General features: G+C 58.9%; 49 protein-coding genes and 1 tRNA gene (1 of these 50 running past the window's edge). 30 read left to right on the forward strand and 20 right to left on the reverse strand.

The window, feature by feature from the left end; genetic code table 11:
- Window positions 1-444, reverse strand: partial view of a type I methionyl aminopeptidase gene (gene map / locus HNR38_RS15410; protein ID WP_183705938.1) — the 5' portion only. 327 nt of this gene lie to the left of the window's left edge; 444 of the gene's 771 nt are visible here — the first part of the coding sequence; the start codon lies at window positions 442-444; the stop codon falls past the left edge of the window.
- A gap of 252 nt (window positions 445-696) precedes the next feature.
- On the opposite strand from map, the gene rpsB reads away from it, so the two are divergent.
- From rpsB to rnhB, 15 genes are all read left to right on the forward strand, one after another.
- Window positions 697-1,449 carry a 30S ribosomal protein S2 gene (gene rpsB / locus HNR38_RS15415; protein ID WP_183705940.1) on the forward strand — a complete coding sequence of 251 codons (753 nt, stop codon included), beginning with the start codon at window positions 697-699 and terminating at the stop codon, window positions 1,447-1,449.
- A gap of 95 nt (window positions 1,450-1,544) precedes the next feature.
- Window positions 1,545-2,414, forward strand: a complete 870-nt coding sequence (gene tsf / locus HNR38_RS15420) for a translation elongation factor Ts (RefSeq protein ID WP_183705942.1) — start codon at window positions 1,545-1,547, stop codon at window positions 2,412-2,414.
- A gap of 180 nt (window positions 2,415-2,594) precedes the next feature.
- Window positions 2,595-3,323: a UMP kinase gene (gene pyrH / locus HNR38_RS15425; protein WP_183705944.1), complete on the forward strand. Its 729-nt coding sequence runs from the start codon at window positions 2,595-2,597 to the stop codon at window positions 3,321-3,323.
- Between the two features lie 16 nt (window positions 3,324-3,339).
- Window positions 3,340-3,897 carry a ribosome recycling factor gene (gene frr / locus HNR38_RS15430; RefSeq protein WP_183705946.1) on the forward strand — a complete coding sequence of 186 codons (558 nt, stop codon included), beginning with the start codon at window positions 3,340-3,342 and terminating at the stop codon, window positions 3,895-3,897.
- A gap of 57 nt (window positions 3,898-3,954) precedes the next feature.
- Window positions 3,955-4,722: an undecaprenyl pyrophosphate synthase gene (gene uppS / locus HNR38_RS15435; RefSeq protein WP_183705948.1), complete on the forward strand. Its 768-nt coding sequence runs from the start codon at window positions 3,955-3,957 to the stop codon at window positions 4,720-4,722.
- Between the two features lie 24 nt (window positions 4,723-4,746).
- Window positions 4,747-5,586, forward strand: a complete 840-nt coding sequence (locus HNR38_RS15440; protein WP_183705950.1) for a phosphatidate cytidylyltransferase — start codon at window positions 4,747-4,749, stop codon at window positions 5,584-5,586.
- On the forward strand, window positions 5,586-6,773 hold the full coding sequence (gene ispC / locus HNR38_RS15445; RefSeq protein ID WP_183705952.1) for a 1-deoxy-D-xylulose-5-phosphate reductoisomerase: 1,188 nt from the start codon (window positions 5,586-5,588) through the stop codon (window positions 6,771-6,773). Before HNR38_RS15440 ends, ispC begins: the two co-directional genes overlap by 1 nt.
- 43 nt (window positions 6,774-6,816) lie before the next feature.
- Complete coding sequence (rseP, locus tag HNR38_RS15450) at window positions 6,817-8,169, forward strand: sigma E protease regulator RseP (RefSeq protein WP_183705955.1); 1,353 nt, start codon at window positions 6,817-6,819, stop codon at window positions 8,167-8,169.
- 45 nt (window positions 8,170-8,214) lie between these two features.
- Window positions 8,215-10,533: an outer membrane protein assembly factor BamA gene (bamA, locus tag HNR38_RS15455; protein ID WP_183705957.1), complete on the forward strand. Its 2,319-nt coding sequence runs from the start codon at window positions 8,215-8,217 to the stop codon at window positions 10,531-10,533.
- A gap of 39 nt (window positions 10,534-10,572) precedes the next feature.
- Window positions 10,573-11,073, forward strand: a complete 501-nt coding sequence (locus HNR38_RS15460; RefSeq protein ID WP_183705959.1) for an OmpH/Skp family outer membrane protein — start codon at window positions 10,573-10,575, stop codon at window positions 11,071-11,073.
- A gap of 39 nt (window positions 11,074-11,112) precedes the next feature.
- Complete coding sequence (gene lpxD, locus HNR38_RS15465; RefSeq protein ID WP_183705961.1) at window positions 11,113-12,138, forward strand: UDP-3-O-(3-hydroxymyristoyl)glucosamine N-acyltransferase; 1,026 nt, start codon at window positions 11,113-11,115, stop codon at window positions 12,136-12,138.
- 12 nt (window positions 12,139-12,150) lie between these two features.
- Window positions 12,151-12,588 (forward strand): 3-hydroxyacyl-ACP dehydratase FabZ, encoded by a 438-nt coding sequence (fabZ, locus tag HNR38_RS15470; protein ID WP_183705963.1) that lies wholly within the window; start codon window positions 12,151-12,153, stop codon window positions 12,586-12,588.
- Window positions 12,588-13,379 (forward strand): acyl-ACP--UDP-N-acetylglucosamine O-acyltransferase, encoded by a 792-nt coding sequence (lpxA, locus tag HNR38_RS15475; protein WP_183705965.1) that lies wholly within the window; start codon window positions 12,588-12,590, stop codon window positions 13,377-13,379. Before fabZ ends, lpxA begins: the two co-directional genes overlap by 1 nt.
- Window positions 13,380-13,436: 57 nt before the next feature.
- Window positions 13,437-14,582 (forward strand): lipid-A-disaccharide synthase, encoded by a 1,146-nt coding sequence (gene lpxB, locus HNR38_RS15480; protein ID WP_183706047.1) that lies wholly within the window; start codon window positions 13,437-13,439, stop codon window positions 14,580-14,582.
- Window positions 14,572-15,249: a ribonuclease HII gene (gene rnhB, locus HNR38_RS15485; protein ID WP_183705967.1), complete on the forward strand. Its 678-nt coding sequence runs from the start codon at window positions 14,572-14,574 to the stop codon at window positions 15,247-15,249. Before lpxB ends, rnhB begins: the two co-directional genes overlap by 11 nt.
- 103 nt (window positions 15,250-15,352) lie before the next feature.
- Here rnhB and HNR38_RS15490 read toward each other — a convergent pair.
- Both HNR38_RS15490 and HNR38_RS15495 read right to left on the reverse strand, forming a co-directional pair.
- Window positions 15,353-15,429: transfer RNA gene (locus tag HNR38_RS15490), tRNA-Met, on the reverse strand.
- Between the two features lie 157 nt (window positions 15,430-15,586).
- A complete protein-coding gene (locus tag HNR38_RS15495) occupies window positions 15,587-16,807 on the reverse strand; it encodes a GAK system CofD-like protein (RefSeq protein ID WP_183705969.1) in 1,221 nt (406 codons plus the stop codon).
- Between the two features lie 72 nt (window positions 16,808-16,879).
- On the opposite strand from HNR38_RS15495, the gene HNR38_RS17585 reads away from it, so the two are divergent.
- From HNR38_RS17585 to HNR38_RS15525, 6 genes are read left to right on the forward strand one after another with little or no spacing between them, the layout of a single operon-like run.
- The gene (locus HNR38_RS17585) at window positions 16,880-18,538 is read left to right on the forward strand and encodes a phosphotransferase (protein WP_183705971.1); all 1,659 of its coding nucleotides are present in this window, start codon (window positions 16,880-16,882) and stop codon (window positions 18,536-18,538) included.
- Window positions 18,531-19,427, forward strand: a complete 897-nt coding sequence (locus tag HNR38_RS15505) for a GAK system ATP-grasp enzyme (protein ID WP_183705973.1) — start codon at window positions 18,531-18,533, stop codon at window positions 19,425-19,427. Before HNR38_RS17585 ends, HNR38_RS15505 begins: the two co-directional genes overlap by 8 nt.
- Window positions 19,424-20,509, forward strand: a complete 1,086-nt coding sequence (locus HNR38_RS15510) for an HprK-related kinase B (protein WP_183705975.1) — start codon at window positions 19,424-19,426, stop codon at window positions 20,507-20,509. Before HNR38_RS15505 ends, HNR38_RS15510 begins: the two co-directional genes overlap by 4 nt.
- Window positions 20,509-21,192 carry a histidine phosphatase family protein gene (locus tag HNR38_RS15515; protein WP_183705977.1) on the forward strand — a complete coding sequence of 228 codons (684 nt, stop codon included), beginning with the start codon at window positions 20,509-20,511 and terminating at the stop codon, window positions 21,190-21,192. The genes HNR38_RS15510 and HNR38_RS15515 overlap by 1 nt, the downstream gene beginning before the upstream one ends.
- A gap of 12 nt (window positions 21,193-21,204) precedes the next feature.
- A complete protein-coding gene (locus HNR38_RS15520; RefSeq protein ID WP_183705979.1) occupies window positions 21,205-22,539 on the forward strand; it encodes a metallophosphoesterase family protein in 1,335 nt (444 codons plus the stop codon).
- Window positions 22,536-22,799: an amphi-Trp domain-containing protein gene (locus HNR38_RS15525; RefSeq protein WP_183705981.1), complete on the forward strand. Its 264-nt coding sequence runs from the start codon at window positions 22,536-22,538 to the stop codon at window positions 22,797-22,799. The genes HNR38_RS15520 and HNR38_RS15525 overlap by 4 nt, the downstream gene beginning before the upstream one ends.
- Window positions 22,800-22,834: 35 nt before the next feature.
- Here HNR38_RS15525 and HNR38_RS15530 read toward each other — a convergent pair whose 3' ends face one another.
- The 5 genes from HNR38_RS15530 to HNR38_RS15550 form a co-directional block, all read right to left on the reverse strand.
- The gene (locus HNR38_RS15530) at window positions 22,835-23,377 is read right to left on the reverse strand and encodes a hypothetical protein (protein WP_183705983.1); all 543 of its coding nucleotides are present in this window, start codon (window positions 23,375-23,377) and stop codon (window positions 22,835-22,837) included.
- Between the two features lie 66 nt (window positions 23,378-23,443).
- Window positions 23,444-24,826 carry a PAS domain-containing sensor histidine kinase gene (locus tag HNR38_RS15535; RefSeq protein ID WP_246362740.1) on the reverse strand — a complete coding sequence of 461 codons (1,383 nt, stop codon included), beginning with the start codon at window positions 24,824-24,826 and terminating at the stop codon, window positions 23,444-23,446.
- Between the two features lie 283 nt (window positions 24,827-25,109).
- The gene (locus HNR38_RS15540) at window positions 25,110-26,735 is read right to left on the reverse strand and encodes a FecR family protein (protein ID WP_183705985.1); all 1,626 of its coding nucleotides are present in this window, start codon (window positions 26,733-26,735) and stop codon (window positions 25,110-25,112) included.
- Entirely contained in the window at window positions 26,728-27,456 is a 729-nt protein-coding gene (locus HNR38_RS15545; RefSeq protein WP_183705986.1) for a response regulator transcription factor, read from the reverse strand. The genes HNR38_RS15540 and HNR38_RS15545 overlap by 8 nt, the downstream gene beginning before the upstream one ends.
- A gap of 141 nt (window positions 27,457-27,597) precedes the next feature.
- Window positions 27,598-29,742 (reverse strand): DNA topoisomerase III, encoded by a 2,145-nt coding sequence (locus HNR38_RS15550; protein WP_183705988.1) that lies wholly within the window; start codon window positions 29,740-29,742, stop codon window positions 27,598-27,600.
- A 124-nt stretch (window positions 29,743-29,866) separates the two neighbouring features.
- Here HNR38_RS15550 and HNR38_RS15555 point away from each other — a divergent pair, with 124 nt between their 5' ends.
- Together HNR38_RS15555 and HNR38_RS15560 are read left to right on the forward strand one after the other, a co-directional pair.
- Entirely contained in the window at window positions 29,867-30,223 is a 357-nt protein-coding gene (locus HNR38_RS15555; RefSeq protein ID WP_183705990.1) for a BolA family protein, read from the forward strand.
- A complete protein-coding gene (locus tag HNR38_RS15560; protein ID WP_183705993.1) occupies window positions 30,220-30,843 on the forward strand; it encodes an L-threonylcarbamoyladenylate synthase in 624 nt (207 codons plus the stop codon). Before HNR38_RS15555 ends, HNR38_RS15560 begins: the two co-directional genes overlap by 4 nt.
- A 15-nt stretch (window positions 30,844-30,858) precedes the next feature.
- Here the strand turns inward: HNR38_RS15560 and HNR38_RS15565 are convergent, their stop codons facing one another.
- Window positions 30,859-31,518 (reverse strand): hypothetical protein, encoded by a 660-nt coding sequence (locus HNR38_RS15565; protein WP_183705995.1) that lies wholly within the window; start codon window positions 31,516-31,518, stop codon window positions 30,859-30,861.
- 248 nt (window positions 31,519-31,766) lie between these two features.
- Here HNR38_RS15565 and HNR38_RS15570 point away from each other — a divergent pair, with 248 nt between their 5' ends.
- The 4 genes from HNR38_RS15570 to HNR38_RS15585 all read left to right on the forward strand — a co-directional run bounded on the left by HNR38_RS15570 (window position 31,767) and on the right by HNR38_RS15585 (window position 38,546).
- Complete coding sequence (locus HNR38_RS15570; protein WP_183705997.1) at window positions 31,767-33,383, forward strand: methyl-accepting chemotaxis protein; 1,617 nt, start codon at window positions 31,767-31,769, stop codon at window positions 33,381-33,383.
- A 184-nt stretch (window positions 33,384-33,567) separates the two neighbouring features.
- Window positions 33,568-36,510, forward strand: coding sequence for a coiled-coil domain-containing protein (locus HNR38_RS15575; RefSeq protein ID WP_183705998.1), 2,943 nt, complete (start codon window positions 33,568-33,570; stop codon window positions 36,508-36,510).
- A complete protein-coding gene (locus tag HNR38_RS15580) occupies window positions 36,503-37,927 on the forward strand; it encodes a hypothetical protein (RefSeq protein WP_183706000.1) in 1,425 nt (474 codons plus the stop codon). Before HNR38_RS15575 ends, HNR38_RS15580 begins: the two co-directional genes overlap by 8 nt.
- Complete coding sequence (locus HNR38_RS15585; protein ID WP_246362741.1) at window positions 37,920-38,546, forward strand: condensin complex protein MksE; 627 nt, start codon at window positions 37,920-37,922, stop codon at window positions 38,544-38,546. The genes HNR38_RS15580 and HNR38_RS15585 overlap by 8 nt, the downstream gene beginning before the upstream one ends.
- Window positions 38,547-38,551: 5 nt before the next feature.
- Here HNR38_RS15585 and HNR38_RS15590 read toward each other — a convergent pair whose 3' ends face one another.
- Complete coding sequence (locus HNR38_RS15590; protein ID WP_183706002.1) at window positions 38,552-40,405, reverse strand: sensor domain-containing diguanylate cyclase; 1,854 nt, start codon at window positions 40,403-40,405, stop codon at window positions 38,552-38,554.
- Window positions 40,406-40,746: 341 nt separating this feature from the next.
- On the opposite strand from HNR38_RS15590, the gene HNR38_RS15595 reads away from it, so the two are divergent.
- Window positions 40,747-41,424: an alpha/beta hydrolase gene (locus HNR38_RS15595; protein ID WP_183706004.1), complete on the forward strand. Its 678-nt coding sequence runs from the start codon at window positions 40,747-40,749 to the stop codon at window positions 41,422-41,424.
- Here HNR38_RS15595 and HNR38_RS15600 read toward each other — a convergent pair.
- The 10 genes from HNR38_RS15600 to HNR38_RS17635 all read right to left on the reverse strand — a co-directional run bounded on the left by HNR38_RS15600 (window position 41,415) and on the right by HNR38_RS17635 (window position 51,852).
- Window positions 41,415-41,984, reverse strand: coding sequence for a Tll0287-like domain-containing protein (locus HNR38_RS15600; protein ID WP_183706006.1), 570 nt, complete (start codon window positions 41,982-41,984; stop codon window positions 41,415-41,417). The genes HNR38_RS15595 and HNR38_RS15600 overlap by 10 nt on opposite strands.
- A 145-nt stretch (window positions 41,985-42,129) precedes the next feature.
- A complete protein-coding gene (locus tag HNR38_RS15605; RefSeq protein WP_183706008.1) occupies window positions 42,130-43,896 on the reverse strand; it encodes an ABC transporter ATP-binding protein in 1,767 nt (588 codons plus the stop codon).
- A gap of 9 nt (window positions 43,897-43,905) precedes the next feature.
- Window positions 43,906-44,853 (reverse strand): acetamidase/formamidase family protein, encoded by a 948-nt coding sequence (locus HNR38_RS15610; protein ID WP_183706010.1) that lies wholly within the window; start codon window positions 44,851-44,853, stop codon window positions 43,906-43,908.
- Entirely contained in the window at window positions 44,854-46,470 is a 1,617-nt protein-coding gene (locus HNR38_RS15615; RefSeq protein WP_246362742.1) for an ABC transporter substrate-binding protein, read from the reverse strand. It lies immediately after the preceding gene.
- Window positions 46,471-46,516: 46 nt separating this feature from the next.
- Entirely contained in the window at window positions 46,517-47,443 is a 927-nt protein-coding gene (locus tag HNR38_RS15620) for an ABC transporter permease (protein WP_183706012.1), read from the reverse strand.
- Window positions 47,443-48,300: an ABC transporter permease gene (locus tag HNR38_RS15625; RefSeq protein ID WP_183706014.1), complete on the reverse strand. Its 858-nt coding sequence runs from the start codon at window positions 48,298-48,300 to the stop codon at window positions 47,443-47,445. The genes HNR38_RS15620 and HNR38_RS15625 overlap by 1 nt, the downstream gene beginning before the upstream one ends.
- 2 nt (window positions 48,301-48,302) lie before the next feature.
- Window positions 48,303-48,893 (reverse strand): ANTAR domain-containing response regulator, encoded by a 591-nt coding sequence (locus HNR38_RS15630; protein WP_183706016.1) that lies wholly within the window; start codon window positions 48,891-48,893, stop codon window positions 48,303-48,305.
- On the reverse strand, window positions 48,890-50,032 hold the full coding sequence (locus HNR38_RS15635; protein ID WP_183706018.1) for a transporter substrate-binding protein: 1,143 nt from the start codon (window positions 50,030-50,032) through the stop codon (window positions 48,890-48,892). Before HNR38_RS15635 ends, HNR38_RS15630 begins: the two co-directional genes overlap by 4 nt.
- 271 nt (window positions 50,033-50,303) lie before the next feature.
- Window positions 50,304-50,948 carry a DVUA0089 family protein gene (locus HNR38_RS15640; RefSeq protein ID WP_183706020.1) on the reverse strand — a complete coding sequence of 215 codons (645 nt, stop codon included), beginning with the start codon at window positions 50,946-50,948 and terminating at the stop codon, window positions 50,304-50,306.
- A gap of 805 nt (window positions 50,949-51,753) precedes the next feature.
- Window positions 51,754-51,852, reverse strand: coding sequence for an integrase core domain-containing protein (locus tag HNR38_RS17635; RefSeq protein ID WP_183706022.1), 99 nt, complete (start codon window positions 51,850-51,852; stop codon window positions 51,754-51,756).
- Window positions 51,853-52,191: 339 nt separating this feature from the next.
- On the opposite strand from HNR38_RS17635, the gene HNR38_RS15650 reads away from it, so the two are divergent.
- Both HNR38_RS15650 and HNR38_RS15655 read left to right on the forward strand, forming a co-directional pair.
- On the forward strand, window positions 52,192-53,022 hold the full coding sequence (locus HNR38_RS15650; RefSeq protein WP_221275857.1) for a hypothetical protein: 831 nt from the start codon (window positions 52,192-52,194) through the stop codon (window positions 53,020-53,022).
- A gap of 94 nt (window positions 53,023-53,116) precedes the next feature.
- Window positions 53,117-53,500 (forward strand): Rap1a/Tai family immunity protein, encoded by a 384-nt coding sequence (locus HNR38_RS15655; RefSeq protein ID WP_183706024.1) that lies wholly within the window; start codon window positions 53,117-53,119, stop codon window positions 53,498-53,500.
- The last annotated feature ends 179 nt before the right edge of the window (window positions 53,501-53,679 follow it).

Here is a 53,679-nt window from a genome sequence, read left to right on the forward strand (position 1 = left end):
ATCGCCAAGACGGGTGCCGGGCTTGACCAGTTCAATGCCTTTATAGAGGCATTCCTGGGTAATCTGGATAAGGCGCTCGGTGCCGGGTTTGGGTTTACCGACCACCCACATCTTGCTGGTGTCGCCGTGATAGCCATCCTTGATGACGGTCACATCGATATTGATGATGTCGCCGTGCTTGAGCACCTTCTTTTCTGTTGGAATGCCGTGGCAGACCACGTGATTGACCGAGGTGCAGATGGATTTCGGGAACCCCTTGTAGTTGAGAGGGGCGGGCACCGCTTTCTGCTCATTCACAATATAGTCGTGAGCGAGACGGTCCAGCTCTTCGGTGGTCACGCCAGGCTTGACGTGCTCATCCAGCATTTCCAGGACGTTGGCCGCCAGACGGCCGGCCACGCGCATTTTCTCAATTTCTTCCGGGGTCTTGATCGTTACCTGCATCGGGCTTCCTGTTGATTTGCGTCAAACCACCATTTTAAGGGCCGCGCGGTTCCGGTACAAGGAAGCCGGTCGCCAAAAATAATGGCGTTGTCAGGGGTGTTTGTGGTATAAACGCGCCCGCTGGCAAAGATCCAGCAAATTCGCACACGTGTCGGCACGTTATCCCAGGGTGCCTGCTCCTGCTTATAAGGGGCGAGGTTGGGGTAATTGGACGCGTGGAGGACTAACCCGAAGCTAAAGAAGGTAACTATCATGGCTCAGGTAAATATGCGTGACCTGCTCAAGGCAGGTGCTCACTTCGGTCACCAGACCCGTTACTGGAACCCGAAAATGTCCAAGTTCATTTTCGGTGCCCGCAACAAGATTCATATCATCAACCTCGAGCAGACTGTTCCTGCCATGGAAGAGGCTCTGAAGTTCATTCAGCAGCTGGCAGAGAACAAGAACAAGATTCTGTTCGTCGGTACCAAGCGTTCCGCCGCCAAGATCATTAAGGAAGAGGCACTGCGTGCCGGTCAGCCTTACGTGAACCATCGCTGGCTCGGCGGCATGCTGACCAACTACAAGACCATTCGTCAGTCCATCCGTCGCTATCGTGACCTGGAAGCCCAGAGCCAGGACGGTACGTTCGACAAGCTGACCAAGAAAGAAGCCCTGGATCGCACCCGCGAAATGGAACGCCTGGAGCGCTCCATCGGCGGTATCAAGGACATGGGCGGCCTGCCGGATGCCATGTTCGTGATCGACGTGGACCACGAGCGGATTGCTATCAAAGAAGCCAACAAGCTGGGTATCCCGGTTATTGGTGTTGTTGATACCAACAGCGATCCGGACGGCGTGGACTACGTGATCCCGGGTAACGATGACGCCATTCGCGCCATCCAGATCTACGTGAAAGCGGTTGCGGATTCCTGCATCGACGCAGCCCAGTCCGCCGGCTCCGGTGCGGACGAGTTTGTTGAAGTCAGTGAAGGTGCCGAAGGCGCTGAGCCGGCGGCCGAATAAGGTCACACCGGTTTCATAATTGAACTTCAGTGTGTACCCGGGGTGCCCGGGTACACCTGCCCCACCGAATTCGGACAAGTTAAAGAGGATTGAACATGGCTGCAATTACCGCTGCAATGGTCAAAGAGCTGCGTGAGCGTACCGGTCTTGGCATGATGGAATGCAAAAAAGCACTGGTAGAAGCTGAAGGCAGTGTTGAGGCGGCTATCGAAGAGCTGCGCAAGTCTTCAGGTCTGAAGGCTGCCAAGAAAGCCGGCCGTACCGCCGCTGAAGGCGTTTCCCTGATCAAGATCTCCGACGACAACACCGTTGCTTACATCCTGGAAGTCAACTCCGAGACCGACTTTGTTGCTCGTGATGACAACTTCATGACCTTTGCCAACGAAGTTCTGGACGTTGCATTCAGCAACGGCGAGACCGACGTTGAAAAACTGATGGACGGTGAACTGGAAACCAAGCGTAAAGAGCTGGTCCAGAAAATCGGTGAGAACATCACCGTTCGCCGTATCGTGAAAGTTGAAGGTCCGGTTGTCGGCGGCTACGTTCACAGCAACAGCAAGATCGCCTCCGTTGTCGCTCTGAGCGCCGGCGATCCGGAAGTGGCCCGTGACGTTGCCATGCACGCTGCTGCGGTTAACCCGCGCGTTGGCAAGCCGGAAGACATGCCGGAAGACGAGCTGGAAAAAGAAAAGGCCATCATCAAGGCTCAGCCGGATATGGAAGGCAAGCCTGCCGAGATCGTTGAGAAGATGATGGGTGGCCGTATCAAGAAGTTCCTCAAGGAAAACAGCCTTGTTGAACAGCCGTTCGTCAAGAATCCGGATCAGACCGTTGGTGAACTCATCAAGTCTGCCGGCGGCGAGCTGGTCGGTTTCGTTCGCCTGGAAGTGGGCGAAGGTATCGAGAAAGAAGAAGTGGATTTCGCAGCCGAAGTTGCTGCTGCAGCAGGTACTGGCAAGGCCTGATCCCCTTCGAAGCGCCGTCACGACAGTGGCGGCGTTACCCGAGTCTGCCACGTCAGTCGGGAGTTTCCCTGACTTTCGTGGCGGGCTTGTATCTGAGATACCCCTTTTGTGAGGAGTATGTCAGATACAGGCCTGAAGACCGCATACGCGGACAACCATCAGACGAAAAAGGGGATCGCCATGCCGACAGCGTCGAAAAACCAGCCCAGATACAAACGTGTTCTGCTCAAGCTCAGTGGTGAAGCGCTGACGGGTGATCACGGTTTCGGTATTGATCCCAAAGTACTTGACCGCATGGCGCTGGAAATCGGCGCGCTGGTCGGTATTGGTGTACAGGTGGCGCTGGTTATCGGTGGTGGCAACCTGTTCCGGGGCGCGGCCCTGAACGCAGCGGGCCTGGACCGGGTAACCGGTGATCACATGGGAATGCTGGCCACCATGATGAACGGCCTGGCCATGCGTGATGCCCTGGAGCGCTCGAACATCCGGACACGGGTCATGTCAGCGATCCCGATGAGCGGTATCGTTGAGCACTATGATCGCCGTCGTGCGGTGCGGGATCTGAAAGAAGGCGACGTGGTGATTTTTAGTGCCGGCACCGGCAATCCCTTCTTTACCACAGACTCAGCCGCCTGCCTGCGTGGCATCGAGATTGAGGCTGACGCGGTCCTGAAGGCCACCAAGGTGGACGGAGTCTATTCGGCTGATCCCAATATCGACCCGTCTGCACAAAAATACGACTATCTCACCTACGATGAAGTACTGGACAAGAAGCTTGGCGTGATGGATCTTACCGCCATCTGTCTGGCCCGGGATCATGGCATGCCGCTGCGGGTGTTCGATATGAACCGGCCCGGCGTCCTGACCCGCATCGTGACGGGTGAGAAAGAAGGTACACTGATCGAATAACAGCGAGGATGCTGACGTGATTGATGACATCAAATCAGAAGCCGACAAAAAGATGCAGAAGGGTGTTGAGAACCTGTTCTCGGCATTCAAGAAAATCCGTACCGGCCGCGCGCATCCGGCCATTCTGGACAGTGTGATGGTGAGCTATTACGGCCAGGAAACGCCACTCAAGCAGGTGGCGAGCGTCAATGTTGAAGACAACCGGACGCTGGCAGTGTCACCCTGGGAAAAAACCATGATCCCGACCATCGAGAAAGCGATCATGATGTCGGATCTGGGCCTGAACCCGTCCTCCACCGGTGATGTGATCCGTGTGCCCATGCCCATGCTGACCGAGGAAAGCCGGAAGGAGATGGTCAAGCAGGCCAAGGCCGACGCCGAGCACGCGCGCGTTGCCATCCGCAGTGCCCGGCGCGATGCCAACAGCACAGTGAAGGAACTGCTCAAAGAGAAGGAAATCACCGAGGACGAGGAGCGTGGTGCCGAGGAGGAGATCCAGAAGCTGACTGACAAGTACATTGCTGAAGTCGATAAGGCGCTCAAGGCCAAGGAAGAAGACCTGATGGCGGTCTGACCGCCCTTACACTCAACGGGTAATGGCGACGGGCGGCCCCGTCGCACAGAGGACTTCATGACGGCAAAACCAACCGCGCAGATACCGGTGGCGGCAGGCACCCGTCCCCGGCATGTCGCCATTATCATGGATGGCAACAACCGGTGGGCGAAGGCCCATAAGCTTAAGGGAGTGGCGGGCCATAAGGCCGGTGTGGATTCGGTCAAGGCCGTGGTTGAGACCTGCGCCCGGGAAGGCGTTGAAGTCCTCACGCTGTTCGCGTTTTCCAGTGAAAACTGGCGCCGCCCCAAGGATGAGGTGTCGGCCCTCATGCGCCTGTTTCTCATAGCCCTTGAAAGGGAGGTGCGAAAGCTGCACCGGAACAACCTGCGGCTGCGCATGATTGGTGACCGTTCCGCTTTCAGTCCGGCCATTCAGGATCATATGGCGAAGGCCGAGGAACTGACCCGACACAATACCGGTATGACCCTGGTAATTGCTGCCAATTACGGTGGTCACTGGGACATCACTCAAGCCACCCAGGCGGTGGCCCGGCAGGTCCAGTCGGGCGAGTTGAGTCCGGCGGATATCACCGAGGATGTCATCCAGCAACATCTGTCTATCGGCGACCTTCCCATGCCGGATCTGCTGATTCGTACGGCCGGCGAGCAGCGCATCAGCAATTTCCTCCTCTGGCATCTCGCCTACACCGAGTTCTACTTTTCCCAGGTCTACTGGCCGGACTTCAAGGCCGAGCAGATGCGGGAGGCGCTTTTGGCCTACAGTGGTCGCAAGCGAAGGTTTGGCCAGACCGACGACCAGATCACTGCCCATCTTTCCGAATAACAACGCGATAAAGCGACCCGAACCGTGCTCAAAACCCGAATCATCACTGCTCTGATCCTGGCCCCCATTGCCATTGGCGGGATCTTCTTCCTGCCGCCTCTTGGTTTTGCCCTGTTTACCGGTGTGGCGATCACACTGGGCGCCTGGGAGTGGGCAAATATGTCCGGTATGACCGGTCAGGCCAGTCGCGTGGCTTATGCCCTGATGGTGGCGGCACTGATGGTTCTGCTGGTTAACGTGCCCAAGGTGGCGATGCTGTGGCTGGCTCTGGCCTGGTGGCTGCTCTGTTTCCGGCTCGTGTCCCGTTATCCAGAGGGCGCGAATAGCTGGGGCGGCCGGATCCCCCGGGGCGTTATGGGGCTGGCGGTGCTTTTGCCTGCCTGGGTCGGTCTGAATCACCTGCGTATCGGTGAACTGCAGTTTGGTGTTTTTGATAACAGCCTGCTGGCGATTCTCTACATATTCCTCGTGGTGTGGGTTGCGGATATCGGCGCTTACTTTGCCGGCAAGGCCTTTGGACGGGCGAAACTGGCTCCCAGGGTCAGTCCGGGCAAGTCCTGGGCGGGCGTCTGGGGTGGTCTGACGGCTGTTGCGGTCCTTGCGATCGCGGCGGGGACGATTGCAGAGGCAGGCTGGAGCCAGACCTTCCTGCTGGTTGTGGCCAGCCTGGCCACGGGCCTGGTGTCGGTTCTCGGGGATCTCCTGGAAAGCATGCTCAAGCGTTTCCGCGGCATTAAAGACAGCAGCCATTTATTGCCCGGGCACGGAGGTATCATGGATCGCATTGACAGTCTGACCGCAGCTATCCCGGTGTTCGCACTGATTGTCACGTTGCTGGGCTGGCTCGAAACGGGTTACTGGTGATGGCGGACAAGCGCAGCGTAACCGTTCTTGGGGCAACCGGCTCCATTGGCCTGAGCACACTGGATGTGATCCGGCGGCATCCGGACCGTTTTGAGGTACAGGCACTGACGGCTGGGAGCCGGGCCCGGGAACTGGCGGCCCTGTGCCGTGAATTCCTTCCGGAGGTGGCCGTCATGGCCGATCCCCTGGCAGCGGAAGAGCTTTCCGGCCTGTTGGTGGACTGCCCCGAAATACGCGTGCTCTCCGGTGAGGAAGGGCTCTGTGAAGTGGCCGCTGGTGCTGGTTCGGATACAGTTATGTCGGCGATTGTCGGAGCGGCGGGACTGGCTCCCACGCTGGCCGCCGTTCGCGCAGGAAAGCGGGTGCTGCTGGCCAACAAGGAAGCTCTGGTCATGTCCGGGCAGCTACTGATGGATGCGGTGACGGAATGCGGTGCTGAACTGCTCCCTATTGACTCCGAGCACAATGCCATTTTCCAGTGCCTGCCGGCCGACAAGGTTCGTGATCCCGAGGCTGCGGGAATCAAACGGATTCTCCTTACGGCTTCCGGGGGACCGTTCCGTGAGCTCTCCGCCAGGGCCCTTCGTGACGTAACGCCGAGCCAGGCCTGTGCCCACCCGAACTGGTCCATGGGCCGGAAGATTTCGGTGGACTCGGCGACCCTGATGAACAAGGGGCTGGAACTGATCGAGGCCTGCTGGTTGTTCAATACCTCCCCGGAAACCGTGGAGGTTCATGTGCATCCGGAGAGTATTATCCATTCCATGGTGGAATACGCCGACGGCTCGGTTCTGGCCCAGTTGGGTAGTCCGGATATGCGCACCCCGATTGCCAATGGCCTGGCCTGGCCGGAGCGTATTGATGCGGGCGTACCGTCCCTGGATCTGTTTGCCATTGGGCGTTTCCATTTCGAGCGCCCGGACCTGGACCGCTTTCCCTGCCTGCGACTGGCTGCCGAGGCTTTTGCCCGGGGTGGCACCGCGCCGGCCGTTCTGAATGCGGCCAATGAAGTCGCGGTCGGAGCCTTTCTGGATGGCGGGCTGTGCTTTGCCGATATCCCCGTTATCATAGAGCGCACGATGCTGGCGGTGGACGTCACTCCGGCTGACAGCTTTGACATTATCTTTGCCAAGGATGCCGAGGCCAGGGCGGTGGCCCGGGAACAGGTGCACCGTCTTGCGGTCTGAATCCGGCATATCCCCGAGTCTCTGGCGAGGAACCGTATAACCTATGCAGATCATTCAGACGTTGTTGGCACTGGCGTTGACGCTGGGCATCCTGGTAACGCTCCACGAGTATGGACATTTCTGGGTCGCCCGCCGGTGTGGTGTCAAGGTTCTGCGGTTTTCTGTGGGCTTCGGCAAGCCTCTGTTCTCCTGGTATGACCGGCAGGGTACGGAATACGCAATTGCAGCGATTCCCCTCGGTGGCTACGTCAAGATGCTGGATGAGAGGGAAGGGCCGGTGCCCGAAGAGCTGCGGGATCAGGCTTTTACCTCCAAGCCGCCCCTGCAGCGCATCGCGATCGCCTCGGCCGGTCCTCTGGCAAACTTTATCTTTGCGATTTTTGCCTACTGGCTGTTGAGCGTGGTTGGTGTGACTACCCTGGCTCCGGTCGTGGGGCAGGTTAGCCCGGACAGTGTGGCTGACAGGGTTGGCTTGCAGCGCGGCATGGAGATTCACGCGGTCGATGGTCACCGGGTGACATCGTGGCGGGATGTGAACATGCGCCTGCTGGAACGTACCGGTGAGCAGGGTCAGGTGTCGCTTGAGGTGTCGGAAGACCGCGGGGCACGGGGCACGTTAACCGGGGCTCTGCAGGGCTGGAGCCTGAATGAGGAAACGCCGGACCCTCTGGCAGAGTTTGGTATTTCGCCCTGGCGCCCGGAGGTGCCTGCTGTTCTGGGCCAGGTGACCGACAATGGCCGGGCGAAAGCGGCGGGACTTGAGCCGGGTGATCGTATTGTCGCGGTCGATGGTGAGCCGGTAGCTGACTGGTATGACCTGGTGGAGCACATCCAGGGCGCTCCCGAGAAGACGCTTGAATTGACCATTGAAAGGAATGGCGAAACCCGGAATCTGGCGGTGCGCCCGGAATCCCGCACGCTTGAAAACGGCCGGGAGATCGGTTTTGTGGGCGCCGGAGCCGCCTCCGTGGATTGGCCGGAGGAGTTCCAGCGTGAGGTCCGCTTCGGGCCCCTGGCGGCGATTCCTAACGCTCTGAATGAAACCTGGGCGGATACCCGTTTGACTCTGGTGGCCATTGAGAAGATGATCACCGGTCTGTTGTCACCCAGGAACCTGAGTGGCCCGATCACCATTGCAAGGGTGGCTGAGGCCAGTGTAAGTTCCGGTTTCGAGGATTTTATCCGCTTTCTGGCCTATCTGAGCGTCAGTCTGGGTATCCTCAACCTGCTGCCGGTGCCGGTTCTGGACGGTGGCCATATTGTTTATTACACCATCGAAGCCATTCGCGGGAGGCCGGTGTCCGAGCAGGCGCAGGCCATTGGATTACGAATTGGTATGGCTTTGATTCTGACTTTAATGATGTTTGCTCTTTACAACGACCTGATGCGATTGTGAGAATTGCCAGCTCTTTACCGCACATTAACCAGGCGATATAACCGAATGAGACGTTCCCTTCTAGCTGTAGCCATTGGCCTTGCGATTAATGCAACCGGTATGAAGCCAGCCTTGGCGGATGAATTTACGGTTGCGGATATTGAGGTCGAGGGCCTTCAGAGGGTGTCGGCAGGTTCGGTGTTTTCCTCATTTCCGGTCAATATCGGCCAGCAGATCGATGAGACTCGTCTCGCATCGGCGATCAAGGAGTTGTTCCGCAGCGGCCTTTTTACCGATATTGAGGTGGCTCGCGACGGCAACGTGCTGATCGTGAATGTGGAAGAACGTCCCTCCATTTCATCCATCGAGATTGAAGGCAACGACAACATCGAAAGCGATATGCTGCTGGATGCACTGTCGGACGCCGGTATGCAGGAAGGCGAAGTGTTCCAGCGCGCGACCCTGGAACGCCTGGAACTGGAAATCCTGCGTTCCTACATCGCCCAGGGGCGTTACAACGCAAGGGTGACCGCCACCGCAGAACCCCAGCCGCAGAACCGGGTGGCTATCCACCTGGACATCAATGAAGGTTCGGTGGCATCCATCCAGCACATCAACATTATCGGCAACCGGGATTTCTCCGAAGAGGAACTGACCGACCTGTTCGAGTTGCGTACCAGCAGTTGGTGGAACTCGCTGACCAACAAGGACAAGTACGCCCGTGAGCGCCTCAGTGGTGATCTCGAAACCCTGAGGTCCTACTACCTTGACCGTGGTTACCTCGATTTCAATGTTGAATCCAGCCAGGTCTCGATCTCGCCGGATAAACAGCAGGTCTTCATTGCCATTTCCATCAACGAAGGCAAGCAGTACACCATATCCGATATCCGGCTGCGTGGTGACCTGATTGTCGGCGAGGAGGAACTGCGCAAGCTGATTCCGGTGGAGGAAGGCGACGTATTCTCCAGGGCCAAGATGACCTCCATCTCGGAATCCCTGTCCTACCGTCTGGGACGCGAGGGGTATGCTTTTGCCAACGTTGACGCGGTACCCGAGCCGGATGGCGAAGACACTGCGACCGTCACCTTTTACGTGGAACCGGGCAAGCGCGCCTATGTGCGCCGGATTAACTTTGAGGGCAATGTCTCCACCAAGGACGAGGTGTTGCGCCAGGAAATGACACAGATGGAGGGCGGCGTCGCCTCCACTGACCGCATCGAGTTCTCCAAGGATCAGCTTGACCGCCTCGGCTTTTTCCAGACGGTTGAAGTGGATACCGTGCCGGTTCCCGGCACCGACGATCTGGTGGATGTAAACTATTCCGTGCAGGAGCAGCCGACAGGCAGTCTGTCTGCCTCTGTTGGCTTCTCACAGAGCTCCGGCATCATTCTCGGGGCCTCCGTTTCCGAGAACAATTTCTTCGGGACCGGTAAGCGGGCTTCCTTCGGTGTCAATGTCAGCGATTCGGTGAAGAGCGCCAATATCTCCTACACCGATCCCTATTACACCGTGGATGGCGTCAGCCGTGGCTTCAGCGTCTTCGGTCGCCAGACCGATTACGACGAAGAGGACATCTCTTCCTACCTGCTGGATGAGTATGGTGCCAAGCTGACCTTCGGTTACCCGACGGATGCCTTTACCCGCATCAACTTTGGTCTGGGCGTGACACAGTCCAAGGTAAAAGATGGTCGCTACACCTCGACCGAAGTGCTGGAGTTCATGGAAGAGGAAGGCAATTCCTTCGTTAACTACTTCCTGTCCGGCAGCTGGCGGCGTAGCACCCTCAACCGCGGGGTTCTGCCGACCGACGGATACAGCCATTCCCTGTCGCTGGATGTGGCGGTTCCCGGCAGTGACCTGACGTTCTACAAAACCAGTTACAAGACCAACTATTACTTCCCGCTGACCGATAGTCAGCGTTGGGTCGTGCGGCTGCGTGGTGAAATTGGCTACGGCGACGGCTATGGCGATCGGTCCCGTATGCCATTCTATGAGCACTACTACGCCGGCGGCTTTGGTTCGGTTCGTGGCTACGAAGCCAATTCCCTGGGGAATACGGTGGTCAGCAATTACGATGGCGATGAGGATCCGTTCGGCGGCAACCTGCTGACCGAAGCTGGTATGGAGTTCATTGTGCCTACCCCCTTTGCCGGTGATACCCGCTCCATGCGTACTTCCCTGTTTGTCGACGCTGGCCAGGTATTTGATACCGACAGTGAGCCGGCTTACGATCCGGATCTGGGTGAAATCCGCGCGGCAGCCGGTGTAAGTTTCCAGTGGATCACGGCGGTTGGCCCGCTGGCATTCAGCCTGGCCAAGCCTCTGAATGACCAGGCGGAAGACGATACCCAGGTATTCCAGTTCTCGCTGGGTCAGACGTTCTGACGCCTGCGGAAAGCACGATAAAAATTCAAGGAGACTGACATGACCCGCATTCTCACCGTTCTGGGCACGGCCCTGCTGATGGCGTTTTCCGTACAGGTAAGCGCAGAAACCCGGATTGGGGTCGTAGACCTGCGCCAGGCGTTGTTTTCCTCCAACGATGCCAAGTCTTTCAGTGAGCAGTTGCAGCAGGACTTCAGTGGCGATGAAGCCCGCGTCCGTGAGGCGCAGGAGGAAGCCCGCAAGCTTCGTGACCGGCTGCAGAAAGACGGCGCCATGATGAACGAGAGCGAACGTCAGGAATTGACCGGTCAGTTCCAGCAAAAGGTTCAGGAATTTAATACGATGAAGCAGCGCCTGGATCAGGCCGTCGCTCAGCGTAAACAAACGTTCGTGGAAAACGAACGGCCGGAGATGGACGCGGCGGTCCAGGAACTGATGGAAGAGCACGATCTTGATCTAATCCTGCCGAGTGATGCGGTGGTGTATGTGAACCCCGAAATGAACCTGACCGACCAACTGCTGGAAAAACTGAACAACTGATCAATGTGGGGCTCCCCGGCCCCGGTACTGGAGACGGCGATGACAGACAAGTCCTATCGGCTGGGAGAGATTGCCGATGCGTTGGGAGCCAAGCTCCGGGGAGATCCCGACACGCTGATTTCCAGCGTCGCCACCCTGGGTGCCGCCGGGCCGGGGCAGATCAGTTTCCTGGCAAACCCGGCCTATGCCAAGTACCTGACCGACACCCACGCTTCCGCGGTGATCCTTTCGCCGGAGGCTGCCGCGGATTGTCCGACCAATGTCCTGTTACTGGACAATCCCTATCTGGGTTATGCTCGCCTGAGCCACTGGTTTGATCCAGCGCCGGTGGCGCCAGCCGGTATTCATCCTGCAGCGGTGGTCGATGACACTGCGACGGTGGATGAAACTGCCAGCATCGGACCGCATGCGGTTGTCGAGGCCGGTGCCTGCATAGGCGCCCACGTTGTCGTGGGAGCCGGCTCCATTGTTGGTGCCCGCACCAGCATAGGTGATCATTCCATCCTGCGCCCCCGGGTAACCCTGGCTCATGACGTGGTTGTAGGGCGTCGCTGCCATATTCTCAGTGGCGCCGTGGTGGGGTCCGACGGTTTCGGTTTTGCCAATGAGCAGGGTGTCTGGCATCGCATCGCCCAGTTAGGTGGAGTGGTGCTGGGGGATGACGTTGAGGTTGGCGCCAATACCACGATTGACCGGGGCGCTCTGGAAAACACCATCATTGGCGATGGTGTCAAACTCGATAACCTGATCCAGGTGGCCCATAACGTTCAGATCGGTGACCACAGCGCCATGGCCGCCCTGGTTGGCGTTGCCGGCAGTACGCGCGTTGGTCGCCATTGTGTATTTGGTGGGGCGTCCGGTGTTGCCGGCCATCTGGACATTGCAGATCACGTTCACCTGACCGGTATGACACTGGTTACCGGTGATATCCGGGAACCGGGCGTTTATTCCTCCGGCACCAGTGCGGATAACAACCGGAGCTGGCGAAAGAATGCGGTGCGTTTCCGGCAACTGGATGCCCTGGCGCGGCGTGTGCGAGAACTTGAGAAGAAAACAAAGGGCTGAGGCCGACAAAACATGATGTACATTGATGAAATTCTGGAATATCTGCCGCATCGTTATCCGTTTTTGCTGGTGGACCGGGTAACCGAGGTCGAGTCAGGGAAGTCGATCAAGGGATACAAGAACATCTCGTTCAATGAGCCGTTTTTTACCGGTCATTTTCCCAACAATCCGATCATGCCGGGTGTGCTGCTCATCGAGGCCATGGCCCAGTTGTCCGGTGTTCTCGGGTTCGTGACAGTCGGCCGTAAGCCCTCGGATGGCGTGGTACAATACCTCGCTGGTTCCAGCAAGGTCCGCTTCAAGCGCCCGGTGCTGCCGGGGGATCGTTTGGACATGGAGTCCGAGTTTGTCTCAGGCAAACGTGGCATCTGGCGGTTCAACTGCCGTGCACTGGTGGATGGCGAAGTGGTGTGTGTGGCAGAAATTCTGACCGCTGAGAGAGAAGTTTGATGGCAACAGACGACTGGTCGGGTGTTCATCCCCAGGCAATTGTAGACCCATCAGCCAAGCTGGCGAAGAACGTCAAAGTTGGTCCCTGGACCTATATCGGTCCCGGGGTTGAAATCGGTGAAGGCACCGAGATCCTCTCTCACGTCGTGGTCAAAGGCCCGACTATCATTGGCCGGAACAACCGGATCTTCCAGTTTTCCAGTATCGGGGAAGAATGCCAGGACAAGAAGTACGCCGGCGAGCCAACCACACTGGTCATCGGTGACGACAACGTGATCCGCGAGAACTGCACCGTTCACCGCGGCACGATCCAGGACCGCGGTGAAACCCGCATTGGCAATCGCAACCTGCTGATGGCCTATGTGCACGTTGCCCACGACTGCGTTGTGGGTGATGATGCCATTCTCGCCAACTGTGCCACGCTGGCTGGCCATGTCACCGTGGGCGACTGGGCGATTCTTGGTGGTGGCACAATGGTGCACCAGTTCTGTCGCATTGGCCCTCACAGCATGGCGGCCGGAGGCAGCATTGTGCTCAAGGATATTCCAGCGTACGTCATGGCCAGCGGCCAGTCCGCGGAACCCCATGGCATGAATGTCGAGGGGCTCAAGCGCCGTGGTTTCGGCAAAGACACGCTGTTGGCGTTGCGCCGGGCCTACAAGGTCATCTATCGCCAGGGTCTGACTTCTGAGCAGGCACTGGAAGAGCTGGAACAGCGCTTCGCCGATATCCCGGAAATTGCCCCCCTTCTGGATTCATTGCGGAAGACGGATCGCGGAATTATCCGCTGATCCGGCAGGAGCCTGCCGGTGACTTCTTCCCAGCCCGCTGTTATCAGCAACCGGTCCATGACCATTGCCATTGTTGCCGGCGAGGCGTCCGGCGATATTCTTGGCTCCGGACTTATCCGTTCACTTCGCAAGCGTTACCCTCGGGCCCGCTTTGTCGGCATTGGCGGTGATGAGATGGTCGCGGAAGGTTTTCACTCGCTGGTCCCCATGGAGCGACTCTCGGTTATGGGGCTGGTCGAGGTACTGGGACGCCTTCCAGAACTCTTCCGGATCCGGGCGCGCCTGCTCGATTATTTTTTTGCCAATCTTCCGGATGTGGTGATTGGTATAGATTCCCCCGATTTTACCCTCGCGATTGAGCGCCGTTGCCGGGAAGCCGGCATTCCCTCCGTTCACTACGTCAGTCCGTCGGTCTGGGCGTGGCGTCAAAAGCGTATTTTCAAGATTGCCCGCTCGGTGAATCTGATGCTGACCCTGTTTCCGTTCGAGGCCCGCTTTTACGAGGAGCATCAGGTTCCCGTTGCGTTTGTCGGCCATCCCCTGGCTGACCGCATTCCCATGGAGCCCGATACCGCCGGTGCCCGTTACGATCTCGGGCTGGATATCGCCCGGCCGGTCCTGGCGGTCCTGCCAGGCAGTCGCTCCGGCGAAGTGTCGAGGCTGGGCTCGCTGTTCCTGGAGGCCTCCCGCTGGCTGCAGGAGCGGCGCCAGGATTTGCAACTGGTGATCCCCTGCGTTAACCGTGAACGGGAGCAGCAGATACGTCAGTTGGTGGATGATCTGGACGTGCAGTTGCCGGTTACTCTGGTCAGAGGACGGTCCCGGGAAGTGATGGCCGCCAGTGACGTGGTGCTGCTAGCGTCTGGAACCGCCACACTCGAAGCCATGCTGCTGAAAAAGCCCATGGTGGTGGGGTACCGGTTGAGTAGTTTCAGTTATCGTGTGGTGTCGCATCTGGTCAACGTCCCCTGGGTGGCACTTCCCAATCTGCTGGCAAGAACCCCTCTGGTGCCCGAGTTGCTGCAGGATGAGGCGACGCCTGAAGCTCTGGGGGCGGCTGTGCTTGAGCGCCTGGAAAACGAGCAGGAACGCGGCCGTCTGCACAAGGCTTTTGCCGACTTGCATGAAACCCTGCGGCAGAATGCGGATGAGCGCGCCGCCAGTGCTATCTCTGACCTGTTGGAGGGCCGGGATGGCCGCTAGTCCGTTACCCCCATTTGAGTGTGCCTACAGGGGCTCGCTGTTGGCCGGCGTGGACGAGGTTGGGCGTGGCCCCCTGGTAGGCGCAGTGGTTACCGCGGCAGTGATCCTGGATCCTGATCGGCCCATAGCGGGCTTGATGGACTCAAAGAAGTTGTCGGAAAAAAAGCGCCTTCGGCTTTACGATGAAATTGTCGAGCATGCCGCTGCCTGGAGTCTCGGGCGTTGTGAGTCCTGGGAGATTGATCAGTTGAATATCTACCAGGCCACCATGCTCGCCATGGAGCGCGCGGTGGCCGGGCTCGCTGTCGCGCCGGAGTACGTTCTTGTCGACGGCAACCGCTGCCCAAAGTGGCGCTGGCCGTCGGAGCCGGTGGTTAAGGGGGACAACCGGGTGCCGGCGATCAGTGCTGCCTCGATTCTGGCCAAGGTAACCCGGGATCGCGAAATGCAGGTTCTGGATGAGCAGTATCCGGGGTTAGGGCTGGCTGGCCATAAAGGGTACCCAACGCCGGTGCATCTTGACGCGCTCAGGCGACTGGGTGTGACGCCCGAGCATCGGCGTTCGTTCAGGCCAGTGCGTGAGGTGCTCGATACAGTTGGGGAATATCGTGAGACCGGGGAAGGGAATTCCAGAGACCTGTACTACCCGGGAGATCTGTTCGAGTAGAGGGGCAGTCCGGTTCCGTCGCAGGTAAAAGGAGCGCTTGCTGGCCTATTGGCAAGGCAATAAAAAAGGCAGGTCAGTTGAAACCGACCTGCCTTTTTCTGTGTGGTAGCGGGGGCTGGATTCGAACCAACGACCTTCGGGTTATGAGCCCGACGAGCTACCAGACTGCTCCACCCCGCATCAAACTTTTTGTTGGCCGGTGTGTGTCCCGATCAACGTGGAGCGCATAGTACAGAGCGTTCCTGGGGGTGTCAACGGTTTTTGCTGAACTTTTTTATTTTCCAGAAATCAGACAGGAAGTATTTGAAAATTCGATCAAATATTGATCATTTCGGCTTTAGGTCAGTGCCAGCAGTGCCTCAGCCAGTTTGCTGTCGTCATAGCGGTTGAGGTCCGCTGGCTCACAGGCCAGGTCTACATCCACGATCTGTACGCCCATCGACTGCTGGATCTGTCGTGCCTGGCTCTCCGATATCGCCAGCAGTCGCGAATCAAGCAACAGGAAATCAACCGCGGGGCGGCCTTTGCCGTCCCCCTCTTTGCGTTCCCCAAGATGATCACCAAGCACCGCCACCTGATCGGCCAGTGTCATACCGAGGGTTTCCAGATCGGTTCCCAGGCTGGGAACATAAACACGGGGCGCCGGGTTCCTGTTCAGCGCCTTGGTAACACCTTTGGGTAAAAGATTGGCGATGACGCTGCTGTAGAAACTGCCCGGCGGAAAAACCAGCAGTTCCGCCGAATCAATCAGTTTACGGGTTTCCTTGCACACCTTTGATTCGCCCCGGGCGTCCACATCCTCCGCTTCTCCGGTCAGCCGGATGGTATCGATGGGCGAGTCGATTTCTGCGGTTTCCTTGCCGGTAAACCGGTGCTGGCCGGTGATGGTCCGGCCGTTCTGTAGCGACACCTGAAGTTGAAGATCAGCATCGGTGGTGGTCCGGACCGTGCCCCGTGTCTTGATCAACTGACTGAACAGAAACGCGATGGGGTCCAGTGATCGGTTGTGCAGGAGATAGCCACCGGTCAGGATAAGATTGCCCACGCTTGCGCCGGAGAGGTGAAAGTCCTCGGGCTTCTGTTCGCTGAACTCCCGTATGTAACTCTGGATCAGGGACCGCATGGGCTCGGCAATGGCTTTGAGTAGCCGGTGCCGACCTTCCGCCAGTTCCTGAAGGTTTTTTTCCGGTTCGGTCCTGTTGCCTTTACCACCCAGACGGTGGGAGAAAAGCGCGGCGATATCCGGATGGCCGGTGACTGAATTGTCGGCCAGCGACAGCAGGCGGGCTCGCAGATCGCCCACGGCGGGCATGGCAAACGCCTTGCGAAGCTCGGCGGAACTGCCGCCGGAGTCGAAGGGGGTGACAAGATGGATGGAGTTATGGGTATATTCCGCCAGAACCTGTGAAAAACTGCGCAACGCAGTCCCGCCACTGAAAAACAGGATCCGGGGCCCCAGTTCAGGCGCTTTGCGGTAACGGGCCAGGCGCAGGTCGTTGCCTCTGGACAGGCCTCGGGGAAGGTTGATTCCGTTGCGGCGGAGGCGGTTCTGGGGCATGGATCCGGTTACCCTTGTCATAAAGGTTTCACAGGGGCGCTCTTAGCATTGCGTCCCCGAGTCGCTTATAGTGTGCGTCATCCAAAGGTTCCGCAAAAGGTTAGAAAGACCATCAACGCATCAACTCTGGAGCAGCTCTATTTTCTGCGATTTGAAGTGGAAAATCACTTCGACCTGGCGGAACGTTATCTGACCCATCCGGGCGGGGCCGCTGCCCAGCGGCTGATGGACCGCCGTGGTTATCGCAAAACCCTGCTTGAAAAAGTGGAACTGTCGGTTGCTCTGGATGTGCGCCGTGCCAAGGTCGACGGGGTGCGTTACCAGCAATCAAAGTCCCTCGAGCGTTTGGCCCGGATACTGGATCAACTCGGGCAGGGGGGCCTTGAGCTGGCTGACATCCAGGGCTTGGCGGACCTTCCGGAAAAACCACGCAAGGCCTACGCAAAACTGACCCGGCGGGTTCGTAAATCCCTCGCACTTGTCGTTATCCACCCCGACGATGCCAATACCCGCCAGGGACTGAAGCTGGGCCGCCGTGCCTCCCGCTTGCGCAAGACGCTGGATGAACTGGCGGTTGGCAGGGACGATGCCGGCGGGCATGCCTTTTCTGAAGCGGCTTCCGTGTTCACCTTCCAGACCGGCCGGCTGATACACCTTCTGAATGACCTGGCCGATGCGTTGCTGGCGGCCAATTTCGGTCCTGCGGTCAGGCTTCAGAACTACAAGCAGCTGAAAAACGCGGCCCACGCGTTTTCTCCGGAGGCCGGGGAATTCGGGGTGGAGCGCCTGGCCCTTACCCGCAGTGGCAGTACCATAGCGGCCCTGAAGGCAGAGCACGCGCCAGGCAGTCATGTGATGGCAGTCTACAAGGAAGGCCAGGCGCAGAAAGTCCGGGAGGAGATTTCCGGGGTGGATCAGTGGCAACAGGTCTATCCCAAGGTCGCGCCGAAGGTGCTTTCCCATCAGGTGGGGAGCGATGACGAACTGGGTTCCATGGTCATTGAGCACCTGCCGGGCCAGACACTGGAATCGATGCTCCTCAACAGTCAGTGGCAAAGCGCCGGGTTGCTGATGGATGAACTGCTCCGCACACTGCGCAAAATCTGGAAGAACTCGCGAACCCGGGAACGGGCTGAGCCTGGGTATATGAACCAGTTGCGCAGCCGGATGCCGGAAACGAGAAAGACGCACCCGTCGCTGTTTTCGCAACCCCAGCGTATCTGTGGCATGGGCCGGCCCGGCTTTGATGAGCTGGTTGATCAGGTGGATGCCATCGAATCCCGACTGCGGGCGCCTTTTTCGGTGCTGATCCATGGTGACTTCAATGTGGATAACCTGCTCTACGATGAGCTCACTGGGCGGGTCTACTTCATCGATCTGCACCGGGCATCCTATTCGGACTACGTCCAGGACCTGTCTGTGCTCATGGTCTCCATTTACCGCTTGCCGGTGCTGGATACAGGCCCGCGAACACAAATGATGGCGCTGATCGTACAGATTTATGAATTCGCCAGGCGGTTTGCCCGGCGCAGTGGTGATACCGGGTTTGATGCCCGCCTGGCGATTGCGCTGGCTCGCTCCTTCGCCACCTCGACCCGTTTTATCTATGACCGAAGTTTTGCGAGGCGGTTGGCCTTTCGTTCGTTTTACCTGCTGGAAACGGTGGCTTCCCTGACACCGGAGAAAGCCGATCAATTCCGGTTATCCATCGAGGAGATTTTCAGTGACTGACAGACGTGTGGCGGTGATAGGGACACCGGGCAAGTGGTCTACCGAGGTGTTGGCCGATCATCTGGAAGCGCGTACGGGGTTCCGCTGTGTCGTGGATATGGCGGAGGTCGTACTGGAACTTGAGACTGGCCGCCTGCGCTTTGGCGACCTTGTCCTGAATGAATTGGACGGGGTGATTGTCAAAAAAATCAGTGAGGTCTATTCTCCGGCCGCGGATGACAGGATCCGGATGCTGTCGGCCCTTGAGGCGGATGGTGTGCGCTGCTTCAGTTCACCGCAACAGATTGGCAGGTTGATCAATCGGCTGGAGGGCACCTCAGCTCTGGCCAGAGCCGGAGTCGCTCTGCCGACAACCCGGGTGACAGAAAATGCTGAGGCGGCACTGGCCATTCTGGACGAATTTGGCAAGGCGATCCTCAAGCCGCTTTATTCGACCAAGGCGCGCGGAATGATGGTTCTGGACGCCCGCGACGGCCCCGGCGCCAACAGGGAGAAGCTCAGCCGGTTTCGCGCGGAGCATGGCCTGTTCTATCTGCAGAAGTTTGTTCATCTGGGCGGGCAGGACCTGGGCATGGTGTTTCTCGGCGGAGAGTATCTGTGTACCTACGCCCGCGTGGGTGATGCCGGTGCCTGGAATACAACCATCCACAGTGGTGGCCGTTACGAGCCCTATCAGGCAAGTGCCGAGCTCATTGAGCTGGGGCGCAGGGCCCAGGCCTGTTTTGAGCTGACCTTCACCACCGTCGACATTGCTCTGACCGATCAGGGGCCGGTGGTCTTTGAAGTATCAGCTTTTGGTGGCTTCAGCGGTGCGCGCAAAGGTTGCGGCATCGACGCAGCAGAGCAACTGGTAGACTACGTACTGAATGATTTTGGGAAAAATGAATGATCGATATTGTGGATGAGTCGGCGCTGGCCAGTGCCAGGGCGCGTTGCTGCTCGGAACTGACACTGGTCTTCGTGGGCATTCGCTTCCGGGTAGTGTCCGACTCTCCGGCGATTGTGGCGTACCTCCGTGATTATTACTCCGGACTGACCAGCGCCCGCAACGGCCAGGCAGAGCAGCGGATTTTCCTGATTAACGACGAGCCGGGCATCGAGGGCAAAGACTGGGCGCCGGTCAAGCGTTCCAAGGGCGGTTCCCGGGGGGCCAAGGAGGCATACTTTGATGTCTCTGACGGCCGCTGGATCCATAAGTTGCGCACCGGCATGGTCATGTTCCAGTCGCTTGAGGAGCCGATGGCGATCGGCGATCTGTGTGCCAACCGTGCTCAGGTGGTCAACTTTATCAACAATCAGTTCCTGAACCAGCACCAGCGTGAAGGCTACCTTCTGGGACACGCCTCGGCCTTTGAAATCAATGGGCAGGCCACGGCCATCGCTGCGGGTTCCGGTGGTGGTAAATCCACGCTGATGTTGCGGGCTCTGGAGGTTGATAAAACACGCTTTCTCTCCAATGACCGGATCCTGTTCCGGCCCGAACAGGGCCGGGTCCGGTTGCTGGGCCTGGCCAAGTACCCCCGGGTAAACCCCGGGACCCTGCTGCATTCGGAGCGACTGGCGGGTCTGTTATCCCCGGATGACCAGGCCCGTTTTGCCGCGATGACTTCCGATGAACTCTGGGACTTTGAGCAGAAATCCGACGTTATGATTCCCGAGGTCTATGGCGAGGGGCGGACCGCCGCTTCCGGCAACCTCCGTCGGCTGATCCTGCTGGACTGGAGCCGTGATGCTTCCGTGCCCACCCAACTGGTACCAGCGGATATTCATGAAACCCCGGAGATTCTCGAGGGACTGCGCAAGAGCCCGGGCCCGTTCTATCAGGATGAGGAAGGCACTTTTCCCCCGGAGAAACGCCAGCCCCTGAGCCGCTATGTCGAGAACCTGCCGGGAGTGGAGGTGCTGTGTCTGACCGGTAAAGTGGACTTTGATCGCGCCATTCAGTTGATGCAGGGCAGGGGTGTGCTCTGATGGCTGCGCTGGCGCTGATCCGGCATGGGGCGTACGAGCAGTTGCCCAATACCCCGAGTGCCCTTCAGCCCTATCCTCTGACACCCGATGGCATGGTGCAGGTGGCCTGCGAAGCCCGGGCCTTCGGCCAGTGGCTGGAGCAATCGGGGTATCAGCCGGAACCGGAAATTCACTGCTCGACCCTGCTCAGAGCCTGGCAGACGGCGGGCATCTATGCCCGGGAACTGGCGCGTTTTTTCCCCGACAGGCCGCAACTCAGAAGTTTTCCGGCCCTGTGTGAGCGCAGTGTCGGTGCTGTTGCCAATCTGAGTACCGACGAAATCGAGCGGATTGTTGATCAGGACCCGCGCTTTGAGTCCCTGCCGCCGGGCTGGAAGTCGGCGAGCGATTTCCGTCTGCCTTTCGACGGCGCCGAGTCGCTACTGGAAGCCGGCGAACGCGTTGCCGGCCATTTGCGGACCTTGCCGGTGTTCTCGGCCGACCGGCGCGTCCAGTTGGTCATCGGGCACGGCGCATCGCTGCGCCACGCGAGCTATCATCTAAATGTCATAGAGTTTTCGGATATTAGCCGGTTAAGCATGTTTTACGGCCACCCCGTGGTGATCGAGAAGCAGAAACGGAACTGGGTCCGCCTCTACGGCAACTGGAAGCGACGGCCGACGGCCAACGACCCGACTGACTAGAAGACACACGCCATGGCGAGATCAGCGTTCATTCCGAAGGTTCGTGACCACAAATACCACCAGGCGGTGCTCGACCGGATGCCCCGTGCGTGGGGCGCATGGCCCGACGATGAGGCGTCGGTCAATGACGACCAGGCTCTGGCTACTTTTCTGCGGCGATCACAGAAAGACAGCTTCGAATGGCCAAAGAAAACGGTGGTCTTCATCTCCGATCCCCATGCCGATGCCGAGGCGTTCGAAGCGTCCTTGATTGCCGCCGGTGTGATCGAACGGGATGGTGCCAGTCTCTGTGATTACGAGCTCACCCGCTTTGGCCGCAAGGCGGAAATCATTATCGGCGGAGATTGTCTGGACAAGGGACCCAGCAATCTGGATCTTCTGCGCAGCCTTGCGCATCTCTACAGACTGAAAGCGGACGTCACACTGCTGGCAGGTAACCACGATCTTCGCCTGCTGATGGGGCTGCTGGTGCTGGAGCGGGAGGCGGATACCGGCAGCCAGCATCTGTTTGTCCGGATGGGCCGAAAGGTGATCCCGCTGTTCCGGGAGGTGTTTGACCAGTACCTTGCCAGCACCCGCTGGGAGGAGGGGATACCACCGGAGGAGGCCTGCCGCGACCTGCTGTTTCCGGATTCGGACTGGTTCGATAACTTTCCCTTTTTTGCCGCCGGGTTCCTGACGCCGGAAGGCATCGAGCGCGAAATGCGCAAGATGGAATCCAAAATGGGCAGTTTTGAGCGCCACTGTCAGAATGCTGGCCTGACACTGCGGCAGGTTTACGCTGCCGCCATGAAGTGCCGGTCGCTGTTCCTCAAGGAGTCAGGCGAATTCAGCTGGTTTTTCAGAAAGATGAAGCTGGTGCGCCAGCGGGGCGCTTTCCTGTTCCTGCATGCCGGGCTGGACGATCATATGGCGAGCCTGCTGGCCAAACGCGGGGTGAAACATGCCAACCGTGCCTTCAAGAAAAACCTGATGACCCAGAACCTGTTCAGCTTCTATTACAGTCCGCTGGCCAATACCTTCCGGACCAAGTACCGCAAAGCGGATCTCCCGCTGACCGACAGAGGCGTAAAAGGTGCCAGGAAGGCGGGCATCCAGGTGCTGGTGCATGGTCACATCAATCAGCACGGTGGCCAGCGGATCAGCCTGAAAAACGGGCTTGTGCACATTGAGGCGGATATCACTCTGGATGCCCATTCCCGGAAGCGGGAAGGTCTGGAGGGCCATGGCGTGGGTGTCACCCTGATTGATCGCAAGCGCGGTGTTGTCGGCCTGAGCGGGGACTATCCTCGGGCCAAAGTATTCAAGCCCGGTCGCAAGGGCCGGCTGGTTGGAGCGAGTCAATGAAGTCGAAAACCAAATTCAGCCACGATTCCCTGTTGGACCGGCAAGCCACCCGGGACCTGCTGGTCACCCTGGCGAACGCAGTAAAAAAGGGCCAACTGGAATTTCAGGAGAGCGAGGGGGATCTGGTTCTGAGCCCGAAGAACCTGTTGCAGGTTTCTGTCAGGGCCAGCGACGGCGGAGACAAGCAGGAAGTGGAAGTGAAGATCAAGTGGCGGACAAAACCCAAGGAGATGTCCGACACCCCGCCCAAACTGAAGTAGGCACGGGCGGCACCGCAGTGCCGCCCGCGCCCGGATTATTCAATGATGTCCGAAACCTTGCCGTCTTCAAACCGGACTTCAATGGTGTCGAAGCGGGATTGCCAGAATCGCCAGCTGTCACTTTCCAGCGACGGCGTTTCGTGGGCGGGCGGATAGCCCCGGGCAATCAGGACGGCCTCTTTTGACATGCCTTCGGCGATACCGCCTTCCTCAATAGCATCACGCTCCAGTTTGCTGAATCCGCTCAGACTGACCGGCTGACTGCCAAAGTAACGGTCGTAGATCTCATCGATGGACAGTTTGGTGTATTTGGCAATGTTGACCAGCGTGACCTGCTGCCCGGTCTCCTGCACCCGGAAGGCAATCGCCTTGCCACTGGTGTCCAGGATTTCCACCTGGCTGTTCACCGGAATGAAAGTGTCCACCGCATAGTTGGTGGTTTCCAGTTTGCCTTTGTAGGACCACATGTTGATCTGTGTGACGGCAGAGGTGCCTTCGGTATGCTTGATCGGGCTGGGTGCGCAGCCAGCCAGAAGCGCAGCGGCCAGCAGGGCAGTGAGGGTTCTTGTCAGTATCACGAAACGACTCCTTTTTCGGGTTATGTCCAGTAACTTCAGATTAGCCCCGGCCACCCGGCTTTGCCATCAAATCATGGGGTCGGCCATGGGCAGCTTCAGGGTGAAGGTGGCGCCTTCGTGTGGTGTCGAGTCCACGGCAATCTCACCATGGTGTTTTTCGATCACCGTGCGAACAAACGACAGGCCCAGCCCGGCGCCATGGGGGCCAGCCAGTTCACTGCTTTTCTGGCGGTGATAGCGGTCGAACAGGTAGGGCAGTTCGCTGGGGTCAATGCCCACTCCCTCGTCAGCCACGGCAAAGCAGGCCAGGTGCCCGGCCCGATATACCTCGATGGTGATGTTTGAGTGCTCGGGGCTGTATTGCACGGCATTGGTCAGCAGGTTGATGATGGCCCGCTCCAGCAATTCGGCATTACCCCGCAGCCACAGGTCCTCAGTTCCGTTCAGTTGCAGGTTGATGGATTTTTTCATGGCCTGCTCGCAGACACTGTCGCGGGCATTCTCCACGATGGCCAGCAGTTCACAGTCGTAAAAGCGGGTTTCGGTCAGCTGTTCGGCGCGCGCCAGCTGCACAAACTCTTCGGCCAGTTGGTAACTGCGTCGGGCCAGAACGCCCAACTGCTCTATCTGGTGCTCATCGACGTGGCTGGGGTCCCGTTTCAGTTGCTCAATCAGGGCAAGCTGGGACACCAGGGGCGAGCGCACGTCGTGGGAGATGAAGTCGATCGCTTCACGGTGCTGCCGTTGCTGTTCGCGCAGTTCCGAAATATCGGAAATATTGGCAATGATGCCCAACTGGCCGGTTTCCGGCAGCTCAAAAGGCGCAAAATGGATCAGAAAGTCCTTGCCATGAAGTTTTAGATCGACGGTGCGGCTTTCCTGCTGGGTCAGGGTTTCGGAGACGGTTTCGTGCCAGGGCACGCCTTCCCGCGGATCGTGCCCCTGCAGCAGGGTGACCAGGGGCATGCCGCAGATGCTGGGCATGGGTTCATGGAACCAGCGTTCAATGTGCTGGTTGGCAAAGCGGATGGCGCCGAGTTGATCAGTGACGATGATACCGTCGGGCATGTGTTCGAAGCTGTGACGCATGAACGACTGCATCCGGGTCAGCCGGTCTGTGGCAAGCCTGACCCGTTCCACCCGGGCGGAAATGTGCTTTTCGGGGCGATCGGTAGGGCAGCGGTGGCGTTCATTGCCCAACGTCAGGTGCTGCAGATAGCGCTGGATAACCTCGCGGCTCAGGTCGTTACGCAATGACAACCCGAGCAGATAACTGGTGCCGCCCCGTTGCAGGCGAATCCAGCTCTGCTGTTGCTGGTGCTGCCAGCGACCGGCGTGTGGTAACGGCGGTGCCTCCGCCAGCGACATGTCCCGGTGCTCGATGACACTGTCGCCTTCCGCCAACAGCCAGCCTTCAGGCTGAAACAGGGCGCGGAACTGGGTCAGCAAACTGCTGGGTTGCTGGGCGGCGGGTTCTTTCAGTGAGAGGTTGGGCGCGCGGGCAATGTTTGTCCAGTCGGCGTTTGAGAAAACGGTCTATTTTGGCAAGCCGGATGCCATGGATGACGGTCAGGATGATCAGGGCCCAGAGAAGCCCGGAGGCCAGTGGGTGCTGGGATCCGGTGAGCGCCAGCATATAGCCGATGGCGACCAGGCTCAGGGACCAGAAAATGATTGTGACAGCGAGCCAGTCCCTTTTCATGCGTCTTGCTTGTGCTTCCCTGATCTATGATTATTCGAGGTACAGCTCTCTGCCCGGCCCCCATCGGCTGGCCAGTGGTCCGTCGGTCAGAGCCTTGACCCGGACAAAGTACCTTCTTCCGGGAATCAGGCGCAAGGCGGCCGTGGTGCCGGTCACGTCCGCTTCCTTGATGATATTCTGGAAACCCGGTTCCTGGGACAGTTGGAGCCGGTAGCCGCTGGCGGTGTCCACTTTTTCCCAGAAGGCCCGGACCTGGGACTCCAGATAATTGATGCTGATGATACGCACCGGTGGCAGCATCCCGTTGATGACAAGCTCCCGTGCCGGCGATCGGGCCACGGAATCACCGCCGGCTTCACTGACCACGCGCCAGTAATACTTGCCGGGCGACAGGGGCTGGGAAGGCAGAGCCGAGGTTTCAGGAGCCCATTCGCTGGAGGCGACCAGCTCTTCAAACGCCGGCGTCTGAGCGACTTCTACCCGCGCTACTTCGTTGGTTCCGTTCAGATCCCAGCGGAATTCCGGCATGTCGTCATCGAGTTCGTCGCCGTTGGCCGGGGCGATCAGTGTAGGCTCCCGGGCCTTCAGATCCACGGTAATTTCCCGGGTGGCCGGCATGCCTGTCAAACCACTGTTGTCCATGGCCGCCAACTGGATCTCGTAGCGACCGTTATCGAGTTTACTGATGTCGTAGCGGTTGCCGGAAACTTCCCGGCTCTGTATCCAGCTACCGGTTTCCTGGTTGAAAATGTCCAGGCGATAGCGGCTTGGCCAGTCTTCCTGCCAGGTCAATTCGGCCGGCAGCTGGTTCAGAACCTCCGGTATCGGGTCCAGTGTGGGGGCCGGGGGCAACTGGCGGATGCTCAGGTCACGGCTGCCCGCGGTGGAGACGCTGGCGCCATAACCGGCCGGGATCCGGCGGGTTTTGCCCGGGGGGCCAAAGTCCACAGCGCCATCGGTTACCTGAACGTCGCTGCCAGTGCTCCGGGTCTGCATGGAGAACACCGTGCCTTTGACGGAGGCAACCGCATTGGGGGTGCGAATCTCGAAATGGCCGCCTTTGGTGGTAATCGGCTCAACCCGGCTGTGCACTTCGCCCTTACGCAGTCGAAGGCTGGTATCCACCAGCCCTGCCGATCCGTAGTGGGTCAGGCGGTTGAACATCAGCCTTGAATGGGGGGACAGGCGCAGCTCTGAACCGTCGGCCAGTCTGACCGTTGCCGAGCCGGCTTCCGAGAGGATTTCATCACCGACATTGATGCCTGTGTCCCGGCGCAGGGTCTGCTTGCGACCGGTGCTGCCGGAGATGTGATAGACGTTTCCGGTCAGCGATACCACGCTTGCCGGCTGCTGCTGGCGGTCAAGCCAGGATAGAGGGATATTGAGCTGGTCACCGGCCTCCAGTTCGCTGGCTGAACTGAGGCCGTTGAAACGAAGCAGTTGGGCGGCTGAACGGTTTCTGGCCAGCAGCTTTCCGGCGACGGCGTCAACACTGTCGCCCTCGGCCATGGTGTAGTGCCAGGTAGGCGTGACGCCGGCACCGCTCGTGTTGTTCGGCAATGCCGAGCCACGGGCAATGGAGAGCCCTGCCAGCGCGATGGCAGGCGCCAGGGCAAGAACCAGGAGCAGGGCGCAGCGGCGAACGAACTCAGGCATCGGCGGTCTGGGCTGACTCGGTAGGGGTTTCGTCTGAGGGCTTAATGGCCTCAAGCCGATAACCCCGTTGATAGATGGTCTTGATGCGGAATCCGTTCTCCGGATTGAGTCCCAGCCGGCGGCGCAGGCGGCTCATGTGGGTATCGACGGTCCGGGTGTTGATGTCCCGGGTCAGTCCCCACACGCGCTCAAGCAGCATCTCCCGGGTCAGCAGCCGACCCTGGTTCTGGAAAAGAAACAGCGTAAGGTCAAAATCTTTGTCCGTAAGGGTCAAGGGCTCGCCGTGTAACTCGATGCTGCGCTGATGAGTGTTGACCTCGAATGGCCCATACACCAGTACTTCCTTGTCGGTTTCCGGGTTGCTCCTGCGCGCCAGGGCATTGATACGGGCCACCAGTTCCGCTGCCCGGGCCGGTTTGGCGATGTAGTCATCGGCACCGGCATCAAGTGCCCGCACGATATCGGTTTCACTGTCGCGCTGGGTCAGAAAGATGGCCGGCAGCGGCCAGTTCAGGTTGGCCCGGACATTCTCGAGCACAGCAATGCCGGTCATGTCCGGAATCTGCCAGTCCAGAATCATCAGGTCGTAGCTGCGATGCAGTACCGCCCCCAGGAACGACTGGCCTGTGGGGAAACTGTCACAGACATGGCCTCGTTCCGAGAGAACCGCCTGGATGTTCTGCGCCTGTTCAAGTTCGTCTTCAAGCAGAGCAATGCGCATCAAGCCTGACCTTTGATCGAATTATCCTATGATGTCTGAGTCTGTACATGAAGTGTACGGTGTGTACAGAAAACAGACGCCATTACCGGACGATTATTTCAGAAAAGCGGGCACTCTTCAGCACCCATAGGTAAAATTACATCACCTGGGCGCCGGTTTTCCGTTGTTGTCATCCAGTGTTTGTCGGCAGGCCGGGAAATTACTGCAGCCCCAGAACCAGCCTTTTTTGCTGCGTCTGCGTACCAGTGGGGAAAAACAGTGCGGGCAGGGAATGGGTTTCTGTCCGGTGCCGTCCTCCGGGGCATTGTCCTCAATGGGCCGTGTGCCTTTGCATTTGGGGTACCGTGTGCAGGCGAAAAAGGCGCCGAACTTGCCTTCTCTCTCGACCATGGGTGCCCGGCACTTGGGGCAGTGCACGCCTTGCCGGGGGCCGGTGTGTTCCTGCCCCGAGGGCGCGCGATGGATCAGCTCCTGAATTTCTGTTCGCAGGTTGGTCAGAAACAGACCGGCGTCTGCCTCCCCGGAGCGGATGGCCTCCAGCGTTGATTCCCATCGGGCGGTCCGGTCCGGGGTGCGCACCGCGTCCGGAAGCGCGGCGATCAGGTCTTTGCCTTTGGCCGTTGCCCGGATAAAGCGTTTTTCCCGGTACAGGTATTCGCGCTTGAACAGGGTTTCGATGATACTGGCCCGGGTAGCTTCGGTACCCAGCCCATCGGTTTCCCTCAGGGTCTTGCGCAGTTCAGGATCGGCCACGAACCGGGCAATGTTGGTCATGGCCTGAAGCAGGGTGGCGTCGGTGAAAGGCTGGGGTGGCCGGGTCTGGCGTTCGTTGGCTGCACATTGGCTGCAGACCACCGGTTCGTTTTTGTCCAAACGGGGCAGGGGGGCTTTCTCCGCCGGCTCGCTGGTATCCCGTTTGTGAATCTGCAGGGTCTTCCACCCGGGGCTGGCGACGGCTGTTTCGGTGGCCCGAAAACGGTGCTCCTGAACCTGCACGGTCAGACGCCCCTCCCGGTGAATGGCATCCGGCGCAAACTGCATCAGGTAATAACGGCTGACCAGGCCATAGATCTTCTGTTCGGCATCGCTCAGGGCCCGGGTGCTGCCTCGGGTCGTGGGAATGATCGCGTGGTGGGCATCCACCTTGCGGTCATTCCAGGCAGAGGATTTCCGTCCGCTATCCAGGTTGCCCAGTAGTGGTTCGAGTGCCGGGGCAACCCGGCTGATGGCCTGCATAACCTGGCTTGCCTGCTGGCGCTGATCCTCGGGCAGGTAACGGCAGTCCGAGCGGGGATAGGTGATCAGTTGATGGCGTTCGTAAAGAGACTGGGCTGTATCGAGGACCTCCCGGGCTGCCATGCCATACAAACGACCGGCTTCAATCTGCAGTACCGACAGCGACAGGGGCAGGGGCGGTGCTTCCCGCCGATCCCGGAAACGGGATTCGACGATCTGGCCCGGGCGTCCTTCGACACTGGCAGCAATGGCCTGTGCAACCGACGGGTCCAGCAGCCGGTTCTCTTCATCCAGGTATTGGCTGTAATTTTCATCGGGCAGCCAGCGGGCGATGAACGGTCGCTGGTCGACATCCGGTTCCCGGGCATGGAATTGTGCTTCCACCCGGTACCAGGGTTTCGCCTGGAAATGTTCAATCGCATTATCCCGTTCAACCACCAGGCCCAGCACCGGCGTCTGGACCCTGCCAACCGAGTAGACACCCTGCTCACCCTGTTGCTGGTAACTGAGCGTGTAAAAGCGGGTGAGGTTGATGCCGTAGAGCCAGTCAGCCTGCTGGCGGGCCTGGGCCGACAGCGACAGTTGCCGGAATTCGCTGTTATCCCTGGGACTGTTCACGGCCCTGGTGACCGCCGCCGGGGTCAGGTCATTGATCAGGATGCGTTTCACCGGAACCTTCGCGCCGGCGTGTTCCAGGACTTCGTCAACCAGCAACTGGCCTTCCCGATCCGGGTCGCCGGCGTGGGTGATGATCTCGGCCTGTCGGATCAGGGCTTTGAGCACCGTCAGTTGTTGCTTGACGCTGTCCCTGGGCATCAGCAGCCACTGCTTGGGTAGCAGTGGCAGGTGTTCCAGGCGCCAGCTTTTCCAGCTCGGATCGTAACGGGCGGGTTCCGCCGGTTCCAGAAGATGGCCGATGCACCAGGTGACCGTGGCCGCCTGGCTGCCTTTGCCACAGCGGATCCAGCCCTGGCCTTTCTGGTGAGGGCCGGGCAGGGCAGCGGCAATGGCCCGTCCGAGACTTGGTTTTTCGGCAATATAAAGATGCATGGAGTCTGGTGTTGTGCGGGTGGGCAGGCAATGTGGCGCTTTAGTGGTAGGCTGTCAAGGTTCGGGGCTGCGCCCCATTGTGTAGTAAACTGGCAAGCACACACACCGTACAGGTTGGATGACGATGAAGGTTCAGAACGCGATCGAAGCCAGGCTCCGCGAGGCCTACGATGTTCGGGAGCTGGTGGTGGAAAACGAGAGTCACATGCACTCGGTGCCGCCGGATTCGGAAACGCATTTCAAGGTGACCCTGGTCTCGCCGGCCTTTGCCGGGCAGATGAAGGTCAAACGTCATCAGGGCATATACCGGGTATTGGCTGAAGAACTGGCAGGGCCGGTTCATGCACTGGCACTGCATCTCTATACACCGGAGGAATGGGAAAGCAGTGGCCAGGCATCACCGGAATCCCCGAACTGTATGGGCGGTTCCAAGGGCGATCAGGCCATGGATGACAAACTGAAACAGGGAGCAGATGTATGAGCCAGTTTTTCCAGATTCACCCGGAGACACCCCAGAAACGTCTGATCAAGCAGGCTGTGGAGATCCTCCGTCAGGGGGGCGTGGTGGTCTACCCCACCGATTCGGGCTACGCCATCGGTTGTCACCTGGGAGACAAGCAGGCCACGGACCGGATCAAGCGTATCCGGCGGTTGGACGACAAGCACAACTTTACGCTGGTGTGCCGGGATCTGTCCGACATTGGGGTCTATGCCAAGGTCGACAACACCCAGTACCGACTGCTCAAGACCTTCACGCCAGGCCCCTACACGTTCATCCTCGATGCCACCAGCGAGGTCCCACGTCGGCTGCTGCATCCCAAACGTCGCTCCATTGGCGTGCGGGTCCCGGATAACGAGATCGTTCGTGAACTGTTGGGCGAACTGGGTGAGCCAATCATGAGCAGTACCCTGATCATGCCAGGGGAAGAGGATCCGATGACCGATCCGGAAGACATCCGTGACCGCCTCGAACACGAAGTGGATCTGATCATTGACGGCGGGAACTGTGGCATGGAAGCAACCACGGTGGTCAACTTCACCGGCGAAGTGCCGGAAATCGTGCGGGTCGGCAAGGGTGACCCGGAACCCTTCAGGGTATGATGTTCTGCCCGGGCCTCAGGCCCGGGTGTTCAGGTTGAAGGCGTAACGTCGGGCGTCCTCTGCGCTGATCTCCGTGCCACCGGCGTTACGTTTGAGGTTGTCATACCGGTGGACAAGGTCCTGCAGGCCATTGAACTGCTGATTTTCGCTGACCAGTGCGTCCAGCAGGGAGTTGTGCACGCCGTAGGCCTGATTCAGTTTCAGGGCGTTATCCACAAAGTGCAGGGTCGGTTCGTTGGTGCTCAGCCGGCTGAAGGACTCCTGAAAGCTCCGGTTGTTGTTCAGGTCCTGTTCGATACGGGCACGGACGGCATCCGGCAGCGTGCCCTCGACCTGGGTGCGGCCACCCTCTCCTTTGGTGACATTCAGGGCGGTGGACGGGTTCAGATTGTACTCGGCAAGCTTGTGCCGCAGGGTTTCCCGAACATGGGACAGATCCTGGGCGATGGTCTGTTTGTATTCCGCCACTGACAGGTTTCGGGTTTTCAGGCTGCCTTCGCTGTCCTGATCCCGCCCGGACGGAGTGAAGCGGTCGTCGCCCGGTGTGCCGGCTGCTTCGGGTGCCTTGGTCGTGGTCGTCTGGGCCTGCTCGCTGGCCGGTTTCGCGGACTGACGACTGTCCATGGCCTGCTGAAAGCGGCCGCTTGCCTGTATGAGCGATGCCAGCAAAGACATGGTTGATTTACCTCCACCGGCGGAAAAGAGTTGCCGGGAATCTGTCGGGGAATGTGTTTATTCTTTGACTTTGCAAATGCCGGGCCAGATTTATGGCGGAGGTGGCAGCAAAATTGCAGTAAATGGCTGTTGCCGGCTGTCGGTATGACCTGTGTCATGTAAAAAATGGCGTCGCGCTATAAAGTTATCCGTCACTTGGCCGTCATTCCTATCAGGTCGCAACTCTCTGATCACAAAGCCGGGGCGTCATGAAAAAACATTATTCCATCCGATTTCTGCTGCTGGCGGCACTGGCCGCAGCGTTTATCATTATCCTGGTTTTCACGATTGCCTACGGCGCCTACTCCCAGCGGGCCCACGTTGAAGAATATTCCCACAAGTATGTGGATGGGCTGGCCAAATCCTTTTTTGACGGTCTGAACACCATGATGGTGACCGGCACCATCGGTAACCGGGATATGCTGCGGGAAAAGGTGACCGCGCCTGACGATGTGCTGGATGTTCGGGTCATCCGCAGTGAGCTGTTGAAGGCCCTGTACGGCGACGGCAACATTGATGAGCAGAGCCAGGGTGAACTGGAGAACCGGGCCCTGAAAGGCGAGCGGGTGGAGCATTATTCCCGCAACGAGGAAGGCCGGGTCTATACCCTGGTTGAGCCGGTGGTTGCCAGCGCCAACTACCAGGGCGTGAACTGTCTTGGCTGCCACCAGGCAGAAGAGGGCGATATTCTCGGTGCCATCCGGGTCGATTATTCCCTGGCCGCCAGTGATGCCCGACTGCAAAACCAGTTGTTGTTCAATGGTGGTATCCAGATCCTGATTTTTGTGGTGATCTTCGCGCTGACGACCATTTTCCTCGGCAAACTGGTGTTTTCCCGTCTGCGTCGTCTGCACGACCGTATGGACGAAATCTCCCGTAATTCCGATCTTTCCATCGAGCTGGAAGTAAGCCGGAACGACGAAATCGGTACCGTGGCCCGTGCCTTCAATCGCATGGTGGCAAAAATCCGCGAAAGCATGCTCACGGTTCAGCAGAGTGCCGCACAGGTAGAGACCGCCGCCAGATCCATTTCAGGCAAGGCGGAAACCACTGAGCGGGAAGTTCTGGCACAGAAAGACAACACCGATCAGGTGGCCAGCGCCACTACCGAAATGGCGGCGTCTGCCGTCCAGGTGCGTGAAAATGCCGTCAATACCGCCCGCAAATCCGGTGACACCACCCGCGCGGCGGAAAATGGCGAGCAGATGGCACGCACCGCCGTGCAGGGTATTGAATCACTCAACAATGAAGTGCAGGCCGGTGCCCAGCGGATTGAGCAACTGGATCAGCGCACCACCGAAATGGCGGACCGGCTGGAACTGATTTCCGAGATTGCTGACCAGACCAACCTACTGGCGCTGAACGCGGCCATCGAGGCGGCCCGTGCTGGTGAACAGGGCCGTGGTTTCTCGGTGGTGGCCGATGAGGTGCGGGCGCTGGCTTCCCGCACCCAGGATTCCACCGAGGAGATCCGGAAAACCATCAATGGCCTGAAGAGTGAGGTGGTGGACTGTGTCGGCACCATGCGTCATGCCTCCGAACTGGCCCAGGATCAGGTGGACGCGATCCTGAAAGTGGAAAACGAGCTGCAGACCATTGCCGCCGCCGTCCGGGAAATCACCGGGCTGAATGAGGAGATGGAAAACGCGGCGAACGAACAGAGCGAAGTGTCCGAATCCATCAACCACAACGTGATCGAAATCAGCCGTTCAGCGGAGCAGACCTCCAGCGACGCCCAGGAGACTGCCCGGATCGCCGGGGACCTGCTGTCCATGGCTGAAACCCTGCACAAAACCATCGAGCAGTTCCGACTGTCCAGGAGCTGATCTGCACGCCATGGATGGCGCCAATCCCATGTCCTGTCCCGGTGGCGTTGAGGTCACTGCAGCGGCATTTCTCTGCTACCATGGCGCTTTTCCTGCCAGGCCGTGCTGACACCTTTGGGCTGGCAACGCCCGTGCTGAAACGGCCCGGCAACAGGTAATTGCATGGAACAGGAGAGAGATCCGCATGACTGATACTCGGGCGGCAGAGAACGTCTTTACCTTCGGGATACGCCGGCTGGTGCTGGTGGACTCCGCGGGGTTCTGTTACGTGGAAATTCCGGTGGATAACCACGGCCTGATTCTGGGGCCGGGAAATCTGGGTAAGTCCAGCCTGCTCAACTCCCTGCGTCTGTTCCTGTTGCCGGAGAACAATTTCCGGAAAAGCCGCAAGAAGTTCGCGTTCCGTAATGCCAGCGCCGGCAGTTTCTATTCCAACGAAGAGAGCTATCAGCACTATTTTCCCAGTCAGTTCAGTTTTCTGATCATGGAAGCCGAGAATCCGGCAGGGGTTCACTGCCAGATTCTTTACCGGGACAACAGCAGCCAGCTCAGCTACGGCCGGATTTTCGCCCCGGTCAGTTATGACCAGTTGCGGCCGCTGTTCTGGGATGGGGACGACCCCGACGGGATTGGCCAGGCCAGGGCGGACCTGTCCCTTAAAAAGGTCTCGGAAGCGGTCAAAAAGCTGTCGAAGGACACCCGTTTTGTGAACGATCCGGCCAGGCTCCGGACCATGCTTTACAGCAGCGAGTTGATGGATGCCGATGCCGTGCGTTACTCGGTCTTGCCGCTGGGTGAATCGGATGAGCGACGGGTCCAGTCACTGCGAACCCTCATCCTGCTGCTCTTTGAAATGAAGGCGGACGATCAGGCCATGGCGAATGCCGTCGCCAGCATCGTTGAGGCAGACAAGAAGTTTTCCGATGACGCCTTCGACTTCAACATCGACGAATTCCTCAACCGGCACGAGGAGCTCCGTGAGCGCCAGACCCAGCTCAACCGCATTGAACGGGAGCGCCCGCAGTTCGACCGCCTGAGCCAGGACTATCAGGATTATCACCAGCTGCTGGAAAGCCAGCAGGTGTTTGCCGCTTTCCGGGAGGGGCTGTCGGACGCCCTGAAGGACTCGGCCCAGCGCAGAGAATCCGCTGTCCGTCAGTTTCAGGAGCACAACGACGCCGTCCGGCACCTGGCGCAGTCCCTGAAAAAACTGGAACAGGAAGCCGGTAGTCTCAAGGGTGAAATCAAATCTGCTGAGCGCAGCCTGAAGCGGGCGGAACAGGATCAGCGCGACGGTGAACTGCTGGCATCCCAGTATGGCGATATGAGCCTGCGGGAAATCGAGGACGTGCTGAACGAAGAACTGGAGCGCAAACAGTCACATCTCGGCGCGCTTAAAAGTGCCGCCCAGGCAGAAGTCCGCCTGGAGCAGATTGATCGCAAACGGCAGGAGCTGGAGCAGCAACTGACCGATCTGGGGCAACGGGAAAGCCGCCAGCAGTGGCAGTTGGCCAATCAACTGGACGATTCGGTCGCTGCCCCTCTGCGGGCAATTGACCAGCGACTGACCCAGGCCAGCCCCGGCGAGGCGCTGGATGACCATGCCCGTCAGGCTATCGAAGCCTTTTCCAGCCTGCTGAAAGCACAAAGTGATGGCTATCAGTGGTTCGATACCCATTATCCGGCTGTGCCCGCCCAGCAAGAGGATTATGCCGCCCGCCGGCAGCACCTGCAGGGGGAAATCCATGGTCTGGAGCGGGAGCGCGCGGAACTGGCGGAAACCGGCGACCAGCCTCAGGACCGACCGAAGCTGATCGAGCGGACGGAAAAGGAGATCCAGGCGACACAGAAGGATCTCGACACCCTCAAACGGTTCCCCGGGGCTGAAACCCGGTTGCGTGATGCCAGTTCCGAGAAAGACGCCGCGGAGCAGGCCCTGGCCCGAATTGAAGAGCAGGCGGGGCTGGAGCAGGAGCGACTGGATGCGGTTCAGGAAAAAGCGGCCCGGGCCCGGGCTGAAAAGGATCGTGTCGAAGAGCGCCAGGCAGAGCTTGATCAGCTCCGGCGCAGTGTCAGTACCGTCGAGCACCGGTTTCCGCAGCTCAAGGCCGCCCAGTGTGAGGAGGTCATGGCCACCGAACAGGTCTCGGTTGCCGCCTTTGACGATCTGCAGACCCGCCTTGACGATCTGGAAGCGCTGCGGCGGAACATCACCACCCATCTGACCCGGTTTGTTCTTCAGGGCCTGCTCGAGGATACCGATGGCGAACTCCAGAAGGATGGCCCGGCACCATCGGCCATCCGGGATGCTTTCCGTCGGTTGTCCGACCTGTTTGCGGGGCTGGCTGAAGAGTGGAAGGTCTATCAGGAACAGGTGGCCATTCACAACGAAACGGTGGCCAGCTATCGCCAGGCCCTGAAATCGAACCATGAACACATTGCCCGGTTTGAAGCCCAGCTTAACCGGGAACTGGAGGGCGTGCAGATCAACGATCTGGTGGAAATCCGGGTGGATATCCACACCGATCCGAAGTTCCGGAACCTGGTGGAAGAAGCCAATAACATCGACCCCTATGGCAACCAGTTGCAGTCGGATGCCTTCTATGACCGGTTGCGGGTGTTCGTGGCGGACTTTTTTGGCGAGCAGGATGGCAGCAAACGCCTGACCATGGACCGGGTCATTACCGGTATTTCCTACCGCACCCGCAAGGAGAACGCCACCGGCCTTGATCGCAAGGGCCAGTCCACCTCAACCACCGCCCTGATCAATCTGGAGCTGGTGTACCGGCTGCTGCGCCGGGTACTGTACCCGGGTGTGGAACTGTCGTTCCCGCTGGTGCTGGATGAGCTGGCCAGTGTTGATATCTCGCAGGTGCCGGGGTTGCTTGAGCGCCTGGGCAACCAGGGCTTCAATCTTTTTGCCGCCGCCACCCACAGCGCCAGCGCGGAAGTGATTTATCTCATCGGGCGACATCTGGAAGTGGGGCAGATGCGCACACGCCGGCCTTACAGCCCCCAGCGCAGTCTGGTGTTCTGGGGCGGAGCCGAAGGCTTTACCGGCGACCAGCCGGTCAGCCACTGGGTGGATCAGAGCCAGGATAACCTGCTGGAGCCGGCCGATGAGTAAACGCTTCAGTACGCTGGATACCACCCGGCTGCTGTTTGACCATCCCCGGATTCTGTTCCGCCTGATTGAGCGGATGGATCGCAGGGAGCAGCGCTACGTGCTTGAAAGCGATCTGGTGGCGGAAGTGATGGAGTACAGTCGTAATCTGGGCCGGGCGGACCGGGACCGGGTGCGACTGGCACTGAATACCGACAACCTGTTCCGGTCCGGGCTGGTGATCGACATCGTCAAGGCCGATGGCGAACGCCGGCTGGTGTTTCAGGAGGCTCTGCTGAACCTGATGCGGGCCTGCAACGCCTCGCTCTACCAGGAGTTGACCGACGCCCGTCTCAGGGGCCATCTGGTGACCCTCCGGGACGTCCGTGACCGGCTGGAACTGAGCACCTTCAGTGAATCCGATCCTGATTTCACCGAACTCAGGGATGATCTGAACGAGCGGGTAAGCCAGCTTATAGGTCTTCTTCGCCAGAACGTGATCCGCATGCAGAGCATCAGCACCCAACTGGCGGACATGTCGGGCGATGCCAGCCGGGTGCCGGACAGGTTCCCGGAGTTCCGGCAGAACCTGTTCGAACAGATCGTGACCCTGTATGAACGCCACATCAAGCCCACGTTGGTGTTTCTCAATCCAGACACACGGCTTGCCGACGGCAGCAACCTGTTTGAAACCCTGGAGGCCATGGTTGCGCAACTGGAGAGCCACGGCGACCATGAGCTGGCGGACCAACTGTTTCGTTCCTCGCTCAGTCTTAACGCTCTTTACAAGCCCATTCAGGCGGTTGCCCGGGAAGTGGAGCATTTTCTGCGCAAGACCCGGCGGGGGATGGTGCAGTACAACGCCATGGAGCACTTCTATGCCCAGCTCAGGGAGCTCAAGGGCGAAACCGAAACCCTCAGCATGCGCCGGAAATGGCTGGAGGGAGGCGAATTCGCACGGGGCACGGGCTTCCTGCTGGGGCTGAGGGCGCAGGCAAGGCCAAAACACTATGCCTTCGGATCCTCAACGAGCTATTACCAGTTGATGTTCAGCGAGCTGGCGCTGAGGCTTTCGGACCTGCGACGGCAGAACGAGATTCCCGTGTTGCAGGAAGTGGAAGGCAGTGCCCGCCAGACCCATGTGGACCTGCAGCGGATCCGTCAGCTCTACGACTGGCTCGAGACACTCCGGTTGCGTCCGACCGGCGATCTGGTGCGGGAGCTTCATGGCCGCCTGGACGGCTTTATGCCCGGTTACCGTTTCCCCGATCTGCTGGCGGCGCTGAACCGCCTGCTGAACCATCCACCGGAGGGTTTCCGGGTTGCCACCACCAACCGGTTCCGGACGCTGGAGCTGACGGAAGGGGAACAGGAAGTTCCGGAGCAGTTTGTTTACCGTAAACGCCGGCTTGAATCAGAGACAGAGATAGACGATGACTGAATACGCTGATCAGACCCCGCCCAACCCTGAACAGACTCCGGCCACTGGCCGTGACGGTTTTGAGGACGTTCTGCCGGCCCACAGCGCTGCCATCTACCGGGAATTCCAGTCCGGGCGGGTGATTGTGCGTGATCTCTGGGACGAAAACCGCTCCGAACTGGTGGCCAACCCTCACTACAACCTGCTGTACAATCATCTGAGTCATTTCCGAACCCTCTATGAGCACCTGGGCAGCGAGCTGGTGTTCAACGAGGATGGGGCCTTTTTCTACCTCAAGGAAAGCAGTGACGAGGACAACGAGGAGCACGATGAGAATGCCTTTCGCGTGCAGGTGGTCCTGCTGCTGATTGGGCGTTACTTTGCCCGTAGCGGGCGTGACCTGGACTATCTTGGCCGGCCGGACGCGGGACTGAACGAGGAGGACCTGCAGGCGCTGTCAACGGATGACGAGTACCAGGACATACTGCGCGCGGCCCGGTTTGAAAAAGGGGTGAGCGAAGCGGTGGATTATCTGGACAAGCGCAACCTGCTGTTCCGAGCCGGCCCGGGCCGGTGTTTTCTCAGCTCTGCCGGCATGTATTTCCTGTCGGAACTGGTCCGGGAATATGAACAGTCCTGAGAGGTTCAGGCATAGGCCACGTTGTTACGCCCGGAGCCTTTGACCTGATACATGGCCATATCGGCCCGGTTCAGCAGTTCCTCGGCCGTCTGGCCGTCATCGGGAAAGAGTGCCACGCCCACGGATACCCCGATCTGGACATCCTGCCCCTGAACGCGGAACGGCTGGTTCAGTACGATAACGGTCTTTTCTGCAATCAACTCGACATCTTCCGGGCGATCCAGAGGCCCGGACACAATGAGAAACTCATCGCCCCCGCGCCGGCCGACAATGTCCTCCCGGCGAATGCAGTGCTCCAGGCGTCTGGCGACATGCTGCAAAAGCTCGTCCCCGGCCTGGTGCCCGAGGGTGTCATTCACCGGCTTGAAACGGTCCAGGTCGAGATAAATAACCGCAAACTGTCCGTGATCACGGCGGGCCTGTTCTATGGCCTGCTTCAGATGCAGGTTGAGGGCCATCCGGTTGGGCAGTCCGGTCAGTGGGTCGTGGTTGGCTTGGCGCAGCATCTGTGCCTCGGCCCGGATCCGCTCGCTGATATCACTGAAGGCAAGAACCAACTGCTGGATCTGTCCACGCTCGTTCCGGACCGGTGACATGGTCAGCAGGTAAGGGCGGCTCTGGCCGTTCAGGGTTTTCAGCCAGACTTCACCCTGCCAGGCATTCTCGGCAATCAGCCTCTGCTTCAGTTGCTCGGGCAACGGGTGCTTTCTGCGCCCGGCGTCGAGGAACTCGCTGATGCTCCGGTTTTCGAGGTCTTTTAAGTCGATGCCCGTGATTTCAGTGAATGCCGGGTTTGCCCGAATGATTTGCAGGTCCGCATTGGCAACGATCATCGCCTCGTGGGTATGGACGAATACCTGATGCGCCAGGCGCAGTTCCTCCGTTGACCGCGCGATTTCGGCCGTTTGCCGGACGAGTGCCGTGGTAACCGGCCCGATGGAAAGCCAGACCCCCAGCCCCCCGACGGCGGACAATGCCAGAATGGCTGCGGCGCTGAGCATGATCTGCCGTTCCACACCCCCGAAAATGGCATCCACGGTCTGATGCATGTGTAATTGCCAGTCGTAGCCGTCCACCCTGTTGACGAATGACAGTACGTCGGTGCCGTCATCAAGCCGTGCGTGAAAATGCTCCAGTTCCTCGGGCTTGTCGACGCCCTCGCGCATGGCTAGACAGAGCTCAGGTGGTGTGATTTCCATCTTTCCCGTGGTTTCGTTCAGTGCCACTCGTCGGGACATATCCCGTTTCATCAGGCAGACCCCGATGCCTGTTTCATTCTCGTTCAGGAATACGCCCTTGAGCGGGGTCAGGGAAAACAGCAGCAGATCACGACCGACGACCCGCTCGTTCCGGGTTATCGGGCTGCTGGCCAGCATCAGCGGTGTATCCGCGTCCGGCGTTTCAGCCAGCGGGAAGTTGCGGATATCCAGCCGGATGGAGGGTTGGATGTTCTCGGGCAGAACTCCGGCCAGTGGGCCAAGACGGATCACTTCATGACCTTCACGATCATAACGGATGAGCGCCGCCAGATTATCGAGGGGGGCGATAGCATCACTCAGGCGGGGTTCCGAAAAGGTCTTGAGAGCAGTCAGGGACATCTTCCCTTGCGCGTAATCTGCCATGGCTGCGGCCAGCTCCGAGCGGCTGGCGGTCTGGCGTGCCAGGTCCTGGTGCTGGTCAAACAGGGTATGGAGGTTACGGGCCTTGGCCCGTGCCACACTGGCAGCGGATTCGACGGCGTTGTTGTGTAGCGTGTTGATGAGCGGGATAGCGACGATAGCCGCGATGGTTACGCCGGTCATTACCACGGCCACAATGGCGATGGTGGTAATGCGTCTTTTCTGCTCAAAAATATCCATGAATCCAGCCATGCGGCATGAGTAAATGCCTGTCCATCATATCCGAATTTTGAAGCGTGTATAGCAGGCAGCCGTCATGGTATGGGGCTGAGCGCCAGTGGATTGCTTTGAAGTCTCTCCATCGGTGTTTGGTGGCCAGAACGTCTTGCCAATGAATCCTTATTACTGACTATATTATCTACATATAACTGCTGCAGAGCCATTGCCAAGCGGCCAATTGCCGCAGGGAATGGCTGACACTTGATCCCAGCCGGCATCCGGGCTTTGCAGATGTCTCAGGGTAAACGCCGGTGTTCCGGTTCTGGTATCCTCTGGCATCCATTTGTCTGCAGGAGTCGCCAATGTCTTCCCTGGAAAGTCTGATTATCGAGACCGGTGAAAACCCGGATGCCAGTGTCATCTGGTTGCATGGCCTGGGAGCCAGTGGTCATGATTTCGAGCCTCTGGTGCCAGAGCTGGCGTTTGCCCGTGAGCATGCCGTTCGGTTTATCTTCCCTCACGCACCGGAAATGCCGGTGACGGTCAATGGTGGCATGCGCATGCCTGCCTGGTACGACATTCTGGCGATGAACATTGACCGGGAAGTGGATGAGAAGCAGTTGAGGGTGTCAGCAGAACAGGCCGGCCGACTGATCGATCAGGAACGGGAAAAGGGGATCGCACCGGAGCGCATTCTGGTGGGTGGTTTCTCCCAGGGCGGAGCCGTTGCCTATGAACTGGCCCTGAGTTATCCGCAGCGGCTGGCCGGGTTGTTTGCGTTGTCCACCTACTACGCCACCGCCGGCTCCATCCAGCGCTCCCCGGCGAATGAGGGCCTGCCGGTGTTCATCGGGCATGGCAGCCACGACCCGATTGTGCCGGAGGCCCTGGGCCGGGCGGCCGTTACCACCCTGGAGCAGCAGGGCTACCAGCCGGAGTACCACCGTTATGGCATGGAGCACAGTGTCTGCCTGGAGGAGGTCCGGGATCTGGATGCCTTCTGCAGCCGCTGTCTGTCAGGTGGTGTGGCTCAGGGCTGATAGGTCACCACGAAGGCACCGCGCAGCTCACCCTCGGAAAAGCCGGTGGCCTGGTCCCGGGGGTAGAGTTCCTTCAGTTTTGCCTGCACTTTCGGGTCAATGGAGGTTCCATGGCATTTCAGGCACATACCCTGGGTGGGAATGGCGCTCATGTACTGAAAGCGCGGCTGCCCTTCGGCGTCTGACACCTGCCAAACTTCCACTGGTTTACCGTCCCTTACCGGTTGCGCATCCATTGCCTGCAGCTGAAGCTGCTGCCATTCAGTCGGCACATTGTCCGGATTGCGCAGCTTCAGGCTGGTTCGGGCGATTTCCCAGCTTCCCTGACTGTTCTGTGCCGCGATCTCCGGGGCCAGGGTGTTGCACGCGGCAATGCCATTGGCCAGTCCGCCATCCTTGACCGCCTGTTGAAGCGCCTGCTTGAGTGTCCCGCCAAAGTTCTTGACCAGGGCCCGGGCCTCGGAGACCAGCTCGTCGGTTGTCGGTTCAGCCGGCGTTGCCGTTGCCAGAACCGGGAAGGCTGAGAGCAGCAGGGCTGCCGCCATGGGTTTCATTGACATGGTGTTCCCTCCGGATTGATGACTGTCAGAAGTATAGGTAAGGAGGGAACAGGATAACTTGAGTTGGCTCACTTATTCCATAAAGTTTTTTGGTTATTCCATATTGTGGGCGTTGCTCGGTTCAACCGTTTGTCGTCCGGCGTGATCAGGCCTCGATGGCGACCCAGTGGCCCCGGGCAACCTCGTCATACTGACTCGGTGCGATGGCCTGACCTTTGGGGCGAATCGGGTCGGGGGCCTGACTGTCGGCCAGCAGGCTTCTGAAATCCCGTTTGCTGTCCAGTGCCGGTATGGGCACCGCGGAAAGCAGGCGTTTGGTGTAAGGGTGCTGCGGGTTGTGCAGTACCTGATCCCGTGTGCCGATCTCGACAATCCGGCCGCCGAACATCACGGCCACCCGGTGGCACAGGCGCTCAACCACGGCCATGTCGTGGGAGATGAACAGATAGCTGAGATTGTATTGACGTTGCAGGTCCTCCATCAGATCAAGAACCTGTGACTGCACCGATACGTCCAGAGCGGAGACGGGCTCATCGGCCACAATGATCTGGGGGTTGAGCGCCAGGGACCGGGCGATACAGATGCGCTGTCGCTGACCACCGGAGAACTGGTGCGGATAACGGGTCATGACGTCAGCCTCGGGCAGGCCGACTTTACCGAGCAGTTCGGCCACCTGGGCCGTGCGTTCTTCCGCGCTCCCCCGGCCGTGGATCAGCAGTGGTTCGCCCACCAGTTCGGCGATGGTCTTGCGGGGATTGAGCGCGGCAAACGGATCCTGAAAGACCATCTGGATATCCTGCCGGACCGCCTTCAGGGCGCTGCCTTTCAGTCCCCGGATGTCGCGCCCGCGGACCTTTATGGATCCTTCAAAATTGAGCATGCTCATCAGTGCCCGACCGGTGGTGGACTTGCCACAACCGCTTTCGCCCACCAGTCCCAGGGTTTCCCCTTCATAGAGTTCGAAGTTCACGTCGTTGACGGCGTGAACCTCGGTGGCTGGCTCAAACAGCGATTTCTTGCGCATGGGGTAGCGGACATTCAGTGCCTCCACTTCCAGAACGGCCGGTTTTTCAGGGCGCTCCTCCAGCGGGGGAGCGGTGCCTAGCCGGGGCACCGCGGCCAGGAGTTTGCGGGTGTAGTCCGCCGCGGGGCTGGAGAACAGCGTGCGGATCGGGGCGGTTTCCTCCACCAGGCCCCGGTTCATCACGACTACGTCGTCAGCCATCTCGGCCACCACGCCCATGTCATGGGTTATCATCAGCACACCGGTGTCGTATTCCTGCTGAAGCTCCCGGATCAGTTCCAGTATCTGCGCCTGGATGGTCACATCCAGTGCCGTGGTCGGTTCATCCGCAATCAGGATCCGGGGGCTGCACAGCATGGCCATGGCGATCATCACCCGTTGGCGGAGGCCGCCGGAGAGTTCATGGGGGTACTGGCGAAGGCGTTCGGAAACCTTCGGGATCTTCACCGCATCCAGCATGGCTCGTATGCGCTGCCAGGCCGCCTCGCCAGTGGCGATGCGATGGCGTTTCAGGGTCTCCATCATCTGATCGCCAATGCGCATAATCGGGTTCAGTGAGGTCATGGGTTCCTGGAAGATCATGCCGATGCGTTGGCCCCGGATGGCCTGCATCTCACGTTCTGACTGGCTCAGGAGGTCCTGGTTGTCATAAAGGATGGCCCCGCTGGGTAACCGGGCCATCTTCGGAAGCAGGCCCATGATGGCCAGTGCCGAGAGCGATTTCCCGCTCCCGGACTCACCGGCGATACACAGAGTTTCCCCGGGCTGGATATGGAAACTCAGGTCATCGACCACTCGTTTTCGGGACGGTCCCTGACCAAACTCAATGCTCAGATTCTCAACCGATAACAGCGTCTGCCTGACATTTGCTGATGCAGGGACTGTCATTTTTACCTCCTAGTTAAAGACCACTCTGGGCACATAGAACGACACCACATGGTTGGGCACATCCACTATCTCGCTGATTCGCAGATCGCCGCATACTGAACAGAGCATGTAGGCCTGCTCAACGGGCATGCGCTGCTCCCGGGCGACCCAATCCACGGCGCCACTGACCGCGTCACGGGCCGCCTGGAGCAGGTCCGGGCCGATGCCGGTAAAGACCTCGTAGCCGTCCTTGTCCAGGTGGCGGGTGACCGGTCCCGCGGTGGAGAAACGGGGCATGGCCAGCGAGGTGTCCTTGATCAGGTCCACCGTGACGGTGATGTCCATGGCGCTTTCAATAGCGGTGCCACAGATTTCACCGTCGCCCTGAGCCGCGTGGGTGTCGCCGATGGACAGCAGGGCCCCGGCCACTTCCACCGGCAGGTACAGGGTTGAGCCTGCGTTCAGGTCCCGGATGTCCAGGTTGCCGCCAACCCGGCGGGGAGGAACCACCGAATGCAGCCCCGGTTCCGCCAGTGCCAGGCCGATGGTTCCGGCAAATGGCTTGAGCGGCACCCGGGCATGGTCACCGAACATGGCCGGGGCCATGCTGGAGGTGTCGTAGTTCCACAATGCCAGTGCCGGATCCTTGAACTGGTCTGCCAGCAGACCAAAGCCGGGAATGTTGGCTGTCCACCCGAAGCCGGAGGGTCGGAAACTGTCGATGGTGATTTTCAGGATGTCACCGGGTTCGGCGCCCTCGACAAAGACCGGCCCGGTGACCGGGTTGATCTTGTCAAACGGCATGGATGCGACGGCGTCGGTGGTCGACGCTGGCGTGAAATGACCGTTTCCGGAGTCCTTGCATTCCAGCTCCAGAGTGGCCCCGGGGGCCACTCTGGTAACCGGTTCCAGGCTGTTATCCCAGCCATGGTGATGGTGATGCCCATGGATGGTTTTCACTAAACCGTTGTCACACATTTATTTCACCCAGATGTAGTCGTAGTTGACCGGGACGTGGACCGGGTCCACATACAGGGCATCGTCGCCACCCATGCGCTTGGAATGAACGGTGACTCGCTGCTCGTTGAAGATCGGCACCCAGGGGGCGTCATCCATGGCCTGGGTAAAGACACTGCCCCAGAGTTCCGCGCGTTCTTCCTGCCGGTCCGGGTCAGCCATGGCATCGGCTTTGGCGCCCAGGGCATCCAGTTCCTCGTTGCAGTACCAGGCCCAGTTCCAGCCACCGGGAACCGCGCCGTCGCAGCCGAGAATCGGGCCCCAGAAGTTTGAAGGATCCGGGAAGTCGGCAATCCACGCCATGCCGCCTGACCAGATCATCGGAGCCTGGTCCTTGACGCCGCCAGCGGCGATCACGTTGGCCTGTGCCAGTGAACGGATGTTGGCGGTAATGCCGATGTTGGCCAGATCCTGCTGCATGGCCTGGGCAATACGGGGCTGGGGATCGGTATTCATCACGAACAGTTCGGTTTCAAAACCGTCGGGGTAGCCGGCTTCCGCCAGCAGTGACCTGGCGGCCTCCGGATCGAAGCTGAAGCCTTCGTAGTCTTCATCGTAACCGGGCATCGCCGGGGGCAGGGGCTGGTTGGCCGGAGTGGCGCGACCGTTGATAATGCGCACGATCCGGTCCTTGTTGATGGCCATGTTGATGGCCTGGCGAACCTTTAGGTCATCCAGTGGAGGCATGGTCACATTCAGGGTGAGGTAGCCGGTGTGCAACTGGTTGCCGGTGACCATCAGGTCCTGGAAACGCGGGTCGTTCTTGAACTGCAGGAACTTGGCCGGTGGAATGCCATCGCCGGCGATATCCACTTCGTCCCGTTCCAGGCGCTGAAGGGCGACCAGCGGTTCCTGGCCGATTTCAAAGGTGATGGTATCCACGTAGGGGACGCCGTCCCGGAAATAGTCGTCGTTCTTCTCGAACGTCAGTTTCTGGCCCAGGGTCCAGTCGGCCAGCTCATAGGCGCCGGTGCCAACCGGGTGTTTGCCGAAGTCCTCACCGTATTCTTCGACCGCCTCTTTGGGCACCACCGAGGCGAAGTTGAGCCCCATCACATGCAGGAAGGTGGCGTTGGGCGCGGTCAGTTCGATGGCCACGGTATAGTCGTCAATGACGGTCACGCCCGCCAGCTCGGTGGTCTCGCCGGCGGCGACCGCGTCATAACCCACGATGGGGGAGAAGAAGCCAGCACCGGGGCTCTTGGTGTCCGGATTGGCAGTCCGCTCCAGGGAATATTTCACGTCCTCGGCGGTCATTTCCCGGCCGTTGTGGAAGGTGACGCCCTTGCGCAGCTTGAAGGTGTAGGTCTTGCCATCCTCAGAAAGCAAATAGCTTTCGGCAAGGTCGGTGCGCAGGTCGGTGGTGCCCGGATCGTAATCCATCAGGCCGTCGAACAGGCTCTTGATCATTGACCAGTTCTGCCAGTCGTAACCGATGGCTGGGTCGAGGGTGGCGACGTCGTTCTGGTAGGTCACGATGATGTCGCCGCCTTTGTTGGGTTCGGCAGACACTCCGGTTGCTATCAGCATGGAGGTAATGGCACTGGCCAGAAGGCGCTTTCGGGTTTTTAACAGCATGGATCTTGCTCCTTGGGGTACGGTTTCTTCGTTGTGGGTACTGCTCTCAGGTTTTATCGAGGTTGATCCGCGGATCGACGAGTGGAACCAGCAGGTCTGCCAGCAGGTTGGCGAAGACAATGAAGACGGCAGAGATCATGGTGACGCCGACAATGACCGGGATGTCGACGCGCTGAATGGCCTGCCAGGCGAGCTGCCCGAGGCCCGGCCAGCCGAACACCGACTCGACGACCACAAGACCGCCAATGAAAATGCCGATGTCGATGGCCACCATCGGGATCACCGGGATGATGGCGTTGGGCAGCACGTGCCGGAAAATAACCCGGGCCCGGGTCAGTCCCTTGGAACGCGCGGTGCGGATAAAGTCCTGCTGCAGGACTTCGATCATGGATGAACGCACCATCCGGGAGTACCAGCCACTGCCAAGCAGGCCAAGGGTGAGGGCCGGCAACAGGATGTGATGAACGGTGCCGTAGCCGCCCAGGGGGAACCAGTCCAGGTTCACCGCGAACAGGTACAGAAACAGCATGGAGGCAATGAAATGGGGCGAGGAGACCCCCACGAATGACAGGGTCATCAGCGCCCGGTCAACCGCCGTATTCCGCTTCAGGGCTGCCAGTACGCCCAGGCTGATGCCAATCAGCAGTTCAAAACCAATACCCCAGACCAGCAGTTCGGAGCTGGCAACCAGGCGGGAGCCGATCAGCGCCGAGACTTCGGTACGCTGGATGTATGAGCGGCCCAGATCCCCCTGCAGAAGATCCCACAGGTAACGGAAATACTGCTGGTAAAAGGGCAGGTCCAGCCCGAGCTGGGCGCGGATGTTGGCGACTGTTTCCGGGGTGGCGCTGCGCCCGGCCAGTTGCCGGGCCGGGTCTGCCGGAATCAGGTATAGCAGCAGGTAGGTGATGAATGACACACCCAGCAGGATCAGTACCGCATAGGCCAGGCGGCGGAGAATATAGACAGCCATCAGTCTCTTCCTTTCAGCGATGGATCCAGTTCATCCCGCAGTGCATCGCCCACGAGGTTGAAGCTCAGTGACAGCAGAACGATCAGAACGCCCGGGAACAGCACCAGCCAGAACGCCGAGGTGAAATAGGTCTGGCTCTCGAAAATGATGTTGCCCCAGCTGGGCGTGGGCGGCTGGACGCCGACACCCAGGAACGACAGGGTGGCTTCGAGCAGCACCGTGGTGGAGATGCCGAGGGTTGCCCAGACCATGATCGTGGGCAGCAAATGCGGCAGCAGGTGGGAAAAAAGAATCCGCAGGGTGCTGGCACCCAGGGTCCGTTCCACGGCAATGAACTCCCGGGAGGCAATGGCGATGGTTTCGGAGTAGATCACCCGGGCCACTTGAACCCAGTTCACCATGGCGATCACCAGCGCAACGATCCAGAGGCTGGGTTCGAGTATGGCGGCCAGGGCGATGGCCAGCAGCAGGGCGGGGAAAGCCATCATCAGGTCGGTCAGGCGCATCAGCAGGTTGCCCACCCAGCCCCGGACAAAGCCGGCAGTGACGCCGACCAGCGTGCCGATCAGGATGGCGATGCCGTTGGCGGCGATGCCGATAATCAGGGAAGTCTGGGCGCCGTAGATCAGGCGGGACAGCAGGTCGCGCCCGAGCAGGTCCGTGCCCAGCAGGAACCGGCTGTTGGGTGGCAGTGGTGCGCCTTCCATGGTCAGGCCGTCATAGAACTGTTTGTTGGGGTCGTAGGGGGCAATCCAGGACGCCATCAGGGCGGCGGCGACCACCACCAGGATCACGATCAGGGAGAAAGCCACGGACTTGTGCCGGAACAGGCGTTTGATGAGGTCGAAACCCGACATGTTCAGTTCCTCACTCCCTTGACCAGTGACTCCCGCTCAATGTCGGAACAGATCTGCTCGATGCTCACGTTCAGCTTCATGGAAAGCAGACGGATGCGCTCATAGGCGTCGGATTCATTCAGTCCCAGTTCCAGCATGAGATGGGCCACAGCCCGGGCAAGTCTGGGGCGCTGTTCAAGACGCTGAGCCTGGCGGGCGTTCTCGGCTTCCAGAGTGTTGATCTGCTCCCGCAGTCCCTGTGCCATCATCAGGGTGGTGTAGACAGAACTCTGGGTGACCGGCCGGTTGAGCATGGCGGTCGCGCCAATGGCAATGGCGCTCTCGATGCGCGACAGGGTTTCGTGTTTGGACAGGGCGATGATGGGCAGACCTGTTTGTCTGGCGTGCTCCACCAACTGCCGGCTCTGCAGTTCATCGATTTCCACGATGACACTGGTGATGTCAGCCGGAATGTCCTGTGCCCCTTCCGGAAGCGTTGTGGTATCCATGCCGAGACGTTTGAGGCTTTTGCCAAGCTGCTCGGTCAGTCGATCGTCGCAATCCACCAGCAGGACTTTCTTCCGGCTGGTCAGGGCCACATTGTTGTCAGTCATTTCACTAACCTCAGGAAATTGCGTTGTTGGCGGTCGGTTGCCAGGTTCCGGAAAGCATCGAAATCGCTCTGTACCAGGTAGGGATCCGCAGGAATGGCCTGGTTTTCGGTGTGAACCAGCCGGAAGTGACGGGGACCCGCTTCGGCGATATGGCACGGAAGGGCAAAGTGATTGTTGTGTTCCGACATCTGAAGCCGGCCGAGGACGGTTGGCACATTCAGATTTGCCAGAGTCTCCGAAATGGCCTCCGGATGATCGTGACCCACCGCCCGAACGGCGTTTGCAAACAGGTGCATGGAGACATAAGCAGTGGTGTAACAGTGGGAGATGGGCTGAATGCCGTGGCGCCGGTGCTGCCGGGCGACAAAGTCCGGATCCACACCCTCGAAAAAGGCGCCGCAGGAGAGCAGCTGGATGGCGTCCGGTGTCTGGATCTGCGCCAGCTCGGATTCGGTGAAGTTGCAGCTCAGTACCGGCAGCCGCAGCCCGTGTTCCCGGCAGGCCTCGTTCAGTTGATTCAGGAAATGGTAGGAGGACTCGCCCACCAGGTTGTTGAGTATGAACGATGGCCGCTGATGGATGATGCCATCGATCAGCGTGTCAAAATCCGTATCGCCGAAGCGATAGTATTTTTCCGCGTGCACGGTGCCATCGGCCAGTTCGAGCAGTTCCCGGGCAATGCGGTTACTCTCCCAGCCCCAGATATAGTTCGAGCCGACTAGGTAGGCGTCGGGACCAAAGCCGGAGATGGCGTAGCTCAGCAGGGGCAGCAGATTCTGGCTGGGGCAGGCACCCAGGTAGAGCACATTCTGGCTGCACTCGTAACCCTCGTAGGGGCAGGGGTACCAGAGCAGGCTGCCGGTGCGTTCCAGGTCCGGGATGATTTCTTTCCGGCTGGAAGAGGTGGTGGTCCCGAAAATGTGGCGGGCTCCCTGGCCCAGCAACTGGTCGACACCGGTGATGTAGTTCTGAAGTTCCCCTTCGGGGTCGTATTCCCTGGCGTCGAGCGTGAAGTCGAACGCCGGGTCCGCGTTGATTTCATTGATGGCGTGTCGAAGCCCGGCCAGAATGCTACGGCCCACGTAACTGTAGGTTCCGCAGGTGGATGCCAGTAATCCGACCACTACCTGGTCAAGCATTTTTCTATCCCCAAAAAAAAAGCCCGAGTGCTCGCGCTAACGCGAGAACCCAGGCTTCTGCACCTGTTCGCTTCAAAAGAAGCGTCTCTATGTATGAAGGCTTACGGTCAATGACCGGCTTCGAGAACTCACAGGAACTCTAAGAAAAATACGTGCCAGAATTTGGCGGTTACAGGTTGGCGGCCCTGAAACCGCCCCGGCGCAGGGCTTTGAAGGCCACAAACAGGGCGGTGCAAACAGTTGCAGGCATTTGAAATTGGGAAATTGTGCGCTATTTGGGTGCGCAAGTGCCGGTTTGGTGCGCCTGTCTGCAGTTGCGCCTCCGGACCCAGAGGCCGCCAAGCGCGATCAGGAGCAGGAAAGCAGCCGGGGGTTCCGGCACCGGGTGGGTGACCGAAGCCTGAAGGACATACCCGTTCTGGGCCTGGAACGGGGCGCTGTTGAACTGTCGGATGGCAACGTAGTAGCGGCCCGGATCCAGCAGCGCCTGGATGAAAGAGTCGTAGTGGTGGATAGAGCCGCCGGCTCCAGCCACCGGGCCAAAGATGGGGGAGTGGTCGTCATTTTCGGCCAGCGTGTTGCGGTCCCAGTCCAGCAGAGACATGAAGGTATCGGTGATGTCATCCGGGTGGCTTTCGTCTTCAACCACGTACTCTGCGCCGTAATCCACATCGAGGATCACCGTGGAGGTCTTCGCCACTTCAAAGGAGTACCAGTGCGTCAGCCCGTAACCGGCCTGACTGGCGTCCACGGTGACATGAGGAATGCTCAGGGAGGTGTTGAGCCCGGTTTCGTCACCAATGTCCGCGCTGAAGCCCAGGTCAAACCAGCCATTCAGGGCCTGGGCCGAGCTGTAATCGGCACCCGGATTGGCATCAATGACCAGGGCCCGGGCCGGCACTGCCATAAACACCATGGCGAGAATTATGCTGAAAACGCTGGCTGCTTGACTGATACGGCGGGCCAACCGCCATGACTGGTAAGAAAACCGGAATGGAATCATCTGTGCCGTCCCCTCTGGCTGTTCTGTTGTTGCCTGAAATCCCTGTTCCGTTTCCAGCGGCAATAAACATGCCCTGGTTGGGTTATCCCAGTTGGGTTAGGGCATTAAGACAGATGATAACGGCGGCATGCGGGAAGGTTGTAAATAATCCCGACAGGAGCCAGTGTCAGTTTGCTACTAAATTGACTGACCCATTCGGGAACGGATGATCAAGACACTGATCGGTGCTGCGGTGGGTAGTGTCTTCCCGACTCTGGAGGATCGGCCCCATCTGGTCGTGGGGGCAATGTGACGACTGGATGGTACCCCCGGCAGGTATCGATTATCTAATTAACGTATTGAAATATAAGTTGTATAAATTTATGTCGTTTGTTTTATACCCCCAAATATACCCCCAGTTCCAGCTGTGCCACTGGGGGTGATTCCCTTTTCCGAGTCTTTCCGCTCCCTGCTTAATGTTAGCATGCTATCGTTATTTTAGTGCTTTCTATGGTTTCAGAGCCATTGCCATCCAGTGTCAACTAGTTAGCGTGCTCAACTTGTTCGCATGGATACGCTTCCATGGATGCTGAGATAGCTAGGAGGCTTCGTTCTGGTGTAGGTCCTGAGGGTTATGTTTCAGGTATTTAACAACGATTCGTGCAGAGTGAAGCCTGACTTGATTATAGAACGTTCTCCATAAGTCAATCTTCTGCTCGGTATCGGTCAGTGACGGGAATCAGTTCTCGTCCAAGCATTCCTGGCAGAGTCTGCCGTTGAATGACTCTCCAATCGCATTGACGATGGGTTGGCCGGGCCGAGAGAAATAAGTTTCCATCTCTATTTCTTAGGCCCACCAATTCCTGACCTGCCGGCCTGCGGCCTCCACCGGACGGCTCGATCGGTCCGCTGCTAAACAAAAGCGAACATCCGAGTCAGGGCTTTCCGCCAGAGCCTCAAGGCCAATCACAGCCATTTCATCCAGTGTGATTGGCGGAGCAAATTGCAGGCGCTGAACGATTACATAGCGGAGATGGCAATGCTCGGCTAAGCTATTGTTTTATATTCATGTGCAGCGTGATTGATGGTTCAAGGTCAGTAATAATGATGCAGCCAAATTTCTGCAATGTTAAAGCGCGCTGCCTAGCTGCTTTTGGCTTCACATTTTGGAAACCCGATGACAGATCACACAAAGGAAGCATTGCCTGAACTGACCGATCAGGAGATCAAAGATTTCCTGGAATCTGCTCCGCTGTATGCGCGGAGGCGCTATGGGCGGCCTTCGGTCAATCGAACAAGCTTACATATTCAGCAGATTGATGATCACTGTGATTTCTGTGAAGAACGCCGGCCATTTGGAGACATTCGGCCCAGGGGAGGTGGTTCTCGTATGGCAGTCCCTCGACTTGATACTGGCAGGTCATATTTCGAGTTCACCTGCTTGACGTGTCGGCGTGCCTCTAGGCGGTATTACGTCGTCCAATTCGTCACTGATGAACATGTAGATGTTGAAAAGGTAGGCCAATACCCCAGACCTAGGCTGCCTAGGAATCGGCATGTTCAAAGGTTTATGGCGGATGACGCTGCGAATTATGAGAAAGCAATTGCCTGCCTAGCCAATGCCTATGGGATCGGAGCGTTTGCATATTATCGTCGATTGGTTGAGGACAACATCGGGAGATTGCTGGAATTAGTCCGGGAAGACGCCGCTGCGTCATCTTCCGGAACCGAAACCCTCGCAGCACTAGAAGAGTTGGGTACGAACTGCCCAATGGCTGAGAAAATAAAGATCGCGAATGATGCCGTGCCAGCTCATCTCAAACCAGATGGATTGAACCCCCTGGGCCGCCTGTATGGGGCCTTGAGCGAGGGAATCCACAGTCTTTCGGAAGAGCAGTGTCTCAATCAGGCAAGGCTAATTGATCAGTGCTTGGCGTTCTTGCTGGCTGAGTTGGCTGACCGCAAGAAGCACCGAGAAGAGTTTAAGCGGTCCGTCGGTGGATTATGAAGCTAAAAATCGGCTACACAGCGACAGGTTTTTTCACTGCTTTGCAGTTCCAAACCGGCGCGTGCCCCGGGCGTTATGTCGGAAAATTAAGGTTATGAAAATGAATCTACTCAAGCCCTTAATGATTCTGTTCCTCTTGACCCCGGCTTTGGCACAAGCTGGGGCGGAGAAAATTCTAAGCCAATGTCAGATCGTTACGTCTGATGCCAAAAAAGCGAATGAAAACCCAATCTCTGCTCTTATCGAAATGGGTTATTGTTTGGGATATGTTGCTGGTGTCTCTGATTATTCTACGGTTACTGCTGATATGGCATCCGGAGAACTTGAAAGCCTCAAATCCTGCCGCCCACCAAGCGCTCTCAACGAGCAACTAGCGAAAGTAGTAGTAAAGTTTTTGGAAGATAACCCCAAACTTCACCATCTGGATGAAGCTACTCTGGTTGCCTTGGCGCTACATGATGCTTTCCCCTGCAACTAAAGTGAGAAGATACAACCAACGCAGGCACGGCGACGTCTTTTCCATTGCGGCTTTGTCTCCATTCCAAAGCCGCGCATGCTGCGGGCGTTGAGGCTGTAGAAAAACTCGAAATCCCCCTCGGGTTTGGTAGGATCAGGCAAACAGACAAGGAGCTGTCAGATGCCTCGCTTCAAGCACTA

It is taken from the genome of Marinobacter oulmenensis (assembly GCF_014201735.1).
Taxonomy (GTDB): domain Bacteria; phylum Pseudomonadota; class Gammaproteobacteria; order Pseudomonadales; family Oleiphilaceae; genus Marinobacter; species Marinobacter oulmenensis.

Bases quoted from the DNA above. Each gene is read 5' to 3' on its own strand.
- HNR38_RS15515 (WP_183705977.1), top strand. From the start codon at position 20,509: ATGGCTGCGCTGGCGCTGATCCGGCATGGGGCGTACGAGCAGTTGCCC.
- rnhB (WP_183705967.1), top strand. From the start codon at position 14,572: ATGGCCGCTAGTCCGTTACCCCCATTTGAGTGTGCCTACAGGGGCTCG.
- fabZ (WP_183705963.1), top strand. From the start codon at position 12,151: ATGATGTACATTGATGAAATTCTGGAATATCTGCCGCATCGTTATCCG.
- HNR38_RS15635 (WP_183706018.1), bottom strand. From the start codon at position 50,032: ATGCTTGACCAGGTAGTGGTCGGATTACTGGCATCCACCTGCGGAACC.
- HNR38_RS15550 (WP_183705988.1), bottom strand. From the start codon at position 29,742: ATGCATCTTTATATTGCCGAAAAACCAAGTCTCGGACGGGCCATTGCC.
- HNR38_RS15560 (WP_183705993.1), top strand. From the start codon at position 30,220: ATGAGCCAGTTTTTCCAGATTCACCCGGAGACACCCCAGAAACGTCTG.
- rseP (WP_183705955.1), top strand. From the start codon at position 6,817: ATGCAGATCATTCAGACGTTGTTGGCACTGGCGTTGACGCTGGGCATC.
- rpsB (WP_183705940.1), top strand. From the start codon at position 697: ATGGCTCAGGTAAATATGCGTGACCTGCTCAAGGCAGGTGCTCACTTC.
- HNR38_RS15630 (WP_183706016.1), bottom strand. From the start codon at position 48,893: ATGACTGACAACAATGTGGCCCTGACCAGCCGGAAGAAAGTCCTGCTG.
- lpxB (WP_183706047.1), top strand. From the start codon at position 13,437: ATGACCATTGCCATTGTTGCCGGCGAGGCGTCCGGCGATATTCTTGGC.
- HNR38_RS15510 (WP_183705975.1), top strand. From the start codon at position 19,424: ATGATCGATATTGTGGATGAGTCGGCGCTGGCCAGTGCCAGGGCGCGT.
- HNR38_RS15625 (WP_183706014.1), bottom strand. From the start codon at position 48,300: ATGTCGGGTTTCGACCTCATCAAACGCCTGTTCCGGCACAAGTCCGTG.
- HNR38_RS15585 (WP_246362741.1), top strand. From the start codon at position 37,920: ATGACTGAATACGCTGATCAGACCCCGCCCAACCCTGAACAGACTCCG.
- ispC (WP_183705952.1), top strand. From the start codon at position 5,586: ATGGCGGACAAGCGCAGCGTAACCGTTCTTGGGGCAACCGGCTCCATT.
- pyrH (WP_183705944.1), top strand. From the start codon at position 2,595: ATGCCGACAGCGTCGAAAAACCAGCCCAGATACAAACGTGTTCTGCTC.
- HNR38_RS15565 (WP_183705995.1), bottom strand. From the start codon at position 31,518: ATGTCTTTGCTGGCATCGCTCATACAGGCAAGCGGCCGCTTTCAGCAG.
- lpxA (WP_183705965.1), top strand. From the start codon at position 12,588: ATGGCAACAGACGACTGGTCGGGTGTTCATCCCCAGGCAATTGTAGAC.
- uppS (WP_183705948.1), top strand. From the start codon at position 3,955: ATGACGGCAAAACCAACCGCGCAGATACCGGTGGCGGCAGGCACCCGT.
- bamA (WP_183705957.1), top strand. From the start codon at position 8,215: ATGAGACGTTCCCTTCTAGCTGTAGCCATTGGCCTTGCGATTAATGCA.
- HNR38_RS15520 (WP_183705979.1), top strand. From the start codon at position 21,205: ATGGCGAGATCAGCGTTCATTCCGAAGGTTCGTGACCACAAATACCAC.
- HNR38_RS15580 (WP_183706000.1), top strand. From the start codon at position 36,503: ATGAGTAAACGCTTCAGTACGCTGGATACCACCCGGCTGCTGTTTGAC.
- HNR38_RS15460 (WP_183705959.1), top strand. From the start codon at position 10,573: ATGACCCGCATTCTCACCGTTCTGGGCACGGCCCTGCTGATGGCGTTT.
- HNR38_RS15545 (WP_183705986.1), bottom strand. From the start codon at position 27,456: ATGCGCATTGCTCTGCTTGAAGACGAACTTGAACAGGCGCAGAACATC.
- HNR38_RS15620 (WP_183706012.1), bottom strand. From the start codon at position 47,443: ATGGCTGTCTATATTCTCCGCCGCCTGGCCTATGCGGTACTGATCCTG.
- HNR38_RS15540 (WP_183705985.1), bottom strand. From the start codon at position 26,735: ATGCCTGAGTTCGTTCGCCGCTGCGCCCTGCTCCTGGTTCTTGCCCTG.
- HNR38_RS15655 (WP_183706024.1), top strand. From the start codon at position 53,117: ATGAAAATGAATCTACTCAAGCCCTTAATGATTCTGTTCCTCTTGACC.
- HNR38_RS15650 (WP_221275857.1), top strand. From the start codon at position 52,192: ATGACAGATCACACAAAGGAAGCATTGCCTGAACTGACCGATCAGGAG.
- HNR38_RS15595 (WP_183706004.1), top strand. From the start codon at position 40,747: ATGTCTTCCCTGGAAAGTCTGATTATCGAGACCGGTGAAAACCCGGAT.
- tsf (WP_183705942.1), top strand. From the start codon at position 1,545: ATGGCTGCAATTACCGCTGCAATGGTCAAAGAGCTGCGTGAGCGTACC.
- HNR38_RS15555 (WP_183705990.1), top strand. From the start codon at position 29,867: ATGAAGGTTCAGAACGCGATCGAAGCCAGGCTCCGCGAGGCCTACGAT.
- HNR38_RS15575 (WP_183705998.1), top strand. From the start codon at position 33,568: ATGACTGATACTCGGGCGGCAGAGAACGTCTTTACCTTCGGGATACGC.
- HNR38_RS17635 (WP_183706022.1), bottom strand. From the start codon at position 51,852: ATGGAAACTTATTTCTCTCGGCCCGGCCAACCCATCGTCAATGCGATT.
- HNR38_RS15495 (WP_183705969.1), bottom strand. From the start codon at position 16,807: ATGCCCCAGAACCGCCTCCGCCGCAACGGAATCAACCTTCCCCGAGGC.
- HNR38_RS15615 (WP_246362742.1), bottom strand. From the start codon at position 46,470: ATGCTGTTAAAAACCCGAAAGCGCCTTCTGGCCAGTGCCATTACCTCC.
- HNR38_RS15605 (WP_183706008.1), bottom strand. From the start codon at position 43,896: ATGACAGTCCCTGCATCAGCAAATGTCAGGCAGACGCTGTTATCGGTT.
- lpxD (WP_183705961.1), top strand. From the start codon at position 11,113: ATGACAGACAAGTCCTATCGGCTGGGAGAGATTGCCGATGCGTTGGGA.
- HNR38_RS15525 (WP_183705981.1), top strand. From the start codon at position 22,536: ATGAAGTCGAAAACCAAATTCAGCCACGATTCCCTGTTGGACCGGCAA.
- HNR38_RS15600 (WP_183706006.1), bottom strand. From the start codon at position 41,984: ATGTCAATGAAACCCATGGCGGCAGCCCTGCTGCTCTCAGCCTTCCCG.
- HNR38_RS15640 (WP_183706020.1), bottom strand. From the start codon at position 50,948: ATGGTGTTTATGGCAGTGCCGGCCCGGGCCCTGGTCATTGATGCCAAT.
- HNR38_RS15590 (WP_183706002.1), bottom strand. From the start codon at position 40,405: ATGGATATTTTTGAGCAGAAAAGACGCATTACCACCATCGCCATTGTG.
- HNR38_RS15610 (WP_183706010.1), bottom strand. From the start codon at position 44,853: ATGTGTGACAACGGTTTAGTGAAAACCATCCATGGGCATCACCATCAC.
- HNR38_RS15570 (WP_183705997.1), top strand. From the start codon at position 31,767: ATGAAAAAACATTATTCCATCCGATTTCTGCTGCTGGCGGCACTGGCC.